Raw genomic sequence first — 57671 nt, forward strand, 5'->3', positions numbered from 1 at the left:
GTGTATTGATGGAATCAATATTTAAATGGGAAGACGTCTTCATCAGCACACCTAGAACACCAAATGATCCAATTGATAATAAAACGCGGTACATCCACGGCTTATAGTCGACTCGAATCCCACTTCCTGGTACATATTGAATAACAGCTGCTGAAGCAAGCATAATTATTATGCCAACCCATTGAATCAGTGTAATATGCTCATGAAAAATAAGTGCTGCACTTAGTATGGGAATAACCGTATTCATGCTTATCAGCGGAGAAGTTAAACTCGCAGGTCCCTTTTCAAATGCCTTTGACATTTGAATATTCCCGTTTGCATTTAAGATTCCGATAATGGCCCCAAGGACAATTGTTATTCCATTAAATGCTGCAAATCCTACAACGATTCCATAGCCTAGCATTAATAAAAACGCAACAAGGTAAAAGAAAAACTGCATATGCACCTTTGATAGTCCTTTTCCTGAAGTAACCTTGAAAATCGTATTATTAATTCCAAAACAAAGCATCGTTACTACTGCTGCTATAATCCACATGAAAAATCCTTCTCTCAGATATTGATAGAATTATTTTAATATAGATTTCTAGCATTTCAAATGGTTTTTGCAATTTACATAAAGCAAAAATAACTTTAATTGCAGCTATGTCTTTATGGACTGAATCAAAACACGTGCATGGGTCTGAGCCTTCTTCAAGTCTTATGTGTGGAATTGTGAGACTCTGAGTTTACTGATACAGCAAGACTAACCATTAGAAGGCAGTTTTCTGTTTATCAAGCTGAAAAAAATAGGTGGTCATAGTGCAGAAGCACATGTTGACCACCTATTCTCATTCATTTTTTTACAAATCAAGCATCTTTCAGTAACTGGCCGCGTCCATTAACCTAGCATACGTTTATTTTGAGCTTGCAGCACTTTCACCAGCAATTTTACCAAAAGTTAAAATATCAGCAATGGCATTTCCACCAAGTCTATTACCTGCATGAATTCCGCCGGTTACCTCTCCTGCTGCATAGAACCCAGGGATTGGCTGATTATTTCCATCTAATACTCGAGCAGATGTGTCAATAGCTAGACCACCCATTGTATGGTGAACAGATGGAGATCTCGGTGTTGCGTAAAATGGACCTGTTTCAAGCTTTGGTCCAAAGTTTGATTTGCCGAAATCAGGATCATTTCCATTTTCGATATAAGAATTGTATTTAGTTATTTCATTGACTAATGCATCTTTTTCCATTCCTAACTGTACTGCCAAGTCCTCTAATGTATCCGCACGATAGACGCTTTTGTTTGCCACTAATGTTTCAATATCGTCGCCCCATACATTTTTACCTTCAGGACTTAATCCTGATGTATTCTTATCACAAATAATATAGAAAAGCTGATCCTCTTGTTCCAATGCTGCTTTGGCCAAAACATCACGCTCCGAATATTCATTCACAAAGCGTTTTCCGTCTTTGTTTACGAAAACCTGCGTTTCAGCACTTGCCCAAACACCACCTGATAATGAGCCTGTTTCCGGATGTGAGCTCGGCATTAGCTGGATAAAGCCCATTCCAGTTAATTGTGCCCCTGCTTTTTCACCCATCACGATTCCGTCACCCGTGGCATCAGGCGTATTGGTTGTTTTCATTGTAGTTGGTAGGTCCGGCCAATACGTATTGTATTCTTTTCTCATTTCAGGATTTGCGCCAAATCCTCCGGTTGCCATAACGACTCCTTTATTCGCCATTAGTGTTACTGGAGTTCCATCCGTTTTTTCAGCCTTTAATCCGACAACCTTTCCATTTTCAATAATCAGTTCTTTACCTTTTGTTTCAAGCATGATTTCAACGCCTGATTCCTTTGCCTTTTCTTCCATTGGCTTGATGATACCAATGCCAGTTCCATCCGCTAAACTGTGTGACCGTGGCCAAAGTGCTCCAAGAACCGTACCAATTTGGTCTGTAAATTTAACACCATGGCTCTCAGCCCATTTTAAGGTAGGAAGAGTGTTATTTGTTAGTGTTGTAACTAGATCATAATTACCTGAGATTTCATTTCCATTTAAATCTGTCCGTTTTCCACCAATATATGTATGAATGGCATGTAGTTCAGGAGAGTCAAATAATACCTTTGTATCCCCTGAATTTAAGTATTCTTTTATTTGTGCTTGCAATTTCTCAAAAGTAGGTGCAAACTCCCCATAATCACTTGGAGTATCATCTAAATATCCTTTTAATTCGGTAAGAAGTGATTCATTCATCGCCGCTTTACTTTGAAGCTCCGGATCATAGGAGTTATATTGTCCTCCTGCTCTCATTGTGTTTCCGCCTAGTGCAACACTTTTTTCAATTAATATAACGCTAGCACCGTTCTCAGCCGCTGAGTTGGCAGCTGCAAGTCCTGCACCGCCTCCGCCGACAACCACAACATCTGCAGTCTTCTTAATTAGCTTTCCCGCTGTTTTCTTTGCAGCCTTTTCTTTTAAAGCTGTTACATCCCCGCCTGCCTGTTTTACGCAATCCTCTACAGCAGCAATTAGGGCATTACTTGAATTTGTTGCTCCAGAAACCACATCAACGGCCAATGTTTGACCCTTAATTATTTCGTCAATCAATTTCTCAAAAGCAGGACCTGATATCCCAGGAGTCTCTTCATTATCCCCCACTTCAATTTTCGTTATTTCCTTATCACTAAATGTGACCGTTACAGGAACATCGCCATGATTTCCCTTTTGTGCAGATGTGTATGTACCTGCTTTAAAAATACTTTCTGATTTAGAACCAGAGGAATTAGATGTTTCCTCTTTATTTCCACAAGCTGTTGCAACTAAGACGAATAAAACAAGCATGAAACTAATTAATAATCTAAGCTGTTTTTTACTCATAACCTAGTCTCCCTTTTACAATGTTTTGTAAGCCAAAACCTGACTGCTTGCCTATTACTTTTTATTCATCACCTAGTTTCTTCAAAATAATATGAAGTCGAATACTGTGTGAAATTACTCACAAAATAATTTTACTATATTTTTCCTTTCGCATTTGTACAAATATTTTAATTATTAGTGTCTTTTATTTGGATTATTTGTAAATGAGGTGTGCTTTTGGTTTGAATGTGTTCAAAATTTCGTAATAGTCAAATATAAATCTGTTAAAATATATCTGAGGATTGAATAAGGTTTCCTTAAAACAGAATCCTAATTCGACCTGAAAAAGTGTGAATTTTCGTGGGTGATCATTTTGAAAATTTCAATAGAAGAGATAAATAAAGAACTGGCAGAGGAAATTATTATTCGGTGTCATGAGGTAGATGACGAAATAGACGAAATTGTAAACAAGCTACAAACCGAAGACCTCCTTTTACTAGGCTATCAGAGTGATAAAGCTCATCGTATCAAGATTAGTGATATCTATTATTTCGAAGCAGTGGATGGAAAGGTTTTTCTTTACTGCAAGGACAGCGTGTTTGAGGTAAAACAAAAGCTCTATGAGTTAGAGGAGCTATGCAAAGGGATGAACTGTTTTCGTGCATCGAAATCAACGATAGTAAACATAGCTAAAATCTCATCTGTTTATCCGACCATAAGCGGACGATTTGAAGCGGTGCTTGATAACGGGGAACGTTCGGTTATATCAAGGCAGTATGTGCCTGTCCTTAAAACTATGCTTGGACTGTAAAAGGAGGGATCCAGTTGACTACGACCCAATTTACCCAAAAGATGATAAAGGATTTCTTGATCATCTTCGCATCTATCATCATTATGATAACGATTTTGCGACAAATGTATTATCCACAGATGGCCTTTGATTTGAGGTCGATTTATATCATTATGGCATTTTCCTTATTAAGTACGTTAATGGGATTTATTTTATATACGCCTAATGATATCAGCGAGAAGAACATGCGTATACGAATCGTCATTCACTTTTTCACGTTAGAGTTTCTTCTAATTGCACTTGGGAGTGTGTTTGAAATTGTGACTACTGTGTTAGATGGAATCATTTTGGCCGTGCAAATTGCTGTCATTTATGTTTTGATTCGTTTGTTGTCATGGCGGAACGATAAAAAAGAAGCTCAAAAAATCAATGAGAAATTAAACGCTTTGAAGAATAATCAATAATACAGCAGCATAGTTGAAACGAAATTTGAGGTAAGCTTGATAGCTTGCCTCTCTTTTTTTGCATCTTACTTGCCTCTGGATGCAACTTACTGTTTTTCTATATACTTCTTTTTAGCATTTTAATATGCTGTATTCATACTAAATGACTCGAAAAGAAAAGGGGTATGGATATGGGGACTTTACTATTATTGATTGCATTAATTTTCGAGATTGCTTTTGCAATCTACTGTATAAAAACGAAGCAAAATCATAAACAGTTAAAAAATTGGATTCGGATTGCTGTTTTTATTGCATTTATCATTCTCACACTTTCATCGGTCATTATGTGGAGCTTCCGCTGGTTTATACTAGGCATCCTGCTTTTCATCTTAGCCTTAAAGGGGACGGTTTCTCTTATTCGTAACAAAACAACCTTACGAAAATACAAAACTTCTACTATCGTATGGAAAACCATTTTGTTGACATTCGCATTGGTATTCGCACTATCACCTGCCATTGTTTTTCCTCAGCATCCATCACCTAAAGTGACAGGTAAGTATGAAGTCGCAACTGCTTCATATACCTATACTGATAAAAATCGTATAGAGGAATTTTCTGATAAGGGTGACAACAGATTGGTTAATGTGGAGTTTTGGTATCCTGAAAAGGCAGATGGAACCTACCCACTTTTGGTCTTTTCACACGGAGCGAACGGTATTAAAGCCAGTAATACATCTACCTATATGGAGCTTGCTAGCCACGGATATGTGGTCGTTTCCATTGATCATCCGTACCATTCCTTATATACCCGATCAGAGGACGGAACGATGGCTTTCATTAGTTCAGATTATAACCGTGAAGTCAGCGACTCCAATAAAGAAGGCATTTACACAAAGGAAGAATCGTATGAACTCATTCAAAAGTGGATGAAGCTGCGAACAGACGATATGAACTTTGTCATTGATACGATACTTGAGAAAGCCAAAAATGATAAAAACTCCGTTTATCAGCATATTGATACAGAGAAAATTGGCGTGTTCGGGCACTCCATGGGAGGCGCAGCAAGTGTTTGGCTTGGTAGAGAACGTGATGATATCACTGCAATCGTTAATATCGATGCCCCGTTCTTTAGTGAGTTGGATTATAACAAAGAAAGTGATGATTATGTGGCACGCAGCGAAGCCTTCACGATTCCGCTTTTTAACATTTATTCTGATGATGTTTGGGAACAGCTCGATAGCAATTCCACTTATGCAGCAAACAAACTAACTAATGACCAGTTCAAAGACGCCTATACAGTTCATTTCAAAGGGGCAAAGCATTTAAGCTTTACCGATTTACCGCTTGTCTCTCCTATCCTGGCAAATAGTTTACAAGGCGGAAAGGCGGACATTGATCCATATTATTGTATTGAAACCGAAAATGAACTCATCCTTGAATTTTTTGATTATGAATTGAAGGGTATTGGGGATTTCAAGCCAGAAGAAACATATTGATAGAAAGTGTGCCTGTTACTTACAGAGTAAATACGAGATGTAACAGGCTCCCTGTTTTCTAATGATACTTAACGCAAAAAACTGCCTCTATTTATATTTAAACGGATTGCCGCACCTGTTTAACCGGCAGTTTTTTTATTTAAATTCATCTCAATATACTTGTTAATAGTTAACGTAATATTCAAACTCATCTGTTCAGTTATTTTATATAATGGATTTAGGACTATTGAAAGGAAGTGGCTTATGATACTAAAAGACAGAACAGAATCAGATGAATTATTGAAAATGCGATTTTTAAACACACGGATGGAGTTAACTCAAGAGGAAAAGCTTCATTATTTCCACCTAGAAAAAGGTTATGAGGGTGAGGTGAGCTTTGATTGGAAAGCGGAAAGTCTTCAAGAAGATATATATATTATCAATGATTTGCTGCTTAAAATAAACAATTCCTATTTTCAAATTGATTCAATCCTTATTTCACAGGGAGTTATTCGTTTGTTAGATGTAAAAAATTTTGAAGGAGATTTTTGCCTGGAAAAAGATAGATTTTATGCTGTTAAAACCGGTCGTGAATATAAAGATCCCATCGGACAATTAAACAAATGTACATCACAATTCCGTCAACTGCTCCGCGACCTCAAGTTAAATTACCTCGTTGAGTCCTCCGTTATCTTTATTAACCCCGAATTTACTTTATACAACGTGCAAATAGACAAACCCTTTATTCTTCCCACTCAGGTTGACCGGTTTCTAAAAGGTATTAATAGTACATCATCTAAATTGAATGAAGGACACCTAAGATTGGCGAAACAATTAATTTCATTACATCAAACTAAAAATCCATTTTCACAGGTACCAAACTATCAATATGAGCTGCTGAAAAAGAACATATATTGTAAATTTTGTCGTTCCTTTTCGATATCTTTACAAAACCATACTTTTGTTTGTGAAAAGTGCGACGGCCATGAAACAATCGAAGCTGCCATTTTACGGAATGTGAAGGAATTTCAGTTGCTATTTCCTGAAAGAAAAATTACGACTACAAACATTCGAGAGTGGTGTAACGTGGATTTAACAACAAAGACATTTTGTAGGATTTTAAAGAAAAACTTAACAGCAATTGGAAAAACTAGTGGTTCCTATTATATATAATTTATAATTTTTGTTTAGACGAAAGATGGGAATTTCTTCGGACATATCATTGATCTTTCGGCTCTTCCATGTCCGAAGTCGGTTCGGCTTGGACTCCATCTTGCTTTTCCGGCCATCCCTTTTTCGAAGCTAATCCGACTTCGGACTCGGTCTTGCTTTTCCGGCCATCCCTTGTCCGAAGCTGGTTCGGCTTTGGACTCGGTCTTGCTTTTTCCGCTTTCCCTTTTCCGAAGTTAATTCGGCTTCGGACTCAACCTTGCCTTTTCCGCTTTCCCTTGTCCGAAGCTGGTTCGGATTCGGACTCAACCTTGCCTTTTCCGCTTTCCCTTGTCCGAAGTTGATTCGACTTCGGACTCGGTCTTGCTTTTTCCGCCTTCCCTTGTCCGAAGTTGATCCGACTTCGGACTCGGCCTTGCTTTTTCGGCCTTCCCTTGTCCGAAGTTGATTCGGCTTCGGACTCGGTCTTGCTTTTTCGGCCTTGCCTTGTCCGAAGTTGATTCGGCTTCGGACCCAATCTTGCCTTTTCTGCTTTCCCTTGTCCGAAGCTAATCCGACTTCGGACTCAATCTTGCTTTTTCCGCTTTCCCTTGTCCGAAGTTAATCCGACTTCGGACTCGGTCTTGCTTTTTTTGCTTTCCCTTATCCGAAGTTGATTCGGCTTCGGACTCGGTCTTGCTTTTTCCGCCTTCCCTTGTCCGAAGTTGATTCGGCTTCTGACTCAACCTTGCCTTTTCCGCTTTCTCTTTTCCGAAGTTGATTCGGCTTCGGACTCGGCCTTGCTTTTTCGGCCTTCCCTTGTCCGAAGTTAATCCGACTTCGGACTCGGTCTTGCTTTTTTTGCTTTCCTTTGTCCGAGGTTTAAACACCAATATTAAAACCTCATCTATTAATAATACGGTTCACGGAAGAAGTATCTAAATAAGGGTTATTATTTAATGTAATAAAACTATTTTAGAATAACTTTGTAATAGAATCGTAATTTTGCTGTGATTCCATTGTTATACCCTTCTAGTATAGTGAAACTACCAGATCATACTAGGAGGTAACAGTTATGCTAAAGAAATTCATAATAGCACTTATCATCTTAGTTTCTTGTAGTTCCGTGTTTGCTAACAAGGGTGATGTAGCTGAGGCAGCATATTATAATACAAAAGCAGTTTCAGTTGCAAAGGCTAATCTTGGGGTACCTTATCAATGGGGTGGGATATCACCAAGTGGTTTTGATTGTTCAGGTCTTATTAAGTATTCCTATGCAAAAGCTGGAATTACACTAAACCGAACTGCCGCCCAAATGTTCTATGGAAACGGTTATCGTATTTATAATTATATACAACCCGGTGATTTAATGTTTTATGCTCCAACCAAGGCAAGTAGCCCAACTCATGTTGCGATGTATATCGGAAACGGTCAAATGATTATGGCATCTTCATCAAAAGGAGTCATGATTACAAGTACAAACAACCCTTATTGGCATCCAAGATATGTTGGAACCAAACGCATTTAAAGACCATACATGTATGGTCTTTTTTTTCATAAACAATCTTTATTAAAACTCGAAAAGTAATGGAGCCTACTAACATGACGTACTGTTAAGATCGTGTTCCATTACTTATTGTTTTGTTTAACGCTAAAAAGCAAGCGAATAAGTTTTTTATATTTAATTATTTATATTTACTTATATGTAACCCCTATGTCGCCATTTGTAAAACAAGATGTTTCGTGGCGTCACAGCGAACGTGTACTATGAACCATTAAATGTATTTAGTATGTTATATTTAATCTTCAAAAATTGTATGTTTAATCTTCCATTTCTCCATCTTAATAAAAACCCAGAAACCATAAATTCCTAAAGTAATAATAGTATGCAGCCACCACTTAATCCAATTCCCAAACAGACCTATTGCCGATCCAGTAAATTTCAGTCGCCTTCCATTTATTACTGTAAGCCTTGTTTTCCAACCTATAATCATTGTAATTGACCATGGATAGCAGATACCTAACGTGAACACTGTAACAACAAATCCCAGAATGGACCAACCAATAAACTGAAGTAGTCCACCATCAAAGTAAGACTTCATTTCTACACGATTAGCTGTGTTGTGATTGTTGCCTACTTCTTTCATTTCTTATTCCTCCTTTAAAGTTATTTCCAACACCTTCCAAATATATTACACCATGATAATAGTCCTATTATTATCATTCCCCAAACCATCAAAAATTTTAAAACATCCTTATAAATAATAGAAATATGCTTTCTGCACATGCGAACACATCAGCCCACTCGAAGGTATTTTAAAGTGTTTACCCAGTTAAATGTAAGACATAAGAAATAACTAAAAGCAACCACAATGGTTTAGGTCGTTGAAGAAGGAAAATGAAAACATATAGCAAAATAAAGGTAGTAATAAATAATCCATTTGAAATGAGGGGGATTAGTTGTTTAGAAGATACACGCCAAAAATAGATGGTATAAACTTCGTGGCCGAGTTAAGAAAAGTATCCATCGGAAATGTGGATCAATGGCTGCTTATTAGAGGAGAAAATCGAAACAATGCTGTATTGTTCATGTTGCATGGAGGACCAAGCGCAGCACAAATTGGTTTTAACAGAGAATACCAGAACGATTTAGAAAAACATTATAGTTTTTCATCCAAAAAGGGCGCTGCGGCCCCTTTCCGCTTACAGTTCAAATTCTCCACAATTCATATGAAAAACTGCTTCTATTTATGGTATGGTCCAACGCGTTACATGTATAGTGGCAGTTTTTTATAGGTTCTTCGTTCGAATTAGCATTTAGAATAGTAATTAAAAAATACCCTGTGAAAAAATGTCATCCTTCACGAGACGACCTAATCATCTCGAGATATTGCACATCACCAAGCCCATAATGTTGAAATTCCACAATTAATTTTGTTACTAACTCTTCTTCTGATACATCTTGGTATTTTGTAATAAAACGCATAAGATCACTATCTTTATCAAGATAATTCAAATATAATTCAATTCCCCTTTTTAAAGGGTTAGGAAAAATATGTTTAGGAAGAGTTTTATTAACCAGAACCTGATTGTACATTTCAGCATATCCTTCGACCTTTAATGAAAAGCTTTCCTTACGTTCAAACTTTTCTCCGATTATATGAAGATCGATAGCCCCCTTATAATCATTCTGGTCCAACCAGGCAAGAATGGTGAGAATGTTGATTTGACAAAACATATCCTCATCAAACCATAATGTTAGATGACTGAAATTTTTTCTAAAAAGGCGCTGTAATGGTTTGAGCGTGATCTCACTATACTGTTCAGTTGTAACGTGATGAACGTTTGCTCGAATTTGAATAAAGTTATGTGAAAATATATTGCTACAGGTTTCTCCATAGCACATGGCTTCGTTAAAAGGAATCATACATTCGCCGTCAAGGAAGTGTGTTGTTTTATAAAAATTATACAGTGCTTGACCATTTAGTAGATGTAACACTCTTTTTTGCGGCATCATGATAACTCCTTTTAACAGATTGATTTTTTTAGCAAGAGTTTAGTGGTGATAGAACACACCATTTTCAATCATTTTCTCAAAGTCATGTCTGCTTAAAGGACGACTTAAATAGTACCCTTGGATTTGGTCACAGCCAAGTTGTTTTAAGCATTCAAGAATCTCTTTGTCTTCTACACCCTCTGCTATCACCTTCAGGTTTAATTCCTTAGCTAACGTAATAATCGCTTTCACAATAGCCATATCTTCTTTTCTGCTAAACATTTCCCTTACATAGGATTGGTCCAGCTTTAAATAATCAAACGGAAAGCTTTTTAAATAATTTAAGGAAGAGTATCCCGTCCCAAAATCATCAATGGAGACAACAACCCCAATGTCTCTTAGCTTCATCACATTCTTTATACATTCTTCTGTATTTTCTATCACAGTGGTTTCAGTAATTTCCAGTTCTAATAGCTCTGGCTTCATCCCTGTTTCCTCTAACACCTTTTTAACCATCTTTGTAAAATCAGGATGACTAAATTGAATCGGCGATATATTTACACTTACTCTCATCGGCTCAAGCGTTTTCGATTCAGCCCACATTTGATTTTGGATACATGCATGTTTCAATACCCATTTATCAATTTGCCAAATCACACCTGTTTCTTCTGCTATTGGAATAAACGTATTGGGAGGTACATTCCCTAAAATTGGGTGATGCCAGCGTAGCAAGGCTTCCATACTATTGATTTTATTTGCTTTTAAATCTAATTTTGGCTGAAAATAAAGTTCAAATTCATCATTTTCAACTGCTGTTTGCAGGTATGCTTCAATCTGAAGATATTTCTGTTTTGCTTGATTCATGTCTTGATCATATATTTTATACGAGTTTCGCCTTTGCTTCTTTGCTGAATACATGGCAAAATCAGCATTTTTCATCAACTGGTCGATATCGCGTCCATGAGTAGGAAACACACTAATTCCGATACTTCCTGTTGTATAAATTTCCACTGTTGGACTAAGCAGAATCTTTTCATGAAAAATAGATAAGATCTTTTCGGCGGCCATTATATATGATCCCTCATCCCGTAATTCAGGAAAAAGAATAATAAATTCATCACCGGCAAATCTGTAAACAGAATCATTTGGGCCGATCACCTGCTGCAGCCTCTTCGTGATGATCTTTAATAATTTGTCACCAAATACATGGCCAAAGGTATCATTAATAATTTTAAATTGATCCAAATCTAATAGAAGGAAGGCAAATTTCTGTTTTCTATCTATTAAGTACTGGATATCTTCTATTAATTTTCTTCGATTAGGTAAACCTGTTAATGTATCATGATAAGCTAAAAACTCTACTTCTTCTTGTGCTCGATGCAATTCTGAAATATCGTTACTGTATCCTATGAGATTGGTAATTTCCCCATTTTCATAAACAGGTGATAACGTTGTTAATATTCGTCGGTCACGAAAAGAATAATTAGATGTTACGGATTGACCTAAAAAGGCTTTTTTGTAATTTGTTTCTAGCAAACTCGCAATTTCAGGAGGAAATATTTCATTTGGCGACTTTTGAAAAATCGTTTTTGTCTCCAAACCAAGTTGGGGAGCTAATTTTCCTTCACCAAATTGATAGACAAAACGACCCGTATTATCTTTTGTCACTTTAAAAACAAAATTATGCATCGAACTGACAACTAAATTAAAGTCATTTTTAAGCGCATTCACTAATTTTTCTTCATTTTCCTTACTAACCGTGATATCAGTCCTTAAGGCAATATACATATAGGGTTCATTATTTTCATGACAAAATGGAACAATCGTGGTTTTTACCCAATAATATGTACCATCCTTTGCCTTGTTCCGTACACTACCCTCCCAGATTTCACCACTTTTAATCGTATCCCACATATTTTTGATAAACGATTTATCATGATATCCAGAATTGATAATCCGATGCGTCTTTCCAATTAATTCCTTACGGCTATACTTAGAAAGCTCACAAAATTTATCATTCACATACAAAATTTGGCCGCTTACATTTGTCATAGCAACAATGATGGATCGATCAATTGCGTATTTTAAAGTTGAAAATTCGTTGAGAGCCCGCTCAACTTCATCGATTATTTCCATTCCATGACCATCCAAGCTCCCACTTATCTTTTGGGGAATACTCTTGAGTGAGTGGATTAACTCCTTAAAATCCTGATCTTCAAAATTTAACATAGGCACGATCTCCATTTATACATAGGTTTCAATTTGTTCTTCTATTAATGGCTGCAATGCTTTAATAAGCTTCAAATCTTCCACTGTCAGGTCTATCATTTCCAGTTTTTTTATAATTAAAGGATCATGGATAGTGATTAGGACATCCATTTCTTTAGATAATTGTATCCACTTTTTTTCTTCCCTTATAGACTTACCTAGACCAAATAACCCCATATCACACCGCCTAAAGGAATAAATGCTATTCCATAATAATATCATTATAGGGTCATTTAGTACTATAAAACTATAAAATTTTTACAAATATTGTGTCTAGCAAATGATTATCTGGGTAACACAGAGGTGGGTTCTTATGCAGAATCAGGAGTTTCGGTTTGGAGGGGTTATTTGGGAGTTGACTTTAGATTAGTTGTGTAACAAGATTTTTTGGGCGTCTCAGTGGCATTCAGTTTGAAAGGTAAAAAGTGAAGAAGCATGGTAATTCGTAAAGGAATTCGCCATGCTTTTTTTTTGTTCTTTAAATATTGGTGCAGGTTTAAGAATACATTACATAAACGGAGAATTTCCGGCTAATGTATGTAATATAGGCTTGAGAAGCAGATATAAGCGGAGAAATTCCCATTAGCTGCCCCTAAATAAGCCAAAATCCATGATTTGGACAATATAAACGGAAAAACTCCTTTTATTATTAGGGAAATATAGATATTTCCCTATTTTAACGGAATTTCTCCGTTTATTTTTAAAAAAAATGAAATCAACATCTATAACTAGCAGAGGAAGTATTTGTAATGACCAATACATTACTTCGGAGAAGCATCCCCAAAATCCCTCTGCTTTCAATCCTTAAAAACTATGAGAATACCACAATTTTACGTGCAATAGATTCTGTTAAACGAGAGGCTACTTTTGGAAGCGCCCATTTAATAATTGGTGTTAACACAGCACCCGATATTCCTCCTGCATGGACATCCACCGTACAAGTCATGGCTGTTTTCCCATTAACATCCTCTGCAGTAAAGTGACCGCTTCCGGTGAAATTATCTGATAACCCTTTTAGTTCAAACTTAATGTTGGAAGGTTCATTCCATTCGGTAATATCTACCTGTGCTTGAATTGTTTTCTTAATCCCTTTTACATTACCTTCAAATGTCCAGATCGATTGCTTGTCATTTATGATTTCATGCTCTTTATAGGCCGGTACTGTCGTTGCCCATTTCTCAAGATCACTGACATAATCCCAAACTGCTTGTACATCTACTGGTATCTCTACTGTATGTATTCCTGTTGCCATATTATCCCCACTTTCACTACGTATGCATTGTAAGTTTACATTTTAAAAGATAATTATCACATAAAAAACTTAAACTTACATCATTAATTATACATAGTTTTTCTTTTTCCAATTAAAGGTTGACAGCACTCTTCGGAGCGTTACAGCGAACATTCCAATGTCCCTGTATAGACCTGCACCCGATTACGCCCCGCTTCTTTTGCAGAATATAAAGCTTTATCCGCTTTATTCAAAAGCTCATTCAGTGTCTCCTCTGTCCCTTTCGAAGCTTCAGCCACGCCAAGGCTTAGAGTCACAGAAATATTTCCCTCGGTTGTCAGGAGTGGCTGTGTTTCCAGACAGCTCCGAATCCGATTAGCTAACGCTTCACCCTCTGATGCTGTATATCCCTGCAGTGCAAGTACAAACTCCTCCCCGCCATATCGCGCAAAGAGTTCTCCTTCCTTTAATTGCGTTTTGCAAACATTTACGACATGCACCAGTAATTGATCCCCTAGAGAATGGCCATAGGTATCGTTCACTTTTTTAAAATAATCCACATCCATTAAAATGACGGTATACGCGGATGAAAGGTTCTTTGCCTCCGCAAATTCTTGAGTACTTTGTTGAAAAAAGGCACGACGATTATAGATTTGTGTAAGCTCATCATAATAGGCATGGCGCTCCAATTTTTCCTGGAGCCTTTTTAGCTCCGTGATATCTGTAAAAATGATTAATCGACCATTACGATTATTCTCTTGTTGCAGCTGTGTGACTCGAATCTGGTAAGTTCGCTCGGATTGATCTTCCGTCGCAAGCTTTAATTCCTGACTGTACGCTTCATCCTCTAATGTAAAAGGAAATGGGTCACCTGATAGGTCTAGCCAAGCCTTTGAGAAGTCCATGCCAACCATGGATTTATTCAATTGCGGGAACATCTGAATACTGGCTTGGTTAAACTCTATTAATCGAGAGGATGCATCCAGCACCATCACACCATCATTAATACTATTAAAAATCGCATCTTTTGCAATCGGCATGATCGTAAACATACGTGATGAGCTGATCGACCATAAATATAAGAGAGAAGAAATCCATAACACCATTGGTACTGGATCAAATCCCGGCGGCGTTAATCCAATTAAATAAATAAAGGCTGTCAGCATCGGCACCAGCTGGCCGAACAATAACGTGATTAATTGCGGGCGATACATCTTCGCTGTTTCTTTCCAATGATAGAGTACGAGGAAAAAGGCTACAAACATGCAGGCAAAGGTGAAGACTCCATGAATCATGTACCATATACCAATCTCCATATGTATGTAAGGAGTACCCAAAATCGGGTCAATCTCAAATACCCGATAATGAAAATGATGCCAATCATTTGTTGCCACCATAATCAAGCTAATACAGGGGATCGTAAGAAGCGCTAACCACGTTTTCCTAGTGACCTTCATACCCAAATACTGCATGATAAATAATAGCCCTAAAGGCGAAGAAACGGGCATACCTATGTATTGAATAATGGTCCAAAACTTAATTTCCGCAAGTGTTGTAGACATCAAGCCGAACGCAGAAGCAAAACAATAGATCGTGATAAACATCGTATAACAAATGAAAAAATAGGCTATTTTCGTATAATGATGACGCGTGAAAAAGACGTACAAACTCAAATACAAATTAAGCACACCTGATGTGCAAACAAAGGTGATATAAGCTGTTAATTCTGAATTCATGGTTGAATCCCTCTTTAGAAAAACATTTTTCAATAATGTAGCATAGAAGGAAAAAAATGAAAATGGAATGTTTTGTTAAAGAGATTGATAGTTAATGGTAGAGAAATGTTCTGCACTTAGACCTTCATAAATAACTGCACCTCCAATTGTTAATTTTTATGTCTAACAATTGGTGTGCAGTTCAATCTTCGGACTGAAGTAAGCAAAATATTATCGGATGTGTCTGAAGTCTAGGCATCTTCGGACTGAAGTAAGTAAAATATTATCGGATGTGTCTGAAGTCTAGGCATCTTCGGACAGAAGTAAGCAAATTATCCTCGGATGTGTCTGAAGTCTAGGCATCTTCGGACTGAAGTAAGCAAAATATTATCGGTTGTGTCTGAAGTCTGGATAACTTCGGACTGAAGTACGCAAATTATCCTCGGTTGTGTCTGAAGTCTGGGCATCTTCGGACAGAAGTAAGCAAATTATCCTCGGTTGTGTCCGAAGTCTAGGCATCTTCGGACTGAAGTACGCAAATTATCCTCGGTTGTGTCTGAAGTCTGGATAACTTCGGACTGAAGTAAGCAAAATAAAGAAATCTATTTACTTATTATGATGGATTTTTTAATTGGTAGAGTGACCTCTACAGTAGTTCCATGATCAACAACGCTTTCTATATTTATGATTCCACCATGTTCTTGAATGATTTTATGACTAATCATTAGGCCTAATCCAGTTCCTTTTTCTTTTGTACTGAAAAAGGGTTCTCCAATTTTTTTAATCCGTTCCTCAGGGATGCCATTTCCCTGGTCAATAAATCTGAACCTAAGGGATTCATGATTTTGCTTAGAACCCTGAATGGTAATCGATCCTCCATTTGGCATGGATTCAACTGCATTTTGGAGGATATTGATGAATACTTGTTTGATTTGATTACTGTCACAATACATCATTGGTAAATCTTCAGAAGGCTTTTGCACAATTTCTACATTTTTTAAAATAGCTTGTGATTCAAATAAGTGGATGACATCCTGTAAAAGAATCGAAGGATCGACTTCCTCTCTATGAGGGGGCTGTGGCTTGGCAAGAGATAAAAATCCCTTTACAATTTCCTCTAATCGGTCAATTTCAGACAAAATGACATTCGTATAGCTTTGATTGACAACCTCACTTTGTAATAACTGAATAAATCCCTTTATGGAGGTGAGGGGATTTCGGATTTCGTGAGCCACCCCAGCGGCTAACTCCCCTACAACAGAAAGTTTTTCTGATTTCAGTATCCTTTCCTCCGCTTTCTTTCGTTCCGAAATATCCCGAGCCACTACGATTATTTGTTCCACTTCCCCCTGTTCATCCAATATAGGTGAACCGACAGCCTCTAAGCATACCCATTCACCATTTGCATGTTTATAGCGGAATTCGGTAGAGCAAGGCGTTTTCGATAAAACCATACTCCTAAATTGGCTCTGTGTATAAGGAAGGTCTTCATGGTGTATCATTTCAAGGTTCGACTTTTCTTTATACCAATTAGAAGGATATCCTAATACTGTTTCATGGGATGGAGAGACATACTGTACAACCCCTTTTATATCAACCACCATAATTAAATCCTGCGTATTTTCTGCAATGAGACGATATTTTTCTTCGCTACGAAGAAGTGCTTCCTTTGCCTTTTTTCTTTCGGTTACATCACTGTAAATCGTCAAAATAGCAGGACTTCCATCATAATTAATCGAGGCACTCACCACTTCCACATCAATGACTTCTCCATCCCGTCGAATGAGTTTCATTTCAGTTTTCGGCAGTTCTTTCCCCTCTTCAGCTTGAGATACTCTCCATTTGGCCATCTCATAAGAAACAGGGTGAAGATAATCGTTAATAGACTTACCAACTACATCCTTTTCCTTTGCAATTTTCAAAGCGAATGGGTTCGCATAAAGAATGCGACCCTTCCGGTGAATGGCAATCCCTTTTGGAGAAAATTCAACTACTTTTTGAAACCGCTCTTCACTTTCTTTCCGTTCCGTAATATCTACACAAGAACCAATGACCTCAACAACCTGTCTACCTCTTCGGACTGGGCGCAAGGAAGCCAAATACCAGACACCATTGCTCTTCCCCTCGTAGGTAACTTTTTCTTCTCCTCCCCATGCCCTTCTGTAATACTGGAGTTTCTTATCTGCTTCTTCTTTTGGTAAAAAATCATGTAGACATTTTCCAAAAATCATTTCTGGAGAAAGTCCCAATCGATACAATAATTCCCCATCGCCTAACGTATGAATGAATTCACCATTCCGTTCAATAAATTTAATGATCATCCCTTGTTGCTGTCGAACAGTATCCCTTAATTCCTGTCGAGCCTGTTCTAGCTCTTTTTCTAACCATTTTTGTCTGCTTATCTCTTGTGGAATTCCTTCCCGCTGGACAATTTGTTCTATTTCATTAAACCCCTGAACCAATTCATTCGGAGGTAATGGTTTGCAAAATAAATAACCTTGAGCTCCATTACAGAGATTTCGTTGAAGAAATACCAATTGTTCTTTTAACTCAACGCCCTCTGCAATAACCTCGATATCTAACTGATGTGCCATTGCGATAATGGTTTTCACAATCGCTGAATCATTTTTATCTGTATGACAATGACGAATAAATGACTGATCAATTTTTAGTGTATCAATTGGGAATTCCTTTAAATAATAAAGGGAACTATATCCTGTTCCAAAATCATCCAAACTTATTTGAACACCTAGCTCTTTTAATTGCTTTAAAATTTCCAGACCACGGTTTGTATCCATCAACATACTTTCCGTAATTTCAAGGTCAAGATACTTAGGATCAAGGCCGGTATCGTCTAAAGTTTGCTTTACAACCTTTATAAAATTTGGCTGGTATAGCTGACGTACAGAAAGATTGACAGAAACAACCATTGGAGGCAAACCAGCTTCCTGCCAGTCCTTATTTTGTCTGCAAGCAGTACGTATTGCCCATTCTCCAATAGAAAGGATTACCCCCGTTTCCTCGGCAAGCGGAATAAACTCAGCTGGCGTTATAAATCCCTTTCCTGGATGCTGCCAGCGAATTAATGCTTCTACCCCATTGATTTTCCCCGTAGTTAGATTCAGCTTGGGTTGATAATAGAGCTGATATTCCCCTTGCTCCATTGCTTTTCGAAGGTCTGGCTCCAATTCTATTTTTTGATAAATAAGTTCCAATTGGCTAGAACGATAATACTGAAAAGTATTTTTTCCCTTTTGTTTTGCTTCATATAGGGCTATATCTGCATGTTTGATTAATGTATCAATATCTTTTCCATTCTCAGGATACAAGCTGATACCAATACTTGCTGTAATATAAAGTTCATATTGTTCGATATAAAAAGGAGTTGCAAAGCAATCAAGAATTTGGGACGCAATATCCGTTACTTCATTACGATCCCTATTTGATAGGAAGGCAATAAATTCATCGCCTCCATTTCTGGCCAAATGAATATGTTCAGAGAAAGATTGATTTAATCTTTCTGATACTGCTTTTAATAAGCGATCACCAATTCCATGCCCCATCGAATCATTAATGTATTTAAACCTATCTAAATCAATGAAATAAACAGCCAATTGCTGCGTATTTTTATCAGAAATAGCCGTTTTCAATCGGTTGGAAAAATGATGCCGATTATCTAACCCCGTTAATGAATCATGGTATGCCAAGTATTCAATCATTTCCTCCGCTTTTTTCCGAGCTGTAATATCAACAATTGTTCCGATTGCTGCAAGCTTACCTTGAAACATCATAGCTGCTCCAAAGTTTTCGATATGGAGAATATTTTTTTCTTTATTGATGATCCTGTATTGATAATGTGTTGTTGCCGAGGGATCCTGCACTCGCTTCATAGCATTCTCAATAATCACTGAATGGTCTTCTGGATAAACATAATCCATGACGTTCGAGCCAATAAGCTCTTCCTGACTATATCCAAAAATTCCCGAAAACCTTTGATTGACATAAACGAACTTCCCATCTTGGGTGATATAGGTTCCAACCACTGAGTTTTCTGTCAGACTCCTATACTTATCTTCTGTTTCCGTCAATCTCATCTGCGCCCTCTTAAGCTCAGTAATATCTTTTATAATTCCATATACCCCGACAATTTGATTATTAACGATAATAGGAATGTTTTTTACATTTATTGTAAAACGATCACCATTTTTACCAGTGAATGCTGAATCATAAGTTGTTGGCTCTCCACCTTTTGCTATTTCAAAGTGTTTGATCGTTTTTTCGCATTCCTCCGGATCTAGATAAGTTACAAAGGACTTTTGAAGAACTTCTTCCTTCGTATACCCATAAGCCTCTACAACCTTATTTACACTCAATATTTTCCCATCTAAGTCAGCTGTGAGTACCAAATCAGGATTATGTTGATAAAGTGAATAATAATGTTGTTGATTCATTTTTAGCTCCATTGTTTCTTTTTTCATTTTATCCATAATAATCCCCCATGCTCGAAAACATCGTCTATCTAAGTGTAAAAATCAAAAAAAGACTAAACGATACCGATTAGTCTTTAATCGTATTATCGGTAACTGGCTAGCATAATCCTTAGACCTTAGACCTTAGCCCCTATAGCTTTGCGTCTTCACCTTTCGATGAATTTGCCTTTATTATTCTGTATTCTAATCTCGATTACCAACATGTTGATTCTAACATTTCCACTATGACTATATTACTACAACTCTATCATACGATAATTTTCAAAAGTAATCGAGAAATTTTGACACTCATTTATTTACAAATGATGGATTTTTAAAGGTGGGTGAAGTCATGATTAACCTTTAGATTTAAAATGATGTACGAATAAAATTATTTATCTGATGTTACTAAAATAGATGTGCGGTTCCCGGCTCTCCACTTGGTATATGTTGTAGATGTTAGCAGTATCATTTTTTGATTGTATACAAAAAAAGGCCCTGCTTAGAATTTATCTTCACAGGGCCCTAAATAATGTTTTTTCTATCTATTCTTGTTGATAGAGGAATTATAAGAAACGCGAATACCTTCCCCGTGGTCTGTCTCAGATTAGAGCTTAAATCGGTTAATTAATTCTTTTAGTTCCTCCGCCAAGCTTGCAAGGCTGTTAGCGCTTCGGGCCACTTCTTCAATTGAGCTGCTTGTTTGTTGGCTTGATGCTGAGGTTTCTTCAACCCCTGCCGCAAATTCCTCAGCTGTTGCGGCAATTTCCTCAATAGAATTATTTATACTTTGGCTGTTTGATGCCATGTCATATAGATTCGTAGAAATGTAGCCAATACTGTTGACCATTTCGATTACCGATGTGCTGATCGTATGAAACGTTTCAGATGTCTTTGCAATTTGCGATGTTCCCAGCTCTACTTCAGAATAGCCAGCCTCTAGTGCCTTTGTTATTACATGGAAGCCATCCTGGATTTCACGAACAATTCCCGTAATATCCTTAACAGAATGGGCCGTTTGTTCTGCTAATTTCCGTACCTCTTCTGCAACAACAGAAAATCCTTTTCCTTGCTCCCCTGCCCTTGCCGCTTCAATGGCTGCATTTAATGCCAGTAAATTTGTTTGTTCGGCCACATCTTTAATCACAGTAACTAATTTCGAAATTTCCTGTGATTGATGGCTTAAATCATTTACCTTTTGAACAGAATCATTCACAATATGATCGATTTTGGCCATTTGTTTCGTTGAGTCATTCATTAACCGGCTGCCCGTCTCGGTCATTTCTAGCACCTTGTTTGACGAGTGTTGAATTTGCTCCCCATATTGATTGGCTTCCTGTACTTTTACAGAAAAGGCTGACACAGAGCTTGACGCACTACTCGAATGGTTCGCCTGTACTTCGGAGCCTGAAGCTAATTCCTGCATAATTGATGCAACCTGTTCTGAACCTGTCGCTACTTCACTGGCTGATTGCGTTAATTCTTCACTTTGACTCGCTAATAATTGGGAAGCATTGGCAATCTGTTCAATCATGTCTCTTAACTTTGACTGTAATATATTCATAGAACCAGCCAATACCCCGATCTCATCCTTTGTTTTGATGTGCAGCGGCTCACCGCCAAGATCGGCATTCGCTAGTTGATTCATCCGTTCCGTTACCGCTTTAACAGGCTTTGCCATGTTATTAGCAAACATCCAAATCACTGCAATCCCAATAACCAATGCAATACCGGCTGTTAGTAAAAGCGCATTGAGAACCACTTTAGCAGGATGGTTAAAATCAATCAAATACGTACTCGCATTCACAACCCATCCCCAGTGAGGGTCTGTCTTTGAATAGGAAATCTTTGATTCAATTCTATTTTCATCAGTTGGCAGTGGTCTATCATAGTAAACAAATCCACCGCCATCATTCCCAACTTTAATCATTTCCTGAGCATATAGTGAGCCGTTAGAATCCTTCTCGTTCCAAAAGTTTTTCCCTTCTAAGCTTGGATGAGCGATTTGTACGCCTTTTTTATCTAAAACAAACAGATAGCCATTTTCACCGAGTTCAATATGATTGTTGACCTCGCGGGTGCCATCCGCCTTTTTCTCCCCTAAAATAGAGATTTTCACCTTTTCCTGTGCTTGCTCTAAGGTTATATTTCCTTTTTCAACCTCTTTATTTAAAGAATCAATCATTTCAATAGTCATTTCTACACTATTTTTTAAATTTGTCTTTCCTAGTTGATCTAAACTATTTGTACTGATCTGGTAGCTTATGATGCTGGCTGCAAGTAAAGGAACGGTTAATAGAAAAATAGAGATTAAAATTAACTTTGACTTAATGGACGAGACAGATAGTGGACGCTTCTTCATAATATAGATTCCTTTCATTCATAAGATTTTTATCAATTTATTTAATCCTTTGTGAAAACAAAAGAATAGTTAGGATGGTTTCTCTACTAAAGAGCAAGACTATCCTTTTTCCCGTCGTTTTCTATTCGTTGCGGTACTTTATACCTACTTTGTTCAAATATATTTCATTACCTTTCGAATTACAACTATTTTTTCAAAATAATTTATAAAATTTAATATTTTCGTATAATTTGCTCCCATAAAAAAATCAAGCCCAATATGTCTGTGGCATTGCTTATGCACATATCCTTCTAAACACAAAAAAAGCGCATTTCTTTTTTTCAGAAATGCGCTTTTGTAAAATAGTGAACCTGGTTATTTAAAGATGGGAATAGTATATTTACTAATCTAATAGCATCATTTTGGCAAAACGGCTCATACAATAGATACTTTATATCAGTGTTAGCTACATTTTCAAATCATGGACACTTTATGAGTGATTAAAAACGAATAGAAAAGGCCCTGCGGAGAAATTTCCCTACAGAGCCTCTAATGATCTTAAAAATTGAACATTAAACCTACTATTTTACTTGTCCCAATTCATCTACAAAAGCCGGCCTTTTCTTATATAGATCTATTAGTTCGTCTATCAATTCGATTTGTTTTGGCTTTCCCGCGAACTTTCTATACTTCGTTATTTTGCGACATACTCCTTGATATTCTCTCCGATTGGATGAAGCACTCGCAGCAGAATAGAGATAATTCTTATAGACTTCTATCACTTCTTCTTTAAATGTATGGAATAACTTCTCGGCATAATTTTCTATGTAGCTGGGATTATTTCGAACAAACTCCAATAGTTCTTCAAGATCATTTTCTTCCTCAATCAGCTTAAGGTATACCTGATTCGTGTACCATCCTTTCGCTGTTTTCAGTTCACTTTTTAAATTTCTATAGAAGGAATCTTGATTTTCTGCTGCTAATTCTTTTAAATCCCTATAATATTCAAAGTCTCCATTGAACAAAAGTTCCTTTGCTAAGATTTGCTGTTCTTCTTTTAAGGAAAGAAATTTATAAGCTGTGTACCTAAATTTTTTCCACTGTGATACTAATCCTGGGTATTGTTGATCCTGCATCTCTCCTTCTTTCGCCACTTCAATTACTTTGTGGTACTTCTTCTCCTGAAGGTATTGATCTAGTAATTGCTCTCGGAAGGACGAAAATTGAAGATGCTCGTGAATAAATCTCTCTGCTTCTTCATGGGTACCATATTGCTCAGTGAGCTGAAACAATAGCTGGAGTATACTTTCATTGCTATATTGTGTGTACCTCTCGCTTGATTTGTGATCAAGCATGGATTCCAGTTTCAATCTCAGCTGCTCCCTATGGATTTCATCATCAGCAAATTCCAAAAGAATGGTTAATAAATCAATCTTGAAATCTTCCCACCCCTCAAACATATCATGATCCGTCTGGGCTACTAGTTTCTCAAATATCTCTGCTCTTTGGTCCATACCATTTTGACTTGTGGCAATTTCCTCTATCATTTCTAGTGTTTCCTTCACAAGAAAACCGATGTCCCCGTTGGAATCATCTGCGTATTGGAACGCACCGATTGCTTCCTCAAGCAATAACATAACGATATCCAGTGCCACTAGCGAATCTTCTGTACTTCTTGCCTTATCTAATACACCCTCCATTTCGCTTACAAAAGCACCCGCATTTCGATAGTTAATAAACCCTTCCCTGCCTGCATACTTCCGTACGATTGACTGAATGAGCTCCTGACAGCCCCCAAGCTCCTGTTGCTGATTACCAGTTGAGTATCTAACGATGAGACTCTTTTCTAATGTAGCATCATCATTTGCGAAATCTATAATAATATCGATCAATTCTTCTTTTGAAAGATTACTTAAAACCTCTTGAATTGTTGCTCGCTTGCGGGGCTTGTTCGTTAAATGGTTCGTTGTAGCTTTATTGTTAATCATTTGAACTAATTGATAATAGGCCGCAACCTCGTGCTTACATACAGGTCCAAAATCATAGGGACAATCACATTCGGAATATAGAATCTCTCCGTTATCCCCTAGCTCAACTAGTACTTCGTAGTCATCGCTGCCCTCAATATGAAAAATATATTCGTTTTCGGATTGTTCATAGGCTTCTAAGACATTTCCTTCGATGTAATAGTTGTATCCTCTGTCTACTATCGTTCTATCTATAATTTTTTTAAAATTATTAAGGTTCATTTCCAGCCCCGCCTATTCCAGATATGTGAACTTACATTTTTACTCATTGCTCTTATTTTTTCTTAGCAACGCTTCAGCCTCTTTAATCCCGGACTCTGTTAAATAAACCGACTTAGATCTGTTACTCCCTCGAATTAAATCCGCATCCGTTAATTCATCCAGAACCTCAAACGGATATCCCTTCCAGCTTCGTCTCATTTCTGCGGGAAGGTCAGTTTCTTTCCATGATGTTAGGTATAACAATACCAGCGTAAGTCTTTAATTTGTTTTTCCATGATTATTAGCGTTTTATTTTAGCTTATTAGAAAAAATAGTTATTTACAAGATTGTGTAGATATCATTAGCTCTGATTGTCCTCGCGTCCAATAATAATTGGAAAATATAATATATGGCTCTAGCCTACCCCGCAATTGTTCGAGACAACTAAAAAAGTAACCCCAGAAATTTCCTGAGGTTTATAAAATATATTCTTTGAACTTAAAATTGTGAAACAAGATTATTCGATGGATGCCTGGAAACAAGCTAGCCATATATTGAAATTATGGATTAATTTTTAAGTACTAAGATGTAAGTATTTTCCTACAGTAAAAAAAGAAGCAAGAGAACCGTCCCTCTGCTTCTACTTCAGTAATTCTATGATTCGTTCGTGGGATTGTTTTAGTTGGGATGTTAGTGCTTGCTGAGTTTGGGCTAGCAGTTGGTCTTTCATTAGATTCATTGATTCTTTGGCCATATCGGTATCTGCGATTCGGCTCAAGGAGGCGATTGTGTTTTCTTCCATTACGGATAAGTTTGATGCAATATGGTCTAATGTGTTTTCCATTGCACCCATTTTTCCTAGTTCACCTAAGACAAAATTAAAAGCATGATCAATCACTTCCAGACCTTTCGCTGCATCCTCATATGTGCGAACACAAATGATATCCGTATCTCTTAGCATATTGTCAAAAGATGATATTTCTAGGTTTAGTGTTTGTCCCGCATTTGCACCGACTTGAAAGGTGAAATCATTTGCTTGATAGCCCGTGTTTTGTCTGGCACGATAATCTACTGATAAAGTGTTTTTTCCAAGTTGCGCTGTTATTTTATCATGCTTTAGTACGATTTTGTTATCTTGTAATAGGTATTGATCTGTTGTTAACTTAGAACCATTCAACGTAACAGATAAACTTGTTGGGTCAATTTCTGCTTTTATCAAGCTATCGTCCGTTTCGTGATCGCAATAATTCTTTGAATCATTATAAAACCCACTGTCGTTTAATGCTATTTCAATAGACTCCAAATATTGTACCGATAAATTGATACTTGACATATCCTTTGTTACATCAGGACGAGCATCACCGACAATTTCAACCTGACCATTACGGAATACATAGCCCCCATTTGTATCATCGGCTTCCTGTATCTCCAGTCCGTTCATTATCACCTTATATATTGAAGAACCTTGGTCTACACTCAATTTCAAATCATTCGCAGAAATAGAATAGACGTAAAAATCCCCTGCATTATCATTTTTCGTCGGTCGGAAGGACCCATGTAGTGACAGCTGGTTTGTATCCCGATTAATGGTAAAACCATCTGTTTCATTATAAGGAACCTCTTCCCCATTTTTATATACCCTGATGGCACGTGGTACAGATTGATCCATTACACCATAGTCCAATGTTGTCGTTGAAAGGTTAAAATCATATGTATCATTCCCGGCCACAACCTTTGGATTTTCATAGACATAGTCCACCTTAACATCAAATGTTGAGGAAGTCCCAGCTTTAGGGCGAGCATTACCATATAATTCAATCCGATTCGTGGCCTGATTATAAATATACCCATTTGTTTTTGTCGGATCATAACTAACTTCTGCTCCATCAACCTTAACCATGAAGGTGGACGGGCCCGTTTCCCCATAGGTCTCAGCAGGGTACGTTAAGGGAATTTCAACAACTCCGTCAAAATGATTGGTATCACCTGTTGGAACGACCATCTGAATTGAATACGTATCATTTACGTCTGGACGACTTGTTCCATACAATTCGATTGTATTTGTTGTTGAATTATATTGAAAACCATCTACATCGGAATAGGCAATTTCCTCCGTTCCATTCCTTAGAACTCGGATGGAGCCGTCTGCACTTCCCAAATTGTAAACCTCCGGATATTGATTTAACTTGATTCCAAAAACATTTCCGGAAGTTGATGTGTCATCATAATAATATTCGAACCGCACTTTTTGGTTTGTCAGTACATCGGGCCTTGCATCGCCATAAAGATTTATGTACCCGCTTTCAAACGTATATCCATTAGACCTCGTTTCATCATAGGCGATTTCTTTTTCTCCGACAAAAACACGTAAAGAACGATAGGTGTCCAAATCAGGATCTTTCAGGTTATATGTATCGATATGACTGCTCAAGGGAATATGTAATATTCCATTTTGTTCGTCCCAATCATTAAAAAAACTAATTTGGACCGATTCATCATGTTTAGGTCGAAGAGTCCCATAAAATTCTATAATTCCCTTATCATCATCCACAAAAACACCATTTGTTCCTTCGATATCAGCAGGCCTTTCAGAGAGCAGCTGATCATTTCCTACAATTGTATCGCCGACACGAATTTTTAATGAATGTGGACCATTCCCATCATGCATATTGTATATTTCCGCATCGGATGAGATTGGAGTCGTAAAGATGCCATTTCCTTGGTCATTTGATACATAAGAAAAAGAATAATAATCCTGTGCATAATCCTCAGGCTCATTCCCAATAATCGCTTCTCCGTAAAAAGAAATCGTATTACCTGAAACCGTATAATAGCCGTCATCCGGAGTTATGCCAGTGCCATCCCAATAAGTCAATTCCCTTGCCCCATTATCATTCTCCTTCTGAATAATGAGTGAGGCATTAGGCGTATTCATTCTGTACAAATTGGGTGGCATTGGCAATGTTATAGTGTTGTTTATTGGCGGCAAATTGAGTGTATCTGAGGTAGGAATGATACTTTCCGGACCACCAACCACCGTTTGACTCACGAGATTCACATCAACCTTTTGGAGATTTCCTTTATTATCGGAATAGACAAAAGATGTTCCTCCATCCTCATCAACAATGGGTGAAAAGCTATAACCGTTGCTACCATCATTGGCATTATACTGAAAATTGTCAACTTCAATCCAGATTCCTGATGCGGAGGAATACTTTTGCAAATAGAGAGTGGAACCAGAATCAGAAAGCCTCATTTGATTATCCTTACTTACTTTTTGGGTAACACCAATGGCATCTTCGTTTTTAACAGGTGCAGCACTTCCATCAATCGGAACTACATATTTTCCACCATCACGGCTGGACATAAAAACAATGGATGTACCGTCAGTTGTCCACTGAGGTTGATAATCACTGACCGTAGTACCTGTATACCTTTTTGGAAGAAAGGAGTTACTTACGATGGAAGAAGTATATTCATAACTCTTCACCGTTTGACTCACTGGGCTAATGACATTGTAACTGACATCATTTCTTTCTGTTTGCAAAGTTCGAGGCTGTGCTACCTCTTTTAGTTGAATATCCTTTTGCGCTGTACGATTTTCATACACATACTCACCAGGCACTGTATTGGATAAAATTTTCATCCCGTTAAATTCTGTACTTTTAACAACATCATTCAGATTCTTCTTTAGATCATCTATCTCATTTTGAATGATAAGAGTATCAGCAGATGTCAATGAACCCGATTGATCACTTAACTCGGAATACGTCCCATTCATCGATTGAACAGTTAACTCCCGAATTCTATGTAGGATATCCGTCATTTCCTGCATCGCACCGTCCGCGACCTGAACCAATGAAGTCGCGTCCTGTACATTACGGATGGCCTGATTACTGCCCCTTGATAATGCAAGCATTTTTTGACTAATGGCTAATCCTGAAGCATCATTTGCAGCTGAACGAATTCTCTGTCCTGTTGCAAGCTTTTCGATTGTTTTCTCTAGGCTTGTCTGAGTTCGTTTCATTTTATTATTTAAAATCATGTTTAGTCCGCTGCCGCTAATAATCATTGTGTCACCTTGTTTCTTTAATAAAGCATTTTTATCGATAGGATTTTATTTTTTCCGTCCATTAAAGGTTAGTATTTATATCGGCAAATATCTTTTATTTTTAATATAAATTCTTCTCTTTAATTGAGAATGAACCAACAAAAGTAAATCAGAAAATCCTTCAATAATTAGATCAGCTTTAAATTGTTTGGAATATTCATGTGGAACAATATTTCTTAGGTAGCACCTGTAAGATAACATATTTTTACAATTTACGTTATAATTATAATGGAACATACATTCTTATATTGAGAGTGGGGGGATTAATTTGGAGTCACTTACGCCAGTTCAATTTAATGTACTAATCGGAAGTATACTTGGTGATGGAGAGATTACCAAAATTTATAAGAATAGTCGAAGAAAAAATCATAGTTACCGCGAACATTTCAGCATTGAGCAAAAAGAGTATCGAAAGTGGAAAATTTCTTTCCTGGATGAACTGCTTTATTTAACTCCCAAAAGCCATACTGTTCGTTCTGCTTCGTTACCCTTATTCACAAAATTATATCCTTATTTTTATAATGAACAAGGTACCAAACAGATGCCTTCTGATCTTTTAAAATCCTGCAGCCTGCCTCACTTCCTAGCAATCCTCTATATGGATGATGGATCATTATGTATCTCTCACCGTATCAATCATCTTAAGAAACGAATCTACCTTACACCACATATTTATTTATATCTGCAATGCTATTCAATTGAAGAACTATCATTTCTAAAAAAACATATTACAGATATGTTTGGAATTTTATTTCATACGAGTGCTAGAAAAGACGGACAGGGATTTATTTTAAAAACTACTTCTGTTAAAGAAACATATAGATTCCTTGATTTAATTAATCCTATCACTAATTCATGTGATTCTATGTACTACAAAACATCTTGGACATTCCGCCTTGATGAAGAAAAAATAAAATGGAACACCAAATTGCCAGATTACCAAGTGTTAGCTAGCAGTTCCGAACGTTCAAAACCCTACACTAATGAAGAAATTGAGCTATTAATCGAATTAAAAGAAAATGGTATGGCCATGCAAAAGATTGCTGATACTTTACAGAGAAGTTATTGGTCTGTAGCTTATAAATGGAGTGATATTAATAACAATAAATTAGGAAGATGGTAGATAAATATTGGATGATTCCAAGATTCCACCATCAAAAAAGGGACTCTAACAATGCTAGAATCCCTTTCATATAATATAAAATTAACGAAGAAGTTGAAGAACTCCTTGTGGTTGTTGGTTGGCTTGCTTTGCCACTATGCCTTTCGGTCACAGAATAGACTATATCTTCATCCACATTCTTCATAGAGCTGGGCACTTCGAACAGCTTTTGCTGCCCTACGAGATTCATAGCCATAGCTTGCGCCTTAGACCGTGTTCTCTAGTCATTGGACCTTCTCCAGAGTTTCCTCACAGGAGCTTGGCTGCTGATTATCCATTGTTTCATCTTCATCATTTTCACACCTTCACGCTGACCGTTTCCAGTTACGTTGTGGTTGAGGAAGCTTTAGGAAGTTCCAGCAATTCATCCAGTTATATATACTCTAACTCATTAGCAAACTAGACACCCTTCAACCAATTTTCTCAGGATGTATAACACGACTTGAGACATTTTATGAGTTTTGGCTAACATAGCTTGTGCTACTTAGAAAGAATTAAGTTCTCTATTATTTTTTATAAATTGGAAAGGATTATATTTGAAATTCTTTCCGCTCCCTTTCCATCTACTTCACGCCAACCGTTTGTAGCAATTTCATTAAGGGAAGCTATATCATCTTTTAAAAAGGAAAGTAAATTTGCAAAAACCTTTTCGCCTGTACCCAACGATTTAAGAAGGCCTTTTCTATCTAATTCTTTAACATAATAAGACATATAATCCCATTCTATTTCCAACACCGGCTTACCTATAAACATTGCTTCATAGGGATGTGAGACCACCTAATGTGACAATCACATCCATCTGCATTAGATATTCAGTTAAATTAGGATTATGCAATAATATAATATTTGTGTTTAAGTGATGGCCTTTAATCCTATATCTTCTATTAGAATCAAATCCTGGTCCTATTACTACATAAAATGAGGAACGCGGGGACGGTTCTGACGTTTCATAGAAGTCATAAATAAATTTCTCTCTATATAACATTTCCTCTCAATGAAACGCGAGAACCATCCCGCCGTTTCCTTTCCCCTTCACACCTTCACACTGACCGTTTCCAGTTAGGTTGTGGTTGAATTCTAATGTCCACATTTAGTAAAAGTTCATCAAACATAAGGGTCTGTCTCTAAATTTTCCAAAACAATATTATTCCGTATATTAAAGGAAAAATCCTTGTTATTTTTATTAAAATAACAGATTAATACTCTAACTAGAATAGTTCTTCAAATGTAAGCGGCGTACCTGTAATTAAATCTTTATTTGCAGTGGTATTTAATATTCGTTCATAGTATTTTGGCTCTAGTCCGTAACCTGGTCGAATAATTTTTATATTATCTCTTGTAAATCTGTCTCCAACTTTAATATCTTTTGCCACATAGATGGATCTTCTAAATTTTAAAGAAGCCTTTTCGTTCTCTGTTGGTCCATATGTCACTTTTCCAATTGCTTGCCATGCGCGTTCTGCTTCTAGTACAAGTGCTTTCATTTCGTCTGGTTCCATTGAAAAAGCCGAGTCCACACCACCATCAGCACGAGATAATGTAAAATGCTTCTCAATCACCGTTGCACCTAACGCAACACTTGCTATCGCTACACCTATACCCATTGTATGGTCGGATAAACCTACTTGTACGTCAAATAGTTCTCTCATATGCGGAATTGTAGAAATATTAGTGTTCTCTGGGGTTGTTGGATAAGTACTTGTACATTTTAATAAAATTAAATTTTCACACCCTGCTTCCCTTGCTGTTTGAACAAGTTCATCCAGCTCCGCAACTGTTGCCATTCCAGTAGAAATAATCATCGGCTTTCCTGTAGAAGCTACTTTTTTTATTAACGGAATATCAGTATTCTCGAATGAAGCGATTTTATAGAGGGGTACATCCAATTTTTCTAAAAAATCAACAGCAGTTTCATCAAAAGGTGTACTAAAAGGAATCATTTCAAGCTCACGCGCTCGATCAAATATTGGCTTATGCCATTCCCATGGAGTGTATGCTTGTTGATATAATTTGTATAGTGAATTCCCTTTCCACAAGCTTTCCTCATCAGTTATTACGAAGTCAGGTTTTTCCATATTTAAGGTCATTGTATCAGCTGTATATGTTTGAATTTTTAAAGCGTGTGCACCCGATTTAGCAGCAGCTTCCACTATTTCTAGTGCCCGTTCCAAAGATTGATTATGATTTCCCGACATTTCTGCTATAATAAAAGGTCGATGTGATGGACCAATTTTAATATTATCTATTATAATATCATTCATTTTCTTTCCCTCACTTTGTTCATAGCTCTTATTAACTGGTTAACTGGTGTATCCCATCCAGCATATAATAAATGCATGTATTTTTCCTTATCTTTTAAATTATGATAACTTCCTTTTCCACTTTGAATAGTTCTTGAATTTTCCCCTAAGCGTATGTTAGGCCATACCTTTTTGAAAAGTAATTCAATTTCATTTTTTAATTTTTGATAAGAAGTAGCTAAAGTTTCCTCGACAGTAAAGTCAATTACTTTTTGAGCAATAATATCACCTGTATCAATTCCAACATTAACATAATGAATAGTTACTCCTTTTGGTGTATTCTCCAAAAAGCTCCATAAGTTTGGATCTGCTCCTCTGTTCCATGGGAGATAGGAAATATGGAGATTAATAATTCTATTATTGTAATAATCCACCACACTCTTAGGGATTATATATCGATAACCATAACTAATAATATAATCTACATTCTCCCTTATTAGCTTTGTTTCCTCCATCTTATCCTCTTGATGAACCACTATATCATTAAAACTATTAAGAAATTTAATAAAATCTTCTCTATATGGTCCTAATAATAATACTTTCATAATTTGCCACGTCCTATTAATTCTTATAAAGAAAACCTTTTATCCTTTCCACTGTTTCATTTCTTTTTACTATTTGGGGATTCATTATAAGAGAACACTTTGTTGACATTTCAACATTTTTTTCTGAAGAATGAAGAATCTTTAAAAACTCTTCCTGAATATGATGATTGGTAATATGGCTACTTTCTCCAAGGCAAATAGCTGCTCCTTTTCTTGCAACAGCATGCGCAATATCACGTTGATTCTCCGCTACAATGATTGTAATTGAGGGTAGTTGCAAAAAGCATCTTTCCCATGTCGTTGAGCCCCCTGCTCCAATAGAAAAATCTGCATTCATCATAAGTTCAGCCATATTGCTTACTTGGCAATGAAATATTATATTTGAAGATTCATTACATATATACTCAATTTTTTCTCTTTGTGGATTGGCTGCTCCTACTACAATATTGAACTCAATTTTAGAGCAATTTAGTTCTTGAATTGCTTGAATAGTTTTTATTGTTTCTCCTGTAGGATCGGTCCCTCCAAAAAAGACAAGAACATTTTTCACATTTCCATCACGTTTTATTTTACTAGGGTCAATTAACAAAAATTCATCTCGTAACAAGACATAGTTTGGACCTAATAACTGAATACAAGACTCTGGTAGTAGTCCGTTGTATCTGTTTTCCATATTAAGATAATAATTTTGATCAAGCAGTAGATCACAATCATGGGTACGATCAGAAAGATCATCAATAACCATAATGTGGTCAACTTCTGCACGCATCACACTCTCCCATTTTATATCAAGGCCATAATGATCAATAATGAGCAAGTCTACCTTCCTATTTAAGCTTGTTATTGCTGACTTTGTTTCTTCTGCATCTTGTTTCCAATTTTCTCGTATCCATTTCCAATGATTCTGAATGTTAGGTAAGATAAGAGTATAGACATTAAATCCCTGATTTTGTAGAAATAAATTACTGTTCCCGGGAAAATTACGACAAATAAACGTTATATTCGCACCTTCACGTTCAAGCTGCTTAGCTAAAGTGGTACAGCGCATTACATGACCAGTTCCAATTTCTAGAGAAGCATCTGTTCTAATTACAACATTCACTTTGACCCCAACCTATAGCTTCTTTTGTTCAATATGAGCATTTATCTCGTTCCATTCGGGATAAATGTTTAACAATCTAATAACATCTTCTAAAGAAAATACTTGATTTGATTTATATAGTTCATTTAAGATAAGTTGAATTAATTTAAAATCTTCCTCAGTATCAACTGTCCATCGATATCTTTCAAAATTTTGGTCATTTCTTACATTTAGTAGCTTAAAAAGATTTGAATTTGTATAAAAATAAGCAGTCACATGTTCCCTATCTCTAGACAAAACAGCTTCATCATACGCTTTACTCAATGCTTCAAATGAAAATACTTCCGTATCAAGCCCTCGTGGATATGTTCTCTCCAATGTGTTAGACACATAATCAACTGAAGATTGATTGTTTAAATAACAGTTGACTACCTTATCAATTACCTCTGGATCAATAATTGGACAATCAGATGTCAAACGTACAACAGCATCAACATGATAATTTTTTGCTGCTTCATAATAACGAGATAAGACATCCTCTTCAGAACCACGATAATAATCAATACCTAGTCTCTCACACAATTCAAGAATCGGCTGTTCGGTTTCTTTTATCGTAGTTGCAACAATTACTTGATCAATAGTTTTTGCATATTTTACCCGCTCTAATTGATATTCAAGAAGTGTTCTTCCGTTAACTGCCTTCATTATTTTCCCAGGAAGTCTTGTTGATCCCATACGCGCCTGAATAATTGCTGCTACTTTCAATGATACACCCTCTTTTATCTCAATTTAAATGTGTTTTCACAGTTTGTTGAACTGTTATAATAACATCCTCTACATCCTGTTCTGTCATTGCCGGAAACAAGGGGAGTGAGATAATTCTTTCATATAACTTTTCCGCATTTGGTAGAGATCCTATTTTATAACCAAGCTCTTGATAGTATGGATGCAAATGGACCGGAATATAATGCACATTTACTCCAATATTTTGTTTCTGCAAAGCTTCAAAAATTTCTTTTCTTCCTACCATCAATTTTTCTAAATTCAATTGAATAATATATAAATGCCAACTAGACTCACCATCTTCAGGCTGAAATGGTATCGTAATCTCTGGCATATCTTGAAACGCTCTATTATATTTATCGACATATTTTTTTCGCAGTTCAATAAAATAGTCTATTTTTTTTAGCTGACTATTTCCTAAAGCGGCTTGAATGTCTGTCATTCGATAATTATAACCAAGAAATTGCATTTCATAATACCAAGGCCCATAATCCTCTTTTAGTTTATCTGCATCTCGTGTAATCCCATGAGAACGGAATTGAAGGAGCTTTTCATAGTACTCTTTATTATTCGTTGTAATCATCCCTCCTTCACCTGAGGTAATATGTTTTACAGGGTGAAAACTGAACATCGTCAAATCACTGATTGATCCAACTCTTTTTCCCTTATATGTTGCCCCTAATGCATGAGCTGCATCTTCAATGACCACTAAATTATGTCTCTTAGCAATTTCTAATATTTTTTCTAATTCAACTGGTTGACCCGTGAAATCAACTGGAATAATGGCTTTTGTTTTACCTGTTATCTTTTTTTCAATTTCATTAGGATCAATATTGTAAGTTTTAGAGTCAATATCTGCAAAAACAACTTTTCCATTCTGATATAACACACAGTTCGCACTAGCTGCAAATGTCATTGGTGTTGTAATAACTTCATCTCCCTCCCTAATGCCAGCTGCAAAACAAGCTCCATGCAAAGCAGCCGTTCCATTTGAAAAAGCAACCGCATATTTTGCTCCTACATAATCAGCAACGGCTTGCTCAAATTGGGAAATATATGGACCAGTAGTTAAAAAAGCTCCTTTTAATACGTCAACAACGGCTTGAATATCATCCTCATCAATCCATTGCCTTCCATACGGTAAATATGTATCTCTCATAATAACCACTCCTAAAAAAGAAGAAGAAATGCATTCACATTTCCTCTACTAACGATTGCAACTCTTCTACCGTCAACCACTCTGTGTTCGTGTCACTAGTATATTTAAATCCTTCGTTTAATGTCTTTGCATTTTTAGTATATTCCTTTGACCACCAAGGAAATTCAGGAGTAATTACATAGTAATTATCAAATTCTAGAGTATGCCTTGCATCATCTTCTGTAATCATTGCTTCATGCAATTTTTCTCCAGGTCTTATTCCAACGATTTCAATTTTGATATCAGGAGCAATTGCTGCCGCAAGATCTGTTACTTTCATACTTGGAATTTTCGGTACAAAAATTTCTCCACCATGCATTCTATCTAAACTGTCTATGACAAATTGAACACCTTGATCCAAAGTAATCCAGAATCGGGTCATCCGTTCATCGGTAACTGGTAACTTTCCAGTAGAAGCCATCTTTTTAAAAAATGGGACAACACTTCCACGGCTTCCCACGACATTTCCATAACGAACAACAGCAAACTTTATATCCTTATCACCGACATAAGAATTTGCTGCAACAAATAATTTATCTGATGCAAGCTTTGTCGCTCCATATAAATTAACTGGAGCTGCTGCCTTATCTGTACTCAATGCAATTACATGCTGAACCCCTCGGTCAATAGCCGCTTCAATTATATTTTGAGCACCGTATATATTCGTTTTAACTGCTTCAAATGGATTATATTCACATGCACTAACATGCTTCAAAGCAGCCGCATGAACAATAATATCTACCCCATCAAAAGCTCTGTATAAACGTTCTTTATCCCTTACATCTCCAAGAAAAAAACGAATACGGGAATCCGTATACTCTTGAGCCATTTCATATTGTTTTAATTCATCTCTACTAAATACTATAACTTTCTTTACTCCTAGTTTTAATACTTTAGAGATAAACTTCTTTCCAAACGAACCTGTTCCACCTGTCACAAGTATTACTTTGTCTTTAATGCTCATCTGATCTCCCTCATTAAGGAATATTTTTCTTCCATTATTTTTATAATCCTTTTTATCACTACATTTAGTGTCAATACAAATTCTCTCTGAATTTCTAGATTAGTATGCACAGTATCAAAAGAAAGTTTTTCCGGAATGCTGTAAAATCGCTGAAAGATATTAATGATAAACGACTGAAGGTTATGTAACAAAATTTTCTTATTATAAACTTTATCAATCAACTGGTTAACTACTCCCATTTTTTCAAGCACTTTTAATAATTCCTTCTTGCTCATGTGATTGTCTATCTTAATATGATTTAGCTGATTTTCAACCTCTCTAACCACTGCTTGTAACTCCTTAAGTTCTTCAAGTTTATTATAAAAATTATTAAGAACTCTCGCTTCATCAAGCTGATAGTTATTAATATTGTTAATGATTTTTTGAACATTTAACTCAAGGGTACAGTATTTATCTATTACATCTTTCAACCGCATTTGTTTTGTGAACTCAATTTTTACTCCGCCTTCCGTAGCATTAATAACTTCTAATCCTTTACTCATTATTTCAAGTTCAAACCACTGCTTGAAATCTATCCATAATCGTTGCGTTTTAACTGATTTTCCGTAATAACCTTCTGTTTCCACATAGTCTTCTGCTATTTTACTCTCATCATTCTTATAAATTGTTCCAGTGGAATGAGTTGAGCCTGTTTCTTGGTTATAAGCTAAATCCTGTCCTACCAATATGATAGGAGAAGAACCGATATGAGTTGCAAAACCAAATGTCAAATGGGCAACGGAAGCACCCATTGAAACAAAAGCCTCTTCATCTAATTCAAGTATATCGTTTAGCCAACTGTATTCTATTACATTATCCCTCATTGGGATTGAAATATTTCCCTTGAACTCTTCAAAAATTTCAGGTCTTATAACTGGCGGAGCAATCAATGTAACTGAATCAGGAATAATCTTGTCCTGATAGAAATACTCATAAACTAGCTTGATCCTTTCAATGGAGAAACAAAAGTCTGGAACTATACCATGGTTTAAGAGCTTATCAATTATTGTATCCACAGCAAGAATAACAGCTTTTCCCTGCGCCTGTTTTAAATAACCAATATTTTTATCTAATGATGGTCCAGCTGATACAACGATGCAAGGATAGCCCTTAAAAACATTTTTTAATTTGCTAAAATCTCTAGATTTTCTTAAATACTTTAAATTTAACATATTATTCTCTAAGCCTTCTAGGGAATCTTCAATTGAATTCCCTAATGAAAACAAGGTGTATTTTATTGTAGAAGAAACAATTTTTAAAAGTTCCTTTGTATGCACTAACTGTAATTCACGATAGTAATATGTTAAATAAAAGCGTACATTTTTTATTAGAAAGACTGCTTTAGTCATTAACAGTTCTTCAATATATTTGGCTACATAATCCGTCTTATCTACAAATAAAGCGATATTTCTATTTTCTAATATAGATAAATCTTTATTGTGTAAGGCATGATAAAACATTTCCTGATTCGTCTCTAATATAATAAATATAGAATTTGGATTTGAACTTTCAATTAATTCTTTTACTTCCTCAATCGATAACACACCGAATATGAAAATCAATTCCCTTTTTTGCTTAGTACCTTTAAACATGCTATCCATCTTATGAACAGCATTATAGTTATTTACATTTCCTTCATGAATATCTATGTCCAACTCTCCGATATGATGCGAATCATTAGTTGATAGATGTTTGATATTTCCTTCAAAAAAACTCATTCTAAACCCACTCCAGTTTAAAATCTAATTACGCACTCAGTTATTTATCATACACAGATCCTAGCGCTATAAACATTTTAAAAAAAGAGTTCCATTGCTGGAACCCTTTTTTTAAAGATTAACGTAATAATTGAAGTACACCTTGTGGTTGTTGATTCGCTTGCTTTGCGACTGTATCTTTCGATTACAGAATAGACTATATCTTCATCCATGTTTTTCTATGGAGCTGGGCACTTCGAACAGCTTTGCTGCCCTACGAGATTCATAGTCATAGTTTTTACCTTAGACCGTGTTCTCTAGTCGTTGAACCTTCTCCAGAGTTTCCTCACAGGAACTTGGCTGCTGATTATCCATTATTTCATCTCCATCATTTTCAAACCCTCACGCTTACCGTTTCCAGTTACGTTGTGGTTGATGAGGCTTTAGGAAGTTCCAGCAATTCACCCAGTTATACTCTAGCTCGTTACCAAGCTAGACGCCCTTCACAATCCATTATCTCAAGAGTTGTAATACTCCTTGAGGTAACTGATTCGATTGAGCCAACATTGCTTGTGCTGCTTGAGAAAGAATAGAATTCTTTGTTTGGTTCATCATTTCTTTCGCCATCGTGCGAACATTTACTTTCATAAATGACCAGACTATATCTTCACCCTCCAGTATTCTAGTAGGGGTCGGGCACTTCGGATTCACAATGCTGATGACCATTGTTTCACCTACGGATTTCATCATCATAGCTTTCGCCTTAGATAGTCTATCCTAGTCGTTGAACCTTCTCCACTCTTTCGAGACAGGAGCTTGGCTGCTGATTGCCCAATCTTTTCTTTTTTCAAACCGTCACGCCTGTCGTTTTCAACTACGTTGTGGCAAGAAAAGCTCTAAGGGATTTCCAGCAATTCACCCGATAATGATCTCTAGCCGTTACCAGCTAGGACGACTGTGCTTGTCACTGCCTAAGCAGCCAAAGCATAATCTACGTCACGGATACGAGATTCCGCAGCAGTTAAATTTTCTGAAGATGTTCCAAGATTATTAATTGTGTGTTCTAACCTATTTTGGAAAGAACCTAGTTTTGATCTTTCTGCTGAGACTTTGGAGATTGCTTCGTCTAAACGGGAAATAGAAGCAGCAGCACCAAATTGGGTAGAAACATCTAATTTGGTTCCATCAGATTTTTTAACACCCAATGCTTCTGCACCCATATCCTTGATATCAACACTCATTTCTTGAGCAGTATTTGCACCAATTTGTAGTTTTAAAGCAGTATCTGAAGTATTGGCCGCTTCACCACCAGTAATAGAAATAGTTAATGTGTCTCCCACATTAAAGTTAGCATCTGTAAAAGTTCCTAGTGTAGCAGTTCCGATTTTTAAAGTACCAGCAGCTGTACCTGTACCAGCAGTCACTGTTATGTTATTAAGCGCATTAGAAACCGAAAAAGTTCCAGTGTCAGTTTTTCTGACTCTAATTGTATCACTTGTTGTCTGCAATCCTACTGTTACAGTGGTTAAAGTAAAGTTAGCAGCTGTATTGGACTGTTCAAATGTTGCTGTCCCAGTAGTAGCCGTTGATACACCTTTCTTTGTTCCATCTAACAATTTCTTTGTATTAAATTCAGTAGTTGTTGCAATACGATCGATTTCATCAGTTAACTGATTTACCTCTTTTTGTATCTCTTTACGATCTGCATCTGTATTTGTATCATTTCCAGACTGTACTGAAAGTTCACGCATACGTTGAAGGATAGAATGAGTTTCGCTCAATGCACCTTCAGCCGTTTGAATTAAAGAGATACCATCTTGAGCGTTGGCTGAAGCTTGGTCTAGACCACGAATCTGTCCACGCATTTTTTCAGAAATTGCTAGACCTGCTGCGTCATCTCCAGCACGGTTAATACGAAGTCCTGAAGATAATTTCTCCATTGATTTGCCTTGGGCTGCATTAGAACCACTCAACTGACGATATGTGTTAAGAGCTGCAATATTATGATTAATTCTCATTACCATTTTCCTCCTTGAATAAAAGGCCCACTTCCCTGTGAACCATTAAGTATTTGAGAGAGAACAAAGTCGGCCGCCTTTAGTCTCTCTTACAATTCTAATATCGGTGGAATTGGGAAACTGTTTAATGTTTTAGTATAATTATTTTTTCAAATTCGGTAGATTTTTTATATTACTTAATAGATTATCAACCGATATTGTTGCAGCTTTGTTTTCGGCTTGAATTTCTTCAAATAGCTCCTGTCGTAGAATCTCCACATTTTTCGGTGCTTGAATCCCAATCTTCACCTGATCATTTGCCGTAGCGACGATTGTAATTTCAATATCATCACCAATCCGAATCGTCTGCCCTTTTTTCCTACTTAATACTAGCATGCTTCAATCACCCCTTTGCAGAAACTGATTCCTCTGCAAAGAGAGGATGTTTGGTTAAATAGTTAGTGTTGTTTAAGATCACTTGTCTCGCTTTGTTGTTTGTCTTGTTGATGACAAGAGGGGCCTGTAGGTTTGCTGTTGATTGATTGAATGGTTCCTGTGGTGTAAGGATGACGGCCACTGTAACATCCTTTTCATGTTCAATTCCCAGACCTTCGACAGTCGCATCGTCTATTTCAAAATCATAGTCTGGTTTAAAAAAGAATGGGTCTGTCGTAATAAATCCGATCTCCTCATTTACCGTGGATTGCAGTACTTGAAAGAGTCCATCGTCAGTCAAAGGTATCAGTACAAATTGCGTTTCATTAGGGAATCCTGGAAGTCCTTTTTCAAAATAGAGTATATCATCCTTATGTACGGTAATTTCACCATGATATTTTGTTTGAATGTTCATTTGATCATGTCCTTCTGTTTGATTTTTATAGTATTGGCGGTTTTGCTTCTAAAAAATCCCTATAGAGCATTCTCCATAGGGATTGTATTTATCTTAGATAGTCCATTAATGTCGGCTGGATTAGCTTTGCTCCAACCGCTAATGAAGCTTGATGCAGACTTTGTGCGATGGTTAAGTCAATATAGACTTTTTCCAAATCAATGTCTTCGTTTTCAGAAACCGTTTCTTTGGCGATGACTTCCTGTTCCATGAGACGGCTTTGGACCAGCTCTGCCCGATTTGTTCTTGCTCCTAATTCGGATCTAGTGGAAACCATGTTGTTGAGCATTTCATCAATTGATTGGAGTGACTTATTAATATCTACACCAGTCGTCGAAGGATTGGTTAGCATGTTCTTAATTGACTCTATGCCGCTAAATAGATCAACAGGGAATGCTTCCTGAGGACGGATATTGATTGCCATCTTGACGCCCTTCATGATTTCAATTTCAACATTTTCATTATTTGTTGAAACGGCACTCACATGGGAAATAACGAGATCCTGTTCTGACAGCTTTTTATTAACATCCACCATTTCTCCATCACGGTATTCAAGTTCTTCCTTATAATTATAAGTAATTTCACTTGTTGCTGGATCAACAATCATTTTTTCACCCGTAGATGAAACAAAGGTATTGCCGGATACATCAGTCGAATCATTCTTAAACGTTTGTCCTTGATAACTGATGACATAGTCGCTTTTGTCAGCCTGACCAAGAAAGCTGCTAAATTCAATTCCAACCTTAGTTATGTCAGTTGGTTTCTTATTCGTATCCGTACCGCTGAAAATATACGTGTCTCCAACTTTTGAGTCGGCAAGGGCAGCGAGATGTTCCTGCAGACTGCTGATTTCGTCGGCAATATTCTTTCTTGCATCGGCATCATAACTGTCATTGGAAGCTTGTACAGTCAGTTCGCGGATCCTTTGCAGGGCCTGGCCTGCTTCTTGTAGAGAAGAATCAGCATTCTCAAGCCAGTTGAAGCCTTCATTTAAGTTGCGTTTGAACTGGTCCACCTCTATAACCTGGCTGCGGTAGTGCATTCCATTCATCGCTACAACAGGGTCATCCGATGGCTTAGTAATCTTCTTTCCTGACATCATCTGCTCATTTAACTTCGTTAGTCTATTATAATTTTGACTTAAATATTTAATGTTATTATTAATTAACATTCCTTGTGTAACACGCATTACCGATCACCTACCTTATCTTCCTCCGACACCCATTCCATTGATAATTTTATCAAGCATTTCATCCATTAATGTAATGTTACGGGCAGCCGCGTTGTACGCATGCTGGTATTTAATCATATCGGTCATTTCTTCATCAAGTGAGACTGAGCTGACTGACATACGCTGCTGATCAAGAGAATCTTTTAGTACCCCAGCTACCTGAGTCATGCGATTTGCCTGTGAGGCATTGTCTCCCAAAGTTCCAATCATCCCTTGATAAAAGGCCTGAACATTCGTTTTGTTGCCGCCATAATCAAGGACTGCATCCTTCACATCTGCCAAGGCAAGCGCATTGGTCCCGTTCCCGACATAAGCCACATTATCAACCGTCTTTTGCGCTGCAGCAATATTATCAACATCTTCGAGAATCTTATCTGCTATTTTTATATTAGCCGCCGCTCCCTTTACTCCACCTACTGGTATGGAGAAGAAATCCTGTGCCGTATCCGTTCCAGCAATAATATCAATTGGACTCCATCCGGATTGATGGACTTCGTTGAATTTTGTTGCGAAGGTGTAGGCCATCGTATCTAAATCACTTAGCATTTTATTGAAAAGACCCTCGACGTCGCCTGCACTGTTTTTATATCCATAGCCTTCCATATAGCCGCGCAGTTTCCCGTTTGTATTGAATTGTGTTACATCTGCTATTTGATATTCCGGAGTATTACTCGTATCCGCTTCTGATTGCGTAAGTCCCTTAAATCCTGATTCGGAATCCAACTCAAAAAACTTAATCGTCGTGACCGGACTATCTAATACTTCTCGGTTTTCATACTGAATATGAAAGCCTATGGCTCTATCAGTATCCGAATCTATTAATTTAATTGGTTTCGGGGGATTACTTCCATCCATTAATACTTCCCCCTGAGGATTAGCCAAATAAACGTTAAGTAGACCTTCTGCGTTTGGCGAAGCATGTCCCCCGCTGGATTTTGACTCCACTTTAATGTTAACCATGGTTGATAATTCATCAATCAACCGATCCCGTTCATCATATAGGTCATTTGGCAGCATCCCATGCGGTTCAACATCGCCAATCTGCTTATTGACCTGGTTGATTTGACGAAGAATTGAATTTACATCTTGTTCACTGATATTGATTTCATTTCTATAGTTTTTTTGAACAGCCTGGAGCGAAGTGGATAAATAATTGAATGAATCGGCTACAGCAATTCCACGCTGACGTACGACTCGTCTTGCTCCATTATTTTGTGGCTGAGCTGCCAAGTCCTGCAAGGAATTCCAGAATTGATCAATCGTACTGGCAAGTCCTGTTTCGGAAGGTTCGTTCATGACGGATTCCATTTGCGATAGTTGTTCTGCTTTAGCTTCCCAGTAACCGAGCTTACTAGTTTCTCCACGAAGCTGCATATCAACAAAGGAATCTCTTATTCTCTGAACATCTCCCACTTGAACACCTGTCCCAATTTGGCCCGGTATTTGCGGACGGTTCAGACTGGCTGAAGGGTAGGATTCAGATGTCTGAAGGTTAACCCGTTGTCTTGTATAACCCGGCGTATTAGCATTCGCAATATTATGACCGGTTGTCAACAGGGCTGCCTGCTGTGCAGCCATTGCCCTTCTGGCTGTTTCTAAACCGTGAAACGTTGAAGTCATTATTCTTTACCTCCGTTATGCATTGGAATCAAAAAGAGAACGGCCAAGCTGTTCATATGACTGCTGACGATTAGGCCGCTCATAATTATAGTGATCCATATCAGGTCTTAACAGGTCTAGAGACATGTTCACAAATGCCAGTGACTGCTCTAGTAGCTGTTGGTTTAAGTCATTTTGATTTTTGATAGCCGAGACCTGCTCTACTAGTTTTATTTGCAGATTTGTTACAGTCCCTTTTTCCTGTTCGTTGAGAAATGGCAGACAATCTCTTAATGCCGGTGTTTCTTTTGAAACAGCATTTTTTAAAAGTAACAGTTTGGAGTAACTTATTAATTCCTTCTGTATTTCGTTTATCGTTTTGATATATTTCCGTTCCTCATTTGTCATTGCTCTTAATGCGTCGGCATCTCCGGCTTTTATGATATCGGTCTTGGACTTTGCCTTTTCATAGAGTTCTCCGTGCAGCGATAACAGCTTCTCTAGTGATGTAATAATATTGTTTACTGACAAGGACGTTCACCAACCTCGGTTATTTTTTCAGGCCATCCCAGTAGGAATACATCTTGTTAGCTACTTCACGCGGATTAACTGTATATTCACCGGACTCAATTTTATTTTTTAACTCATCAACCTTTTGCTGTCTTTCCACATCATATTGGTTGGTTATCTGCATTTCCATGGCTTCTTTGGAGATTTCAAGTTTATCCTTTTGATTTGCCGCTTGTGTTTGATATTTCCCGACCTTATCAAGCTGTTTGTTATACGGATTCACGTTCATTGGTCTAAAATTGTTGATTTTCATGCTATTCACCTCTCTTTATTCATTCCCAATTATTTATATTTACTTCATAATATAATGGTTAATTTCTTATTCTTGTGTTTTATATCGGCATTCTATAGCAGTTTTTTAGAAGAAACGGAAAAAAAGTACCACTGTCCTATAAGTAGTACTTTAGGTATACATATTGATGAGCATGCCCTTGATTTCTCCGACTTTGTTTAGGATGTCTAAGCTTGAACGTTCTTTATCTAGTACTGTGTTTGTTAGATCAATCAGCTTGCTGTCTACTTCTTTGACAATCTTATAGATTTTCGTACGACCGCGACGATTAAAGCCCCGCTGCTCCTCGAGCTTTAGTCCATTTTGAACTGCTTCGTCCATAAATTCTTTCACTAGCTTTTTATATTTACGAAGATGGTCAACTGTCCGCTTTTCAGCTAAGACCTTTCCCTGATCTTCAATTTCGCTTACCATCTTTGTCAGTTTTTCATAGACTACATTTGTACGGCCCTTGGCCATGACTTCTTGAAACGAAATGCTTTCAGTGGGAATGTCCTGCTTTGTTTTGATTCGATCAAGACCTGCTTTCCCGACCTTCTGAACATCCATGTTCTTCCCGCCTTTGAGATTCGATAATAGGTATTGTTATTTTAGCATATTTTCAAAAGAAAAGAGAGGAGCTATATGGCCCTCTCCATTCTGTATTAATTAACGTTGTAATAACTGTAGAATTCCCTGTGGTAATTGGTTTGCTTGTGAAAGCATCGCTTGAGCAGACTGATTTAGGATGTTGTTCTTAGTGAACTCTGTCATTTCAAGAGCCATATCTGTGTCTCTAATACGTGATTCTGCAGAAGTAAGGTTTTCACTTGTTGTTTGTAGGTTGTTAATAGTATGTTCTAGACGGTTTTGTGTAGCACCTAGCTTTGAACGAGTTGCAGAGATTTTCGTGATTGCTTGTTCGATTTTGAAAATCGCATCGTTAGCTCCTTCTTGACTCATGACACTAACTCCGTCAATTCCTAATTTAACTGTGCTCAGCTCAGGAACATCAATGAATACACTTTGGTTTGTGTTTGCGCCAATTTGGAAGCTTAAAGCCTTGTTTGTTAAATCGAATTCTGAGCCACCTTTTCGGGCATTTGCTCCAAATGTTAATTCAAGTCCGCCATGTTGTAAAATACCATTACTTGTTGTTAATTCTTTTTGGAATGTAATCGGTGTTTTTACATTTGTAGAGCTACCATCTGGATTTGTTTCGACTTTAGAGACAGAGATCATCAACTTATTTTCAATTTGGACTTTTGCTGTTCCCGCTTGTGTGATTAAGCTCGTATTAATTTTAACCTGTTTATTACTTTCAGTACCAATGTATACAAAGTTATCAGACCCTTGACCAATAAGGGAAGCTAATTGACCGATTGAAAAACCATTTGGATCAAACACTTCGATGTTGGCACTTTTATTTCCTGAACCATCCGCTTCATAGTCGGATACAACTATTGAGTATTCTCCAAGTTCAAGGTCACTCGATTTAACATCAAATGATGTTGTACTAGCACCAATAGTATCGTCTAAATTAAATTCAAGACCTCCAATGGTCACCTTCTGACCATCTGTAAAAGGGTAAGCTAATGTATCTGGATTTGGATTAGGTAATGTGACACCTACTGGTGGAGTCACAGTAAGAGTTGCTATTGCGCCTGTAACAGTAATATCTAAAGAGTATTGTCCATTTATTACAGCTGAATCAACCACTTTAGGAGCAATAGTTAAAGCACTTCCAGCCGTACTTGTTATTATACTTTCTTCAATAGCAATAACTGCCGCTGAACTTACTCCAGCTCCTGGCTGATTTAGTTTATACGTTAATTGTGGGTTACTTTCAACGCCTACTTCATAACGACCAGTTTTAAGTGATGGGTCACCTACTTTTGGTACGTCTTTAATATTCGTATTTTCCATTTCCCCAACAATATATTGAGTATCAGCTGCACTTGAACCATCTAGTAATCTACGAGTATTGAATTCTGTTTTGGAAGCAATACTATCAATTTCAAGATTTAGTTGATCAACTTCAAGCTGGATTGCTTGACGGTCAGAAGTGGTATTTGTATCATTTGCTGCCTGTACAGCCAATTCACGCATCCGCTGAAGCATAGAGTGAACTTCAGTCATCGCTCCTTCGGCGGTCTGCATTAGCGATATTCCATCGAGCGAATTGCGTTCTGCCTGCTTAAGCCCTGTGATTTGTGAACGCATTTTTTCTGAGATGGCTAGTCCAGCTGCATCATCTGCTGCACGGTTGATGCGAAGACCAGAGGATAATTTTTCTAGGTTTTTAGATGTATTCATTTGGTTTTGATATAAGTTGCGGTATGCATTCAACGCTTGAATATTATGATTGATTTTCATGTTAGGTGTCTCCTTTTAGTTTTCTACTAAAACGCTTTTCTCGTATGCCATTGCTCTCATTCTGTTTGGATTAATTGGTTTTACTGGTTTCTTTAATGATTGATTCCACGCTTGTGAAATGTCTTCAAGGATTTTGATTACTTCTTTGATGGTAGAAGTATCTTTTTTCAAATTGGCTTCAATCAGCTTTGAGGCCATATAGTTGTACATCATGTCTAGCTGATCTGCGATGATGCCTGCTTCGTAGTTAATGCCTACTCCTAGACGCTCTAGAATGTCATTTGCCTTCTGTAACTTTTGATTGGCAATGACAAAGTCTTTACTTTCTATATTTTCAATTGCTTCTTCTAAGCTTATTAAGCAAGATTCATATAATAATGAAGTTAATTCCTGTGGTGATTTTTGATAAATCATTTCTTTTGTTAAGTAGTCGGACACAAAAGTGCACCTCCAAGTTGTTTCTAATTTATTTATCGGCAGATATGAGAAAGTGTTAATATTACTTTTTAATAGTTTTTTTCCATTTCTTCAATTAGAAGAAGAATTTCGGCCATCACGGAGTACAATTGAGGGGGAATATTATCCCCAAGGTCCATGTCCAAGAGATTGGCAACCAGCGAAGAGTCCTCCTGCATATGAATATTATTCTTCTGGGCTAATTCGATTATTTGTTGGGCTACCTGACCTTTCCCTGATGCAACTACAATGGGAGATTTTCCGTTTTCTTCATCATATTTAATAACAGCAGCCTGCGGTCCGTTGATATCCTTGCGTTTCTTTTGATTATAGTAAGTTGCCACTCTCATATCGTGAAGTCCATTCCCTTCTCATTAAAGATTTGCCTTGTGGCTTTTGCTTGTTCTATTTCGCTACCTAGCTCTTTATGAGAAGTAGCTTGACTTGTTACAGGGTTCATTCTTGTAAAATTAATACTAGAGACGTTATAGCCCACTTCCTGAAGCTTTATTTTTGTCAACTCCGCTACTGGCTCCATCTTTTCTTTAAAGCCCGGCATATCATTTTTGACCGTAATGGATAAATTTCTGTCAGTTGAATTTAATAGGATGCCAACATCCCCAATTTTCTTTGTTTCTAGTAAAAAGTAGAGGTTGCAGTTTTCCCATTCAACCTGCTCACCTTCATTTTTCGAATTGATAAAGACCTGTAAGTTTTCCGGCTTCCCGCCTAGCATAAGCGGCAGATTAAAAAACATACTTTGCAAGGTTCCGTTACCATCTGATTTGCTTAACAGCTGCTGGCCAGTTAGATTGGTTAAAGCCTGCTCTGCTTGCTGGGTTATTTTGGGGTTTGTATCCTGCCCACCATCCCCCTGTGCAAGCTTCATTAAGACTTCTTTTAAATTCTGATGCTGCTGTTCTTGCCCTGATTGGTCATTCCGCTGGAATACGAGCGAATTTGCCACATCACTTTCATGGTTTAATCCTAGTGATCGAACCATATCGTACATTTGACGAGCTGACCTCTCGTGGTTCTGGTTTGCGCTGTAGGTTGATTCGCTGAACTTTGATAACAGCTGCTGTGAAGGTGATTGTTTTTCTAGTCCAAGAACTTCCTTATCAACAAAGTGAACAATTTTTTGCTCAGATGGTTTGAAGATGATTTTATCTATCAGCGTCTTTACGTTGTGCACGATTTCCCCTGCTTGAGCGTGATCTCCTTTTGCAAGTAACTTTTTAGCTTCTGCCAGTTGGGTACTTGCCTGCAATAGCTGCTTTTCTGTTCTCATATCGGTAAACAGCATCATTTCACTTTTTAAAATAGCATTATCAAGCTTGCTGATAGTTGTTTCTAGCATTTGTTTTGCCTGTGGATAGGCATTTTTCTTAAAGGAATTGATGACTCTTTCAACATTTTCTAGGTTTCTTGATATTTCACGTTTCAGTTCGCGGAAATCATGGGTAGCCTGTGCCAGCTTTTGCGTTACTTTTGTGATTAATATATCTTTTCCTTGGATGTTCAAGGACTGTAATTGTTCATTTATATCGTATGGAATCGTTTCTTTTGGTTTAGTTTCTTGAGTAGTCTTAGGTTCCGTTTTGACTAATTCTTTTTCAATTTCTGTCAGCTCTTTTGTGATAGTTTGCCTTGCTGCAATCTCACGGCCTTTATCGTTCAGCTGCTGCGAGTGTTCGATTGCCTTTTCCACTTTATCGATGGTCTTTAAATCGATAGAAGGATTACTTGAGATTTCTTTTCTTACCTGATCAAGGGCCACTTCCAAATTTGGTTCCTTTTGCAGCTTAGTTAAGGCTTGCTTGATCGATTGAGATGACATGATTTGAGCTTCAGTTTTTAAGGCTGTTGCTTGATTATTAGCTTCTTTGGCTTGTTGTGTAAGGTTTATGTCCTGTTGTTGCGCTTGGGCTGTGTTGGAACTAGTGAGTTGCCCCTTTGATTCAGCGTTTTGCTGTAATGCTGTTTCTACCTGCTGCAACATTTTAATCAATCTGTCTCGTCCGGCTTGATTTAATTGTTCAGCTTGACCTGCAAGGCGTTCGATGTTTCGTGATATTTCAGGATTGATATTTTTGTTATTTGATTGTAATTCCTGTACTTTCTGAACTGCATTTCTTATATTGGGCTCCGCTTGAATTTGTTCCCTGATATTTTTAATTGTTTCTTTTATCTGTGTAGCTTCTGTTGTTTGATCCTGTTTATTGGATAGTGTTGTCTTTGGTTTTAGTTGAGAATCTTGATTTGTTTGGTCCGGTTGACTTGCTTCCAATTGCTGCAATTCTTTTTCTGCTTGGGCTAAAGCTGTTTGCAAATGTCCCTTTCCGATTGCTTCACGGCCAATTTGTGCTAGCTGTATGGAAACTTTGACTGCTTGTTCTATCTTTTGAGCTATTTCACGGTCCACCTTTGGATTTGCAATAACCTGTTCTTGGACTTTTTCTACTGACCGTTGCAGGTTTGGTTCTTTTTGTATTTCTGTTTTGAGTTCTTTTACCATTTCACTTAGACGTGATTCTGTTTTATCGGCTGTTTGTGTAGGTTGCTTCGGTTGACTTGCTTCGATTTTTTGTAGTTCTACCTCTGCTTTATCTAATGCTTGCTGCAGACGTTCACGACCAGTCGATTCACGACCGATTTGCTGGAGCTGCACTGCTTCTTTTACTGCTTGATCTACTTTTTGTGCTACTTCTCGATTTATTTTGGGATTTGAGATTACCTCATCACGAACCGTTTCAACTGCTTGCTGCAGATTCAATGCTTTTTGAACCTCTGCTTTTACCTCTTTTACCGTAACACTTGGACGCTGATCTTCATTGCTTTGGTCCTGTTGAGATTGGGCTGCAACTTTCGTTTGTAGCTCAGCTTTTCTCTCCACCTGAACGACAGAGACTTCTACCTCCGTTAATACTTTGTTTAACAGCTCTTTACCTGTTGTCATTCGGCCTTGCTTCTCTAGTGAAGCTGCATTAGTCAAAGCGCGGCTTACTTTATCCTTTAGTTCAGCTGGAAACCGTTCATTGTTTACAATTTGTTCCTTAACTTTTTCAATCGATTGCCTAACGTTCGGACTCTTTGAAACTTCTTGATTAATATGTTTAACAAGAGTGGATAGTTTGCTATCTTGGCTAGTTGTTTCAACTGGTACTTGTGCAGCTACATTCCTTTGTGTTGCGGTGTGCTGATTCTTTGTGAGCTGAACTTCAGCTGTTTTCAAAGCTTCCACAAGACGTTCCTTGCCGATGGCTTGCAGATTAACTGCTTCCTGTGCTGCCTTGTCTATTTTTTGTGCCAGTTCCCTATCAAGCTTCGGGTTATTAACAATTTCTTCTCGGATTCTCGCAACCGCTTGTTTTAAATCTGGCTCTGTCTGAACTAGTTCAAGGTTTTTTCGGATAGTCTTGCTCAATTCTGAAGCATGTTTGACTGCCGTACTTTGTTTATCATCTACACTTTTCACTTCATCGCTATTTGCAGCTGTACTTTTTTCCGTAACCTCTTTAATCGCTGAATCATTTTGAACGGTAACTTTTGTAGCTTTGCTATCTGCTTGAATAGTAGGTTGAGAAACTGCCGCCTTATCTTCTTTTATAGAAGCATCCTGTAAAAATGGTGTGCTCGGCTTTTGAGGAGCAGTTTGGGCACTCTTAGTTTGGGCAGTTTGTTGTTTCTCTCCTAAAGAAACCTTTTTCTCCAGCTTAAACTCCGGATCAATTTCCCTCGCAATATCCGACAGCACTTCATTCAGCGGTCTGCCGTGCAATGCTTCTTGAACAGCACGAAGCTGCGTGCCGGTTGCTTCCAATCGTTTATTCGCCAACGCTCGTACCGTATCTATTTTATCTTCAAGAGTCCCTTGAGCTTTCTCGATAAAGCTGTCCAACTCTTGAACGGTTTCCTTGGATACAGGAAGTCCTTTGTCCAAAAGTATTCTTACCGCTTGCTTGACGCCGGGCGATTCTTTGCCCGTTAATCCGGCGCTTGCGAGTATTTTTTCCTCAGTAGATGGTGTTTTGATATTTTCCGTGGCAATTGTTTTTGCTTGGAGCATGCCGTCAGCCTGGCCGTTCACTTGAATGGTGACAGGGGTTCCGGACGCAGGTACTCCTTCTGTGAACCTTGCGCGGACCTCTTTTCCTCTTATTTGTAAAATGGCATCGGTATCTGATAGGGTTTCTTTGATAGTGGCTTTAACAACTTCCCCTTGTTTCAGCTCTAAAGGGGCTTCGGATACTTTTGCTTGCTGGCGAATTGTTTGATTGTTGACCTGCATATATTTCCACTCCCGTACAAATCACTTTCTCTGATTGTTATATCGGTAAAATAGCAGAAGGATTAAATAGTGCTTATTGACCAAATAATGGATGGAATAGGGGATAGGATTTCATGATTAGCTACCGCGACTAGCTGGGGAAACTATTTTCGGTAGTATAGTACCTTTATTAGTTACCCAAACGATTGAGGATTTCCTTTTTCAGTCGCCTAGCATCCTCATACGCCACCGAACCTTTGATCTGTTTACTTTTTCAGTCGCCTAGCACCCTTTTACGCTACCGTACCGTTGATCAATTTCCTTTTTCGGTCGCCTAGCACCCTTTTACGCTACCGTACCTATGATCAATTTCCTTTTTCGGTCGCCTAGCAACCTCAGACGCTACCGTACCGTTGATTAATTTCCATTTTCAGTCGCCTAGAACCCTTATACGCTACCGTACCAATCACGATTTTCCTTTTTCAGTCGCCTAGAACCCTTATACGCTACCGTACCGTTGATCAATTTCCTTTTTCAGTCGCCTAGCAACCTCAGACGCTACCGTACCGTTGATCAATTTCTTTTTTCAGTCGCCTAGCACCCTCCTTAACTACGAACCAATCTTGAATTTCCTTGTTTAGTAGCCAATGAGATATTTCTACTAAATTACATAAAGGAACTTTATTAATTATAGTGGAAGCAATAGAACCGTCCCCCTGCTTCATTAGAACAAATGAAAAAAGTCGATTTCCTTGATAAGCTGGAAGTCGACTTTTTATATTTTTATATAGACTTTTTCATACCGCAGTTCCGGCATTCGCGTAGGAATTTATAGTTCTTCGCTGTGCTTTTAAAATTGGAATGACCGCAATTATCACAACGTCCGGCTTGTTTATCCGGATATTGTTTGTAATCATAAACTATGGTTGTATCGTACCCGTTATATTCACTTTCCTCAGACAAATTAGTTCACCTTTTTTCCATTAAAGATAATCTTATTATCTACCTGTTTTTCGGAAATGAAAAGGGTGTAGAGTGTGCCCCACCTGAATTATTCTAGAAATTCTCCCACCATTCTGGATTGTCCTTAATATAATCAGCTCCATCTTCTTCTGTCAGAATTTTTTTACCCTGAACAAACAAAACAATGGATAGTTTATTTCGAGTTATACGAGCAATACCAGCTACTTTCTTGTTCAGTAGCCAATGAACTGATTCTACTAAATTATATAAAGGAACCCTATTAGCGAAGTGCCTGGAACGGCAATCAATAACTAAATTTTACACAGCCAAACAAAAAGAAAAACAACAGCCTAAGCTGTTGTGAGATCCCGCACTCATTTTTTTAATGATTTCCAGAGGCTTTTGTATGTTCAAAAAAATAGTTCTTCTTTTCCGTGAAAAAGCTGCAGTCAGGTAGAACATCCTTTTCCTGAAGCTTTATTTGAAAATGGTTGAGCAGGGTGGTTAAATGTCTCCTTGCTTCATCTTTAATGATGAAACTAATTCCATATGTCTGGTTATGGTCATCTATTTCTTTTCTCCAAACTACTTTACCATAGAGGTCAAGCTTTCCTCCTAAGATTTGCGTCGAGAATTTTAATATCATATCTGATCTGACAGGCAGCTTTACGGTTGTTTCAATTTTTAATCCACCAGGACCGATATCTAAAATGAGTATTTTCGTGGAACCCATATTTACCTTTTTACTATCAAATACTGAGATGGTCATTTCTCCACTTAGAGGATATTTCATAAGGATTCTAAAATATTCTCTTCGGTTTTCATAATCATACTCTGTTACCTTTTTCGTTTCTTCAGGGAAACAAATACCCATTTTTAGCAATGATTCAAACTCCTGAACGACCAATGGTTTACTGTATAAATAGCCTTGTATTTCCTCACAATGCAATTTTTTAAGAAATTGGAGCTGTTCCTCTGTCTCCACACCTTCAGCTACGACTCTAATCTTTAACTTTTTGGCAAGCTGGATTACCGCTGAAACAATATCGATGCTGTCAGAATCATCAGGTATCCCTTTAATAAACGATCGATCAATCTTAATAATATCTGCATGCAGTTTTTTTAAATAACCGAGTGATGAATAGCCTGTTCCAAAATCGTCAATGGCAATCCCAATTCCCATTTCTTTCAATCTGGATAATTTTTCCATAATCAGTGATTCATTTTCCATCAGAACTGATTCAGTAATCTCAATTTCAAGCCACTTTGTATCTAATCGAGTACTTTCTAGTACACTCTCGATCATTTGAATGACATCCGTCTGTAAAAACTGAAGCACGGAGAAATTGACAGAAACCTTAATCGGAGGCAGCCCCATTTCCTGCCATTCCTTCATTTTCTGACAGGCTCTAAACAGTACCATTTCACCTAAAGTGCCAATTAACCCGCTTTTTTCAGCTAAAGAAATAAACTCCTTTGGCGAAACAATGCCCCATTTCGGATGATCCCAGCGAATTAACGCTTCGGCTGCAATGATTTGGTTAGTACCGACGTTGATTCTCGGCTGGTAATCAACGAAGAATTCATTGTTCTTGATGGCTTTTCGTAAATCATTCGTAAGCGTAAATCGCTTGTAGGAATGAATATCCATATTTCGCGAATATATCTCGTAATAATTCGGTCCGCTTTCATTTGCCTGGTGCAGGGCAGAGTAGGCAGTTTTCATCAAATTGGTTACTGTATCACCGCTTTCTGGATAAATACTCACACCAATATTGATCGTTAGAAATAATTCATACTCATGTATGAAAAAAGGCTGTTCAAATTGATTGATCAGGTCTTTAGAAATTTTACTAATGACATGGTTCGCTATATTAGGGAATAGGATATTAAATTCAACCCCGCCATAACGCGAAACAATCCCCAATTCACCGGTAAATTCACTTAAGCGATTCGCTGCTTCCTGTAAAAGCTGATCACCCATATGTGTTCCAAGCGTATCATTTACAAATTTAAGTCCGTGTATATCAATAACCATTAGAGAAAACTTACGGTCTTTTTCCTTTGATTGGTCAATTTCTTTTTTCAACAGTGACTTAAACAGATGATGATTCGGTAATTTTGTAAGAAAGTCATAATTTAACATCTCAAAAATCTTTTTCTTTGCCATTTTCTTTTCAGTAATGTCTCTTATATTTACCTTAATGGCATTTACAGCAGGATCATGAAGTAGATTGATAATCACAACTTCACAAAAATGGATCGTTGTATTCTTATCCATGAATCGAACTTCGATTGTATTGGATGTTTGGATGTTATTTTTTACATCCTCAAAAAATTTCTTTACTAAAGGCACATCGTTACTGTAAATAAAATCAAATGCCGATTTTCCAATGTAGTCATCAATCGGCCTGTTGAATATGTTGATCACGTTTGGACTAATATAGTCAACGATCCCTTCTTCATTAAGCAAACCAATAATGTCATAGGAATGTTCCACTAGGGAACGGTACCTGCTTTCACTTAATTTAATCTTTTCATCTATTTTCTTAACCTTTTCTTCCATTAATTTTTTGTCTGTTATGACTGAACGAATTCCGATATATTGGTAGGGCTTCCCGCTCTCATCTATAAATGGAACAATCGTGGCATCTCCCCACCATAACGTGCCGTCCTTTGTTTTATTACAAATTTCACCTTTCCATACCATTCCATTCGAAATCGTAGCCCATAATTCTTCATACACTTCTTGTGAATGGTGTCCTGACTTTACCATGCGATGATTTTGTCCAATCAATTCTTTACGGCTATATTGGGAAATTTCACAAAATTTATCATTTACATAAAGAATGTCTCCGTTAGCATCTGTAATGGAAACTGTCGCTGATTGATCTAATGCATACTTGAAATCTTCCAGCTCTTTATAGGTTTTTGATAATTGATAGTCAGATTGCTTTTGATCAGTGATATCTAATACCTTTACCAACGTTCCTACCCCATCCTGTTTGGTACAGGAAAGAACCTTTAAGTAAATCATGTGACGAGAGCTTCTTTTTCCTCTGATAAAATAGGAGCCTTGTTTGATTCCTTCCTGAAGGATACGGGCATCCTGTGTTGTAAATAAATCGTACAATGTTTTGGATTTTAATTCATCCAGTGAATATCCAATGATTGATTGAAAATAGATATTTGCCCAAAGAGCATTACCTGAGGAATCGAACAAGAATATGCCAATTTTCAATTCATCAATTAAGCTATATAGGTCATCTTCTTGAATTAATTCCTTCAGATTAAGGGATGATGCTGACAAGTGAATTTACCTCCTTTATCTAGGGTTTATTGTAATCTCTTCTGGATTTAGTGGATAATTTTCAATTGTCTTTCAAAAATATCTATAAACCTATAATTCTGTAGTATAATAAATGAGTGATAATTAAAGGATAATACATGTAGGGCTAAAGACCTATGATGTTTATCACTTTTATGATTGAATTTTTCATTTAGACTGAAAAAAGGTAAGATTTTTAATTTTATAAAATAACGGTGTCAGGCACCACAAATGGACAAAATTTCAAATTTGTCTTTTTGTGGTGCCTGACACCGTTTTACTCTCTGTCTTTATTTGCTAAATACGTACGTTGTTTCTCCCGGTTGCGCAATTCTTGTTTGCGGATTTCTTCTTTTTGGTGGATGGCAAGCTCTGTTCTTAATTCACCGGCGCAGTGTTCACATAGCTTTCCGGTATTGATAATTTTCCCGCATTTATCGCATGGATAGCCGAGATTAGGAAAATGCGTTTGCTGAAACCGGCCATTTTTAATGAACTTGAGAAGCAATGCCTCATCCACCCCGGTTGCTTCAATAATTTGTGGAATCGTTGCCGCTCTATTTTCACGCTTTCGCATATATTTGTAGACCGTCTCATACTGCTTTTCCTCTTCCTTATAGCATCCTTCACACACATCACGAAACTTGCTTTTAACCATTAATTTTCCGCAGTTCGGGCAATTGATTACGTCAGGCATCATGAGCATTTTCTCCTTTACAAGAACATTTGACTATGTATATTTTACTTATTTAATTTTATTATAAAGGAATTTTACGAATTATGTGGGTATTTTTCATACAAAAGACGGAGGATATTTGGCATAGTTTTATAGATTTCAGGTTAACCCCTTGCAATCGTAATGGAAGTGACGGTTGCTGCGCCCTTGCTCGTTAGTACTTTTGCAGCGTGTCTCAGGGTTGAGCCTGTGGTATAGATGTCGTCGATGAGAATGATCTTTTTCCCTTGTATAGTTGGAGGCTGTGCTGGTTCAGTGGATGGAGGAGTTGATGCTGGCTGCTCTGTCAGTTGAAAAACCTGCCCGGCATGGATCCGATCTTTGCGTGATTTCTTAGACTGTTTTTCACCGTGGATACGGGTTAGGATATTGGCCGGCTTCAGGCCAGCTTCCTTTATAATCGCCTCGGCCTGATTAAAACCCCGCTCCTGAAGCCGTTCAGGACTTAAGGGAATTGGAACGAGGAGATCATACTTTTCTGTAGATAGTTTCTGAAGGAGCTGTTCGGCAAAGAGCTTCGCCAATATATAATCACCGCGGAACTTATAACGCGCGATCACTTCCTGCAGAAAATCATTATAAAGATAGAATGATTGATTCTTTGTTAAACACCCCTGCCATATGGGGTCCTCCTCCCACCGGACACAGTCGTAG

46 protein-coding genes, 1 pseudogene and 1 riboswitch (2 of these 48 only partly in view) are annotated in these 57671 nt (G+C 37.4%); of the genes and pseudogenes, 7 read left to right on the forward strand and 40 right to left on the reverse strand.

Annotated features, from left to right (window positions below; translation table 11 throughout):
- Window positions 1-535 carry the 5' portion of an EamA family transporter gene (locus ACHUFV_RS13335; RefSeq protein WP_394234873.1) on the reverse strand. 302 nt of this gene lie to the left of the window's left edge, so the window shows 535 of its 837 coding nt (coding positions 1-535); it begins with the start codon at window positions 533-535; the stop codon falls past the left edge of the window.
- Between the two features lie 358 nt (window positions 536-893).
- Window positions 894-2867: a flavocytochrome c gene (locus ACHUFV_RS13340; RefSeq protein WP_394234875.1), complete on the reverse strand. Its 1974-nt coding sequence runs from the start codon at window positions 2865-2867 to the stop codon at window positions 894-896.
- Window positions 2868-3210: 343 nt separating this feature from the next.
- Between ACHUFV_RS13340 and ACHUFV_RS13345 the strand changes: the two genes are divergently transcribed.
- The 4 genes from ACHUFV_RS13345 (at window position 3211) to ACHUFV_RS13360 (ending at window position 6727) form a co-directional block, all read left to right on the forward strand.
- Entirely contained in the window at window positions 3211-3657 is a 447-nt protein-coding gene (locus ACHUFV_RS13345; RefSeq protein ID WP_394234877.1) for a LytTR family DNA-binding domain-containing protein, read from the forward strand.
- A gap of 14 nt (window positions 3658-3671) precedes the next feature.
- Window positions 3672-4100: a DUF3021 family protein gene (locus ACHUFV_RS13350; protein ID WP_394234878.1), complete on the forward strand. Its 429-nt coding sequence runs from the start codon at window positions 3672-3674 to the stop codon at window positions 4098-4100.
- A 170-nt stretch (window positions 4101-4270) separates the two neighbouring features.
- Complete coding sequence (locus ACHUFV_RS13355) at window positions 4271-5575, forward strand: alpha/beta hydrolase (RefSeq protein ID WP_394234880.1); 1305 nt, start codon at window positions 4271-4273, stop codon at window positions 5573-5575.
- Window positions 5576-5818: 243 nt separating this feature from the next.
- Complete coding sequence (locus tag ACHUFV_RS13360; protein ID WP_394234882.1) at window positions 5819-6727, forward strand: nuclease-related domain-containing protein; 909 nt, start codon at window positions 5819-5821, stop codon at window positions 6725-6727.
- 129 nt (window positions 6728-6856) lie between these two features.
- Here ACHUFV_RS13360 and ACHUFV_RS13365 read toward each other — a convergent pair whose 3' ends face one another.
- On the reverse strand, window positions 6857-7033 hold the full coding sequence (locus ACHUFV_RS13365) for a hypothetical protein (protein WP_394234884.1): 177 nt from the start codon (window positions 7031-7033) through the stop codon (window positions 6857-6859).
- 239 nt (window positions 7034-7272) lie between these two features.
- A complete protein-coding gene (locus ACHUFV_RS13370; protein WP_394234886.1) occupies window positions 7273-7596 on the reverse strand; it encodes a hypothetical protein in 324 nt (107 codons plus the stop codon).
- A gap of 233 nt (window positions 7597-7829) precedes the next feature.
- Here ACHUFV_RS13370 and ACHUFV_RS13375 point away from each other — a divergent pair, with 233 nt between their 5' ends.
- Window positions 7830-8231, forward strand: coding sequence for a C40 family peptidase (locus tag ACHUFV_RS13375; RefSeq protein ID WP_394234888.1), 402 nt, complete (start codon window positions 7830-7832; stop codon window positions 8229-8231).
- A 271-nt stretch (window positions 8232-8502) separates the two neighbouring features.
- On the opposite strand, the gene ACHUFV_RS13380 is transcribed toward ACHUFV_RS13375, so the two are convergent.
- A complete protein-coding gene (locus tag ACHUFV_RS13380) occupies window positions 8503-8850 on the reverse strand; it encodes a YjgN family protein (protein ID WP_394234890.1) in 348 nt (115 codons plus the stop codon).
- Between the two features lie 313 nt (window positions 8851-9163).
- Here ACHUFV_RS13380 and ACHUFV_RS13385 point away from each other — a divergent pair, with 313 nt between their 5' ends.
- Entirely contained in the window at window positions 9164-9499 is a 336-nt protein-coding gene (locus ACHUFV_RS13385) for a hypothetical protein (RefSeq protein ID WP_394234892.1), read from the forward strand.
- Window positions 9500-9557: 58 nt separating this feature from the next.
- Here the strand turns inward: ACHUFV_RS13385 and ACHUFV_RS13390 are convergent, their stop codons facing one another.
- The 10 genes from ACHUFV_RS13390 to ACHUFV_RS13435 all read right to left on the reverse strand — a co-directional run bounded on the left by ACHUFV_RS13390 (window position 9558) and on the right by ACHUFV_RS13435 (window position 28523).
- On the reverse strand, window positions 9558-10217 hold the full coding sequence (locus tag ACHUFV_RS13390) for an AraC family transcriptional regulator (RefSeq protein ID WP_394234893.1): 660 nt from the start codon (window positions 10215-10217) through the stop codon (window positions 9558-9560).
- A 42-nt stretch (window positions 10218-10259) separates the two neighbouring features.
- Window positions 10260-12428 carry a sensor domain-containing protein gene (locus tag ACHUFV_RS13395; RefSeq protein WP_394234895.1) on the reverse strand — a complete coding sequence of 723 codons (2169 nt, stop codon included), beginning with the start codon at window positions 12426-12428 and terminating at the stop codon, window positions 10260-10262.
- Window positions 12429-12443: 15 nt separating this feature from the next.
- Complete coding sequence (locus ACHUFV_RS13400; protein ID WP_394234897.1) at window positions 12444-12644, reverse strand: globin family protein; 201 nt, start codon at window positions 12642-12644, stop codon at window positions 12444-12446.
- 634 nt (window positions 12645-13278) lie between these two features.
- The gene (locus ACHUFV_RS13405; protein WP_394234899.1) at window positions 13279-13719 is read right to left on the reverse strand and encodes a CoxG family protein; all 441 of its coding nucleotides are present in this window, start codon (window positions 13717-13719) and stop codon (window positions 13279-13281) included.
- A 140-nt stretch (window positions 13720-13859) separates the two neighbouring features.
- On the reverse strand, window positions 13860-15434 hold the full coding sequence (locus ACHUFV_RS13410) for a histidine kinase N-terminal 7TM domain-containing diguanylate cyclase (RefSeq protein ID WP_394234900.1): 1575 nt from the start codon (window positions 15432-15434) through the stop codon (window positions 13860-13862).
- A gap of 581 nt (window positions 15435-16015) precedes the next feature.
- Window positions 16016-19900, reverse strand: coding sequence for a PAS domain S-box protein (locus tag ACHUFV_RS13415; RefSeq protein WP_394234902.1), 3885 nt, complete (start codon window positions 19898-19900; stop codon window positions 16016-16018).
- Between the two features lie 88 nt (window positions 19901-19988).
- Window positions 19989-20080, reverse strand: a riboswitch (cyclic di-GMP riboswitch).
- Window positions 20081-20489: 409 nt separating this feature from the next.
- The gene (locus tag ACHUFV_RS13420) at window positions 20490-22244 is read right to left on the reverse strand and encodes a methyl-accepting chemotaxis protein (RefSeq protein ID WP_394234904.1); all 1755 of its coding nucleotides are present in this window, start codon (window positions 22242-22244) and stop codon (window positions 20490-20492) included.
- A gap of 560 nt (window positions 22245-22804) precedes the next feature.
- Window positions 22805-24472 (reverse strand): SWIM zinc finger family protein, encoded by a 1668-nt coding sequence (locus ACHUFV_RS13425; protein ID WP_394234906.1) that lies wholly within the window; start codon window positions 24470-24472, stop codon window positions 22805-22807.
- A gap of 39 nt (window positions 24473-24511) precedes the next feature.
- The gene (locus ACHUFV_RS13430; RefSeq protein WP_463515999.1) at window positions 24512-24715 is read right to left on the reverse strand and encodes a DUF6429 family protein; all 204 of its coding nucleotides are present in this window, start codon (window positions 24713-24715) and stop codon (window positions 24512-24514) included.
- A gap of 376 nt (window positions 24716-25091) precedes the next feature.
- Entirely contained in the window at window positions 25092-28523 is a 3432-nt protein-coding gene (locus ACHUFV_RS13435) for a flagellin N-terminal helical domain-containing protein (protein WP_394234910.1), read from the reverse strand.
- A gap of 307 nt (window positions 28524-28830) precedes the next feature.
- Here ACHUFV_RS13435 and ACHUFV_RS13440 point away from each other — a divergent pair, with 307 nt between their 5' ends.
- Window positions 28831-29685 (forward strand): DNA endonuclease, encoded by an 855-nt coding sequence (locus tag ACHUFV_RS13440; RefSeq protein WP_394234912.1) that lies wholly within the window; start codon window positions 28831-28833, stop codon window positions 29683-29685.
- Between the two features lie 552 nt (window positions 29686-30237).
- Here ACHUFV_RS13440 and ACHUFV_RS13445 read toward each other — a convergent pair.
- The 25 genes and pseudogenes from ACHUFV_RS13445 to ACHUFV_RS13565 form a co-directional block, all read right to left on the reverse strand.
- Window positions 30238-30477 (reverse strand): hypothetical protein, encoded by a 240-nt coding sequence (locus ACHUFV_RS13445; protein ID WP_394234914.1) that lies wholly within the window; start codon window positions 30475-30477, stop codon window positions 30238-30240.
- Between the two features lie 455 nt (window positions 30478-30932).
- Window positions 30933-31985 carry a pseudaminic acid synthase gene (gene pseI / locus ACHUFV_RS13450; protein ID WP_394234916.1) on the reverse strand — a complete coding sequence of 351 codons (1053 nt, stop codon included), beginning with the start codon at window positions 31983-31985 and terminating at the stop codon, window positions 30933-30935.
- Window positions 31982-32569: a formyltransferase family protein gene (locus ACHUFV_RS13455; RefSeq protein WP_394234918.1), complete on the reverse strand. Its 588-nt coding sequence runs from the start codon at window positions 32567-32569 to the stop codon at window positions 31982-31984. The genes pseI and ACHUFV_RS13455 overlap by 4 nt, the downstream gene beginning before the upstream one ends.
- Window positions 32570-32585: 16 nt before the next feature.
- Window positions 32586-33671, reverse strand: a complete 1086-nt coding sequence (pseG, locus tag ACHUFV_RS13460; protein WP_394234920.1) for a UDP-2,4-diacetamido-2,4,6-trideoxy-beta-L-altropyranose hydrolase — start codon at window positions 33669-33671, stop codon at window positions 32586-32588.
- 12 nt (window positions 33672-33683) lie between these two features.
- Window positions 33684-34415 carry a cytidylyltransferase domain-containing protein gene (locus ACHUFV_RS13465; protein ID WP_394234922.1) on the reverse strand — a complete coding sequence of 244 codons (732 nt, stop codon included), beginning with the start codon at window positions 34413-34415 and terminating at the stop codon, window positions 33684-33686.
- A gap of 19 nt (window positions 34416-34434) precedes the next feature.
- Entirely contained in the window at window positions 34435-35592 is a 1158-nt protein-coding gene (gene pseC, locus ACHUFV_RS13470) for a UDP-4-amino-4,6-dideoxy-N-acetyl-beta-L-altrosamine transaminase (RefSeq protein WP_394234924.1), read from the reverse strand.
- A 34-nt stretch (window positions 35593-35626) separates the two neighbouring features.
- Window positions 35627-36595 carry a UDP-N-acetylglucosamine 4,6-dehydratase (inverting) gene (pseB, locus tag ACHUFV_RS13475; RefSeq protein ID WP_394234926.1) on the reverse strand — a complete coding sequence of 323 codons (969 nt, stop codon included), beginning with the start codon at window positions 36593-36595 and terminating at the stop codon, window positions 35627-35629.
- Entirely contained in the window at window positions 36592-38352 is a 1761-nt protein-coding gene (locus ACHUFV_RS13480; RefSeq protein ID WP_394234928.1) for a motility associated factor glycosyltransferase family protein, read from the reverse strand. The genes pseB and ACHUFV_RS13480 overlap by 4 nt, the downstream gene beginning before the upstream one ends.
- Before the next feature lie 492 nt (window positions 38353-38844).
- A pseudogene (locus ACHUFV_RS13485) lies at window positions 38845-38958 on the reverse strand (flagellin); the annotation flags it as partial.
- Between the two features lie 344 nt (window positions 38959-39302).
- Window positions 39303-40349 (reverse strand): flagellin N-terminal helical domain-containing protein, encoded by a 1047-nt coding sequence (locus ACHUFV_RS13490; RefSeq protein WP_394234929.1) that lies wholly within the window; start codon window positions 40347-40349, stop codon window positions 39303-39305.
- A 141-nt stretch (window positions 40350-40490) separates the two neighbouring features.
- A complete protein-coding gene (gene csrA / locus ACHUFV_RS13495; RefSeq protein ID WP_394234931.1) occupies window positions 40491-40724 on the reverse strand; it encodes a carbon storage regulator CsrA in 234 nt (77 codons plus the stop codon).
- 7 nt (window positions 40725-40731) lie between these two features.
- Window positions 40732-41178 carry a flagellar assembly protein FliW gene (gene fliW, locus ACHUFV_RS13500; protein WP_394234933.1) on the reverse strand — a complete coding sequence of 149 codons (447 nt, stop codon included), beginning with the start codon at window positions 41176-41178 and terminating at the stop codon, window positions 40732-40734.
- Between the two features lie 88 nt (window positions 41179-41266).
- Window positions 41267-42406, reverse strand: a complete 1140-nt coding sequence (gene flgL / locus ACHUFV_RS13505; RefSeq protein WP_394234935.1) for a flagellar hook-associated protein FlgL — start codon at window positions 42404-42406, stop codon at window positions 41267-41269.
- Window positions 42407-42421: 15 nt separating this feature from the next.
- Window positions 42422-44068, reverse strand: a complete 1647-nt coding sequence (gene flgK / locus ACHUFV_RS13510) for a flagellar hook-associated protein FlgK (RefSeq protein WP_394234937.1) — start codon at window positions 44066-44068, stop codon at window positions 42422-42424.
- Window positions 44069-44083: 15 nt separating this feature from the next.
- Complete coding sequence (locus tag ACHUFV_RS13515) at window positions 44084-44578, reverse strand: flagellar protein FlgN (protein WP_394234938.1); 495 nt, start codon at window positions 44576-44578, stop codon at window positions 44084-44086.
- A 19-nt stretch (window positions 44579-44597) separates the two neighbouring features.
- Entirely contained in the window at window positions 44598-44870 is a 273-nt protein-coding gene (gene flgM, locus ACHUFV_RS13520) for a flagellar biosynthesis anti-sigma factor FlgM (protein ID WP_394234940.1), read from the reverse strand.
- 150 nt (window positions 44871-45020) lie between these two features.
- Complete coding sequence (locus ACHUFV_RS13525) at window positions 45021-45458, reverse strand: YaaR family protein (RefSeq protein WP_394234941.1); 438 nt, start codon at window positions 45456-45458, stop codon at window positions 45021-45023.
- Between the two features lie 99 nt (window positions 45459-45557).
- Complete coding sequence (locus ACHUFV_RS13530; protein WP_394234943.1) at window positions 45558-47264, reverse strand: flagellin N-terminal helical domain-containing protein; 1707 nt, start codon at window positions 47262-47264, stop codon at window positions 45558-45560.
- A gap of 15 nt (window positions 47265-47279) precedes the next feature.
- Complete coding sequence (gene fliS, locus ACHUFV_RS13535) at window positions 47280-47702, reverse strand: flagellar export chaperone FliS (RefSeq protein WP_394234945.1); 423 nt, start codon at window positions 47700-47702, stop codon at window positions 47280-47282.
- A 68-nt stretch (window positions 47703-47770) separates the two neighbouring features.
- The gene (locus ACHUFV_RS13540; RefSeq protein WP_394234947.1) at window positions 47771-48070 is read right to left on the reverse strand and encodes an EscU/YscU/HrcU family type III secretion system export apparatus switch protein; all 300 of its coding nucleotides are present in this window, start codon (window positions 48068-48070) and stop codon (window positions 47771-47773) included.
- Window positions 48067-52011, reverse strand: a complete 3945-nt coding sequence (locus ACHUFV_RS13545) for a hypothetical protein (RefSeq protein ID WP_394234949.1) — start codon at window positions 52009-52011, stop codon at window positions 48067-48069. The genes ACHUFV_RS13540 and ACHUFV_RS13545 overlap by 4 nt, the downstream gene beginning before the upstream one ends.
- 762 nt (window positions 52012-52773) lie before the next feature.
- Complete coding sequence (locus ACHUFV_RS13550; RefSeq protein ID WP_394234951.1) at window positions 52774-52953, reverse strand: hypothetical protein; 180 nt, start codon at window positions 52951-52953, stop codon at window positions 52774-52776.
- Window positions 52954-53335: 382 nt separating this feature from the next.
- Window positions 53336-56263: an EAL domain-containing protein gene (locus ACHUFV_RS13555; RefSeq protein ID WP_394234953.1), complete on the reverse strand. Its 2928-nt coding sequence runs from the start codon at window positions 56261-56263 to the stop codon at window positions 53336-53338.
- A 295-nt stretch (window positions 56264-56558) separates the two neighbouring features.
- Window positions 56559-56981: a TIGR03826 family flagellar region protein gene (locus ACHUFV_RS13560; RefSeq protein WP_394234955.1), complete on the reverse strand. Its 423-nt coding sequence runs from the start codon at window positions 56979-56981 to the stop codon at window positions 56559-56561.
- A gap of 140 nt (window positions 56982-57121) precedes the next feature.
- Window positions 57122-57671, reverse strand: partial view of a ComF family protein gene (locus tag ACHUFV_RS13565; RefSeq protein WP_394234957.1) — the 3' portion only. Its footprint extends 197 nt past the window's final position; only the last 550 of its 747 coding nucleotides appear in the window; its start codon lies beyond the right edge, outside the window — the gene reads right to left on this strand; the stop codon is at window positions 57122-57124.

Source organism: Niallia oryzisoli, from assembly GCF_043641075.1.
GTDB lineage: Bacteria > Bacillota > Bacilli > Bacillales > Cytobacillaceae > Bacillus_BD > Bacillus_BD oryzisoli_A.

Coding starts and splice junctions, on each gene's coding strand:
- ACHUFV_RS13415 (WP_394234902.1), bottom strand. CDS start 19,900: ATGGATAAAATGAAAAAAGAAACAATGGAGCTAAAAATGAATCAACAA.
- ACHUFV_RS13560 (WP_394234955.1), bottom strand. CDS start 56,981: ATGATGCCTGACGTAATCAATTGCCCGAACTGCGGAAAATTAATGGTT.
- ACHUFV_RS13410 (WP_394234900.1), bottom strand. CDS start 15,434: ATGAATTCAGAATTAACAGCTTATATCACCTTTGTTTGCACATCAGGT.
- ACHUFV_RS13420 (WP_394234904.1), bottom strand. CDS start 22,244: ATGAAGAAGCGTCCACTATCTGTCTCGTCCATTAAGTCAAAGTTAATT.
- ACHUFV_RS13490 (WP_394234929.1), bottom strand. CDS start 40,349: ATGAGAATTAATCATAATATTGCAGCTCTTAACACATATCGTCAGTTG.
- ACHUFV_RS13530 (WP_394234943.1), bottom strand. CDS start 47,264: ATGAAAATCAATCATAATATTCAAGCGTTGAATGCATACCGCAACTTA.
- ACHUFV_RS13395 (WP_394234895.1), bottom strand. CDS start 12,428: ATGTTAAATTTTGAAGATCAGGATTTTAAGGAGTTAATCCACTCACTC.
- ACHUFV_RS13380 (WP_394234890.1), bottom strand. CDS start 8,850: ATGAAAGAAGTAGGCAACAATCACAACACAGCTAATCGTGTAGAAATG.
- pseC (WP_394234924.1), bottom strand. CDS start 35,592: ATGAGAGATACATATTTACCGTATGGAAGGCAATGGATTGATGAGGAT.
- pseI (WP_394234916.1), bottom strand. CDS start 31,985: ATGAATGATATTATAATAGATAATATTAAAATTGGTCCATCACATCGA.
- flgK (WP_394234937.1), bottom strand. CDS start 44,068: ATGACTTCAACGTTTCACGGTTTAGAAACAGCCAGAAGGGCAATGGCT.
- flgM (WP_394234940.1), bottom strand. CDS start 44,870: ATGAAAATCAACAATTTTAGACCAATGAACGTGAATCCGTATAACAAA.
- ACHUFV_RS13390 (WP_394234893.1), bottom strand. CDS start 10,217: ATGCCGCAAAAAAGAGTGTTACATCTACTAAATGGTCAAGCACTGTAT.
- ACHUFV_RS13480 (WP_394234928.1), bottom strand. CDS start 38,352: ATGAGTTTTTTTGAAGGAAATATCAAACATCTATCAACTAATGATTCG.
- pseB (WP_394234926.1), bottom strand. CDS start 36,595: ATGAGCATTAAAGACAAAGTAATACTTGTGACAGGTGGAACAGGTTCG.
- ACHUFV_RS13400 (WP_394234897.1), bottom strand. CDS start 12,644: ATGGGGTTATTTGGTCTAGGTAAGTCTATAAGGGAAGAAAAAAAGTGG.
- ACHUFV_RS13340 (WP_394234875.1), bottom strand. CDS start 2,867: ATGAGTAAAAAACAGCTTAGATTATTAATTAGTTTCATGCTTGTTTTA.
- csrA (WP_394234931.1), bottom strand. CDS start 40,724: ATGCTAGTATTAAGTAGGAAAAAAGGGCAGACGATTCGGATTGGTGAT.
- ACHUFV_RS13355 (WP_394234880.1), top strand. CDS start 4,271: ATGGGGACTTTACTATTATTGATTGCATTAATTTTCGAGATTGCTTTT.
- ACHUFV_RS13435 (WP_394234910.1), bottom strand. CDS start 28,523: ATGATTATTAGCGGCAGCGGACTAAACATGATTTTAAATAATAAAATG.
- ACHUFV_RS13425 (WP_394234906.1), bottom strand. CDS start 24,472: ATGAACCTTAATAATTTTAAAAAAATTATAGATAGAACGATAGTAGAC.
- ACHUFV_RS13525 (WP_394234941.1), bottom strand. CDS start 45,458: ATGGATGTTCAGAAGGTCGGGAAAGCAGGTCTTGATCGAATCAAAACA.
- ACHUFV_RS13545 (WP_394234949.1), bottom strand. CDS start 52,011: ATGCAGGTCAACAATCAAACAATTCGCCAGCAAGCAAAAGTATCCGAA.
- fliW (WP_394234933.1), bottom strand. CDS start 41,178: ATGAACATTCAAACAAAATATCATGGTGAAATTACCGTACATAAGGAT.
- ACHUFV_RS13455 (WP_394234918.1), bottom strand. CDS start 32,569: ATGAAAGTATTATTATTAGGACCATATAGAGAAGATTTTATTAAATTT.
- flgL (WP_394234935.1), bottom strand. CDS start 42,406: ATGCGTGTTACACAAGGAATGTTAATTAATAATAACATTAAATATTTA.
- ACHUFV_RS13360 (WP_394234882.1), top strand. CDS start 5,819: ATGATACTAAAAGACAGAACAGAATCAGATGAATTATTGAAAATGCGA.
- ACHUFV_RS13445 (WP_394234914.1), bottom strand. CDS start 30,477: ATGTTTATAGGTAAGCCGGTGTTGGAAATAGAATGGGATTATATGTCT.
- ACHUFV_RS13540 (WP_394234947.1), bottom strand. CDS start 48,070: ATGAGAGTGGCAACTTACTATAATCAAAAGAAACGCAAGGATATCAAC.
- ACHUFV_RS13405 (WP_394234899.1), bottom strand. CDS start 13,719: ATGGCAACAGGAATACATACAGTAGAGATACCAGTAGATGTACAAGCA.